At 72.7% G+C, this 55185-nt stretch carries 55 protein-coding genes, 1 tRNA gene and 1 pseudogene (2 of these 57 only partly in view); 23 read left to right on the top strand and 34 right to left on the bottom strand.

All coding sequences use genetic code 11. The features are described 5' to 3' along the window. Both ACGFT1_RS08000 and ACGFT1_RS07995 read right to left on the bottom strand, forming a co-directional pair. Positions 1-95: the 5' portion of a DUF6879 family protein gene (locus ACGFT1_RS08000; RefSeq protein WP_373908165.1), read on the bottom strand. Its footprint begins 430 nt before the window's first position; the window shows 95 of its 525 coding nt (coding positions 1-95); its start codon is at positions 93-95; its stop codon lies off the left edge, out of view. Continuing rightward, complete coding sequence (locus ACGFT1_RS07995; RefSeq protein WP_373908164.1) at positions 67-318, bottom strand: hypothetical protein; 252 nt, start codon at positions 316-318, stop codon at positions 67-69. The genes ACGFT1_RS08000 and ACGFT1_RS07995 overlap by 29 nt, the downstream gene beginning before the upstream one ends. On the opposite strand from ACGFT1_RS07995, the gene ACGFT1_RS07990 reads away from it, so the two are divergent. Further along, positions 295-525: a hypothetical protein gene (locus ACGFT1_RS07990; protein ID WP_373908163.1), complete on the top strand. Its 231-nt coding sequence runs from the start codon at positions 295-297 to the stop codon at positions 523-525. The two genes, ACGFT1_RS07995 and ACGFT1_RS07990, sit on opposite strands and share 24 nt — an antisense overlap. Before the next feature lie 17 nt (positions 526-542). Then, positions 543-1814 (top strand): tyrosine-type recombinase/integrase, encoded by a 1272-nt coding sequence (locus tag ACGFT1_RS07985; protein ID WP_373908162.1) that lies wholly within the window; start codon positions 543-545, stop codon positions 1812-1814. A gap of 88 nt (positions 1815-1902) precedes the next feature. On the opposite strand, the gene ACGFT1_RS07980 is transcribed toward ACGFT1_RS07985, so the two are convergent. Beyond that, positions 1903-1990 (bottom strand) — tRNA-Leu (locus tag ACGFT1_RS07980). 202 nt (positions 1991-2192) lie between these two features. Beyond that, positions 2193-3140, bottom strand: coding sequence for a beta-ketoacyl-ACP synthase III (locus ACGFT1_RS07975; RefSeq protein WP_373908161.1), 948 nt, complete (start codon positions 3138-3140; stop codon positions 2193-2195). Between the two features lie 643 nt (positions 3141-3783). On the opposite strand from ACGFT1_RS07975, the gene fdhD reads away from it, so the two are divergent. Further along, positions 3784-4665 (top strand): formate dehydrogenase accessory sulfurtransferase FdhD, encoded by an 882-nt coding sequence (gene fdhD / locus ACGFT1_RS07970; protein WP_373908160.1) that lies wholly within the window; start codon positions 3784-3786, stop codon positions 4663-4665. A 153-nt stretch (positions 4666-4818) separates the two neighbouring features. Here the strand turns inward: fdhD and ACGFT1_RS07965 are convergent, their stop codons facing one another. Then, complete coding sequence (locus ACGFT1_RS07965; RefSeq protein WP_373908159.1) at positions 4819-5256, bottom strand: MarR family winged helix-turn-helix transcriptional regulator; 438 nt, start codon at positions 5254-5256, stop codon at positions 4819-4821. Between the two features lie 122 nt (positions 5257-5378). On the opposite strand from ACGFT1_RS07965, the gene ACGFT1_RS07960 reads away from it, so the two are divergent. Together ACGFT1_RS07960 and ACGFT1_RS07955 are read left to right on the top strand one after the other, a co-directional pair. After that, the gene (locus ACGFT1_RS07960) at positions 5379-6296 is read left to right on the top strand and encodes a zinc-binding alcohol dehydrogenase family protein (RefSeq protein ID WP_373908158.1); all 918 of its coding nucleotides are present in this window, start codon (positions 5379-5381) and stop codon (positions 6294-6296) included. 115 nt (positions 6297-6411) lie between these two features. After that, entirely contained in the window at positions 6412-8304 is a 1893-nt protein-coding gene (locus tag ACGFT1_RS07955; RefSeq protein ID WP_373908157.1) for an exo-alpha-sialidase, read from the top strand. On the opposite strand, the gene ACGFT1_RS07950 is transcribed toward ACGFT1_RS07955, so the two are convergent. After that, positions 8254-9267, bottom strand: a complete 1014-nt coding sequence (locus ACGFT1_RS07950) for a bile acid:sodium symporter family protein (protein ID WP_373908156.1) — start codon at positions 9265-9267, stop codon at positions 8254-8256. The genes ACGFT1_RS07955 and ACGFT1_RS07950 overlap by 51 nt on opposite strands. A 173-nt stretch (positions 9268-9440) precedes the next feature. Here ACGFT1_RS07950 and ACGFT1_RS07945 point away from each other — a divergent pair, with 173 nt between their 5' ends. The 3 genes from ACGFT1_RS07945 to ACGFT1_RS07935 all read left to right on the top strand — a co-directional run bounded on the left by ACGFT1_RS07945 (position 9441) and on the right by ACGFT1_RS07935 (position 13812). Further along, complete coding sequence (locus tag ACGFT1_RS07945) at positions 9441-10310, top strand: LysR substrate-binding domain-containing protein (protein WP_373908155.1); 870 nt, start codon at positions 9441-9443, stop codon at positions 10308-10310. 713 nt (positions 10311-11023) lie between these two features. Continuing rightward, positions 11024-12850: a long-chain fatty acid--CoA ligase gene (locus ACGFT1_RS07940; protein ID WP_373908154.1), complete on the top strand. Its 1827-nt coding sequence runs from the start codon at positions 11024-11026 to the stop codon at positions 12848-12850. 125 nt (positions 12851-12975) lie between these two features. Next, on the top strand, positions 12976-13812 hold the full coding sequence (locus ACGFT1_RS07935; protein ID WP_373908153.1) for an aldo/keto reductase: 837 nt from the start codon (positions 12976-12978) through the stop codon (positions 13810-13812). 91 nt (positions 13813-13903) lie between these two features. Here ACGFT1_RS07935 and ACGFT1_RS07930 read toward each other — a convergent pair whose 3' ends face one another. Beyond that, positions 13904-14515: a hypothetical protein gene (locus ACGFT1_RS07930; protein ID WP_373908152.1), complete on the bottom strand. Its 612-nt coding sequence runs from the start codon at positions 14513-14515 to the stop codon at positions 13904-13906. 206 nt (positions 14516-14721) lie between these two features. On the opposite strand from ACGFT1_RS07930, the gene ACGFT1_RS07925 reads away from it, so the two are divergent. Then, on the top strand, positions 14722-15417 hold the full coding sequence (locus tag ACGFT1_RS07925) for a glycoside hydrolase family 75 protein (protein ID WP_373908151.1): 696 nt from the start codon (positions 14722-14724) through the stop codon (positions 15415-15417). 23 nt (positions 15418-15440) lie between these two features. On the opposite strand, the gene ACGFT1_RS07920 is transcribed toward ACGFT1_RS07925, so the two are convergent. From ACGFT1_RS07920 to ACGFT1_RS07910, 3 genes are all read right to left on the bottom strand, one after another. Beyond that, complete coding sequence (locus ACGFT1_RS07920; RefSeq protein ID WP_373908150.1) at positions 15441-16367, bottom strand: trans-aconitate 2-methyltransferase; 927 nt, start codon at positions 16365-16367, stop codon at positions 15441-15443. Between the two features lie 223 nt (positions 16368-16590). Next, positions 16591-18426 (bottom strand): glycoside hydrolase family 6 protein, encoded by a 1836-nt coding sequence (locus ACGFT1_RS07915; protein ID WP_373908149.1) that lies wholly within the window; start codon positions 18424-18426, stop codon positions 16591-16593. 42 nt (positions 18427-18468) lie between these two features. Beyond that, a complete protein-coding gene (locus ACGFT1_RS07910; protein WP_373908148.1) occupies positions 18469-19956 on the bottom strand; it encodes a cellulose binding domain-containing protein in 1488 nt (495 codons plus the stop codon). Between the two features lie 261 nt (positions 19957-20217). Between ACGFT1_RS07910 and ACGFT1_RS07905 the strand changes: the two genes are divergently transcribed. Further along, a complete protein-coding gene (locus ACGFT1_RS07905) occupies positions 20218-23133 on the top strand; it encodes a glycoside hydrolase family 48 protein (RefSeq protein WP_373908147.1) in 2916 nt (971 codons plus the stop codon). 167 nt (positions 23134-23300) lie between these two features. On the opposite strand, the gene ACGFT1_RS07900 is transcribed toward ACGFT1_RS07905, so the two are convergent. Both ACGFT1_RS07900 and ACGFT1_RS07895 read right to left on the bottom strand, forming a co-directional pair. Continuing rightward, a complete protein-coding gene (locus ACGFT1_RS07900) occupies positions 23301-24086 on the bottom strand; it encodes a methyltransferase domain-containing protein (RefSeq protein ID WP_373908146.1) in 786 nt (261 codons plus the stop codon). Between the two features lie 5 nt (positions 24087-24091). Continuing rightward, positions 24092-24397: a 4a-hydroxytetrahydrobiopterin dehydratase gene (locus ACGFT1_RS07895; protein WP_373908145.1), complete on the bottom strand. Its 306-nt coding sequence runs from the start codon at positions 24395-24397 to the stop codon at positions 24092-24094. Between the two features lie 151 nt (positions 24398-24548). Here ACGFT1_RS07895 and ACGFT1_RS07890 point away from each other — a divergent pair, with 151 nt between their 5' ends. The 3 genes from ACGFT1_RS07890 (at position 24549) to ACGFT1_RS07880 (ending at position 27060) form a co-directional block, all read left to right on the top strand. Beyond that, the gene (locus ACGFT1_RS07890; RefSeq protein ID WP_373908144.1) at positions 24549-25379 is read left to right on the top strand and encodes a helix-turn-helix domain-containing protein; all 831 of its coding nucleotides are present in this window, start codon (positions 24549-24551) and stop codon (positions 25377-25379) included. Positions 25380-25480: 101 nt separating this feature from the next. Next, positions 25481-26344 carry a helix-turn-helix domain-containing protein gene (locus ACGFT1_RS07885; RefSeq protein WP_373908143.1) on the top strand — a complete coding sequence of 288 codons (864 nt, stop codon included), beginning with the start codon at positions 25481-25483 and terminating at the stop codon, positions 26342-26344. Between the two features lie 236 nt (positions 26345-26580). Next, entirely contained in the window at positions 26581-27060 is a 480-nt protein-coding gene (locus ACGFT1_RS07880) for a nitrate reductase molybdenum cofactor assembly chaperone (protein WP_373908142.1), read from the top strand. Between the two features lie 80 nt (positions 27061-27140). On the opposite strand, the gene ACGFT1_RS07875 is transcribed toward ACGFT1_RS07880, so the two are convergent. The 3 genes from ACGFT1_RS07875 to ACGFT1_RS07865 form a co-directional block, all read right to left on the bottom strand. After that, a complete protein-coding gene (locus ACGFT1_RS07875; protein ID WP_356825008.1) occupies positions 27141-27566 on the bottom strand; it encodes an OsmC family protein in 426 nt (141 codons plus the stop codon). Positions 27567-27695: 129 nt separating this feature from the next. Beyond that, positions 27696-29822 carry a phage holin family protein gene (locus tag ACGFT1_RS07870; protein ID WP_373908141.1) on the bottom strand — a complete coding sequence of 709 codons (2127 nt, stop codon included), beginning with the start codon at positions 29820-29822 and terminating at the stop codon, positions 27696-27698. A 94-nt stretch (positions 29823-29916) separates the two neighbouring features. Further along, positions 29917-30348, bottom strand: coding sequence for a hypothetical protein (locus tag ACGFT1_RS07865; RefSeq protein WP_373908140.1), 432 nt, complete (start codon positions 30346-30348; stop codon positions 29917-29919). Between the two features lie 84 nt (positions 30349-30432). On the opposite strand from ACGFT1_RS07865, the gene ACGFT1_RS07860 reads away from it, so the two are divergent. Both ACGFT1_RS07860 and ACGFT1_RS07855 read left to right on the top strand, forming a co-directional pair. Beyond that, positions 30433-31206, top strand: a complete 774-nt coding sequence (locus ACGFT1_RS07860; RefSeq protein ID WP_373908246.1) for an MBL fold metallo-hydrolase — start codon at positions 30433-30435, stop codon at positions 31204-31206. Positions 31207-31238: 32 nt separating this feature from the next. Further along, entirely contained in the window at positions 31239-31829 is a 591-nt protein-coding gene (locus ACGFT1_RS07855) for a DedA family protein (RefSeq protein WP_373908245.1), read from the top strand. 34 nt (positions 31830-31863) lie between these two features. On the opposite strand, the gene ACGFT1_RS07850 is transcribed toward ACGFT1_RS07855, so the two are convergent. The 3 genes from ACGFT1_RS07850 to ACGFT1_RS07840 all read right to left on the bottom strand — a co-directional run bounded on the left by ACGFT1_RS07850 (position 31864) and on the right by ACGFT1_RS07840 (position 35309). Then, the gene (locus tag ACGFT1_RS07850; RefSeq protein WP_373908139.1) at positions 31864-32919 is read right to left on the bottom strand and encodes an MBL fold metallo-hydrolase; all 1056 of its coding nucleotides are present in this window, start codon (positions 32917-32919) and stop codon (positions 31864-31866) included. After that, on the bottom strand, positions 32916-34175 hold the full coding sequence (locus ACGFT1_RS07845) for an aminotransferase class I/II-fold pyridoxal phosphate-dependent enzyme (protein WP_373908138.1): 1260 nt from the start codon (positions 34173-34175) through the stop codon (positions 32916-32918). The genes ACGFT1_RS07850 and ACGFT1_RS07845 overlap by 4 nt, the downstream gene beginning before the upstream one ends. Before the next feature lie 201 nt (positions 34176-34376). Further along, the gene (locus ACGFT1_RS07840; protein WP_373908137.1) at positions 34377-35309 is read right to left on the bottom strand and encodes a hypothetical protein; all 933 of its coding nucleotides are present in this window, start codon (positions 35307-35309) and stop codon (positions 34377-34379) included. A 290-nt stretch (positions 35310-35599) separates the two neighbouring features. Here ACGFT1_RS07840 and ACGFT1_RS07835 point away from each other — a divergent pair, with 290 nt between their 5' ends. Further along, positions 35600-37396: a thiamine pyrophosphate-requiring protein gene (locus tag ACGFT1_RS07835; protein WP_373908136.1), complete on the top strand. Its 1797-nt coding sequence runs from the start codon at positions 35600-35602 to the stop codon at positions 37394-37396. A 26-nt stretch (positions 37397-37422) separates the two neighbouring features. Here the strand turns inward: ACGFT1_RS07835 and ACGFT1_RS07830 are convergent, their stop codons facing one another. Continuing rightward, positions 37423-37926 (bottom strand): DUF3761 domain-containing protein, encoded by a 504-nt coding sequence (locus tag ACGFT1_RS07830; protein WP_373908135.1) that lies wholly within the window; start codon positions 37924-37926, stop codon positions 37423-37425. Between the two features lie 225 nt (positions 37927-38151). On the opposite strand from ACGFT1_RS07830, the gene ACGFT1_RS07825 reads away from it, so the two are divergent. Then, on the top strand, positions 38152-38529 hold the full coding sequence (locus ACGFT1_RS07825; RefSeq protein WP_373908134.1) for a DUF2795 domain-containing protein: 378 nt from the start codon (positions 38152-38154) through the stop codon (positions 38527-38529). Positions 38530-38850: 321 nt separating this feature from the next. Then, positions 38851-39396: a type 1 glutamine amidotransferase domain-containing protein gene (locus ACGFT1_RS07820; protein ID WP_373908133.1), complete on the top strand. Its 546-nt coding sequence runs from the start codon at positions 38851-38853 to the stop codon at positions 39394-39396. A gap of 89 nt (positions 39397-39485) precedes the next feature. Here ACGFT1_RS07820 and ACGFT1_RS07815 read toward each other — a convergent pair whose 3' ends face one another. Together ACGFT1_RS07815 and ACGFT1_RS07810 are read right to left on the bottom strand one after the other, a co-directional pair. Further along, positions 39486-39773, bottom strand: a complete 288-nt coding sequence (locus ACGFT1_RS07815; RefSeq protein WP_361996675.1) for a DUF6158 family protein — start codon at positions 39771-39773, stop codon at positions 39486-39488. Positions 39774-39827: 54 nt separating this feature from the next. Next, entirely contained in the window at positions 39828-41447 is a 1620-nt protein-coding gene (locus ACGFT1_RS07810) for an ATP-binding cassette domain-containing protein (protein WP_373908132.1), read from the bottom strand. A 169-nt stretch (positions 41448-41616) separates the two neighbouring features. Between ACGFT1_RS07810 and ACGFT1_RS07805 the strand changes: the two genes are divergently transcribed. The 3 genes from ACGFT1_RS07805 (at position 41617) to ACGFT1_RS07795 (ending at position 44266) form a co-directional block, all read left to right on the top strand. Beyond that, positions 41617-43113, top strand: a complete 1497-nt coding sequence (locus ACGFT1_RS07805; protein WP_373908131.1) for a bifunctional phosphatase PAP2/diacylglycerol kinase family protein — start codon at positions 41617-41619, stop codon at positions 43111-43113. A gap of 118 nt (positions 43114-43231) precedes the next feature. Further along, the gene (locus ACGFT1_RS07800) at positions 43232-44053 is read left to right on the top strand and encodes a class I SAM-dependent methyltransferase (RefSeq protein WP_373908130.1); all 822 of its coding nucleotides are present in this window, start codon (positions 43232-43234) and stop codon (positions 44051-44053) included. 42 nt (positions 44054-44095) lie between these two features. Further along, entirely contained in the window at positions 44096-44266 is a 171-nt protein-coding gene (locus ACGFT1_RS07795; protein ID WP_373908129.1) for a hydrophobic protein, read from the top strand. A gap of 111 nt (positions 44267-44377) precedes the next feature. Here ACGFT1_RS07795 and ACGFT1_RS07790 read toward each other — a convergent pair whose 3' ends face one another. The 12 genes and pseudogenes from ACGFT1_RS07790 to ACGFT1_RS07735 all read right to left on the bottom strand — a co-directional run bounded on the left by ACGFT1_RS07790 (position 44378) and on the right by ACGFT1_RS07735 (position 52607). Then, entirely contained in the window at positions 44378-44680 is a 303-nt protein-coding gene (locus ACGFT1_RS07790) for a gas vesicle protein K (RefSeq protein WP_373908128.1), read from the bottom strand. Continuing rightward, positions 44677-44865 carry a gas vesicle protein gene (locus ACGFT1_RS07785; RefSeq protein ID WP_121786038.1) on the bottom strand — a complete coding sequence of 63 codons (189 nt, stop codon included), beginning with the start codon at positions 44863-44865 and terminating at the stop codon, positions 44677-44679. The genes ACGFT1_RS07790 and ACGFT1_RS07785 overlap by 4 nt, the downstream gene beginning before the upstream one ends. After that, the gene (locus tag ACGFT1_RS07780; protein WP_373908127.1) at positions 44862-45635 is read right to left on the bottom strand and encodes a GvpL/GvpF family gas vesicle protein; all 774 of its coding nucleotides are present in this window, start codon (positions 45633-45635) and stop codon (positions 44862-44864) included. The genes ACGFT1_RS07785 and ACGFT1_RS07780 overlap by 4 nt, the downstream gene beginning before the upstream one ends. Further along, positions 45632-45967 (bottom strand): gas vesicle protein, encoded by a 336-nt coding sequence (locus ACGFT1_RS07775; protein WP_373908126.1) that lies wholly within the window; start codon positions 45965-45967, stop codon positions 45632-45634. Before ACGFT1_RS07775 ends, ACGFT1_RS07780 begins: the two co-directional genes overlap by 4 nt. After that, the gene (locus tag ACGFT1_RS07770) at positions 45964-47157 is read right to left on the bottom strand and encodes an SRPBCC family protein (RefSeq protein WP_373908125.1); all 1194 of its coding nucleotides are present in this window, start codon (positions 47155-47157) and stop codon (positions 45964-45966) included. The genes ACGFT1_RS07775 and ACGFT1_RS07770 overlap by 4 nt, the downstream gene beginning before the upstream one ends. Then, a complete protein-coding gene (locus tag ACGFT1_RS07765; RefSeq protein ID WP_373908124.1) occupies positions 47154-48092 on the bottom strand; it encodes a DNA primase in 939 nt (312 codons plus the stop codon). Before ACGFT1_RS07765 ends, ACGFT1_RS07770 begins: the two co-directional genes overlap by 4 nt. A gap of 1 nt (position 48093) precedes the next feature. Further along, a complete protein-coding gene (locus ACGFT1_RS07760; protein ID WP_373908123.1) occupies positions 48094-48351 on the bottom strand; it encodes a gas vesicle protein GvpG in 258 nt (85 codons plus the stop codon). 32 nt (positions 48352-48383) lie between these two features. Further along, a complete protein-coding gene (locus ACGFT1_RS07755) occupies positions 48384-49154 on the bottom strand; it encodes a GvpL/GvpF family gas vesicle protein (protein ID WP_373908122.1) in 771 nt (256 codons plus the stop codon). Further along, entirely contained in the window at positions 49151-49573 is a 423-nt protein-coding gene (locus tag ACGFT1_RS07750) for a gas vesicle structural protein GvpA (RefSeq protein WP_356825053.1), read from the bottom strand. The genes ACGFT1_RS07755 and ACGFT1_RS07750 overlap by 4 nt, the downstream gene beginning before the upstream one ends. 77 nt (positions 49574-49650) lie before the next feature. Continuing rightward, positions 49651-50028 (bottom strand): gas vesicle protein, encoded by a 378-nt coding sequence (locus ACGFT1_RS07745; protein ID WP_373908121.1) that lies wholly within the window; start codon positions 50026-50028, stop codon positions 49651-49653. Positions 50029-50132: 104 nt separating this feature from the next. Further along, positions 50133-50660: pseudogene (locus ACGFT1_RS07740) on the bottom strand (DNA primase small subunit domain-containing protein); the annotation flags it as partial. 99 nt (positions 50661-50759) lie between these two features. Then, positions 50760-52607 (bottom strand): transketolase, encoded by a 1848-nt coding sequence (locus ACGFT1_RS07735; RefSeq protein WP_373908120.1) that lies wholly within the window; start codon positions 52605-52607, stop codon positions 50760-50762. Positions 52608-53305: 698 nt separating this feature from the next. Between ACGFT1_RS07735 and ACGFT1_RS07730 the strand changes: the two genes are divergently transcribed. After that, positions 53306-54265: an LLM class F420-dependent oxidoreductase gene (locus ACGFT1_RS07730; protein WP_373908119.1), complete on the top strand. Its 960-nt coding sequence runs from the start codon at positions 53306-53308 to the stop codon at positions 54263-54265. An 83-nt stretch (positions 54266-54348) separates the two neighbouring features. On the opposite strand, the gene ACGFT1_RS07725 is transcribed toward ACGFT1_RS07730, so the two are convergent. Further along, on the bottom strand, positions 54349-54792 hold the full coding sequence (locus ACGFT1_RS07725; RefSeq protein ID WP_373908118.1) for a phage holin family protein: 444 nt from the start codon (positions 54790-54792) through the stop codon (positions 54349-54351). A 79-nt stretch (positions 54793-54871) separates the two neighbouring features. Between ACGFT1_RS07725 and ACGFT1_RS07720 the strand changes: the two genes are divergently transcribed. After that, positions 54872-55185, top strand: partial view of a VOC family protein gene (locus ACGFT1_RS07720; protein ID WP_356825067.1) — the 5' portion only. Its footprint extends 34 nt past the window's final position; 314 of the gene's 348 nt are visible here — the first part of the coding sequence; it begins with the start codon at positions 54872-54874; the stop codon falls past the right edge of the window.

Raw genomic sequence — 55185 nt, 5'->3', positions numbered from 1 at the left:
GGAGACCCGTAGTCGTCTCGCAGCTCCAGATGGAAGGCATCACGCTCGAACTGGTTGAACAGCTCGTCACGCTGCGCGGGGCTGATCAGGTCCACTGTCTTCCTCCAAGAGGGCCGTGATCGAGGACTTGCGGACCTCGATGCAGGTCTCATAGTCGGGCATGCGCATCTGGTTCAGGGCTTCAGCGTCGTGCATTTCCGGGCCTTGAAGGACGCAGGTCCCCTGTTCAGTGACGATCTGGATCGGGTCGTTGTACTTCTTGATCTCGCCTGTGGGGAGTCCGTCCTTGGTCAGGTGCTCGAACAGCTCGGTCGGCACCTCGATGACGACGTCACGGCGCACCTGGCCGAACTAACCCACAAGCGTCCCGAGACGATCCGAGGCCACCTCAAAGAGGCCCGGAAGCGGGACCTGCTGACCACCGTGCCCGGCAAGCCCGGGGGACAGCTCACCGCCAAGGCAAGGGAGATCACGACAGGCGAATACCTCGACAAGATCACCGATCACCTCATGGGCAACGACTAGGAAGGAATCGCACTCACGTGGCGGAGCGCGGTAACGGTCTCGGGGGGACTCCGGTGGAGATCCCGCGCAAGGGCAGACCGAACACCTGGGGTGTACGCACCCCGCTCCACTTCGACAAGGCGCAGGGCAAGAAGATCCGTTACTGGATCGGTCGGGAATTCCCGACCAAGACCGCAGCAGAGAAGGCGCTGCGGGAATGGCACAGCAACTACGAGGCGGGCAAGATCGCGGCCCGCTCTGACATGAAGCTGGGTGACTGGCTCGACAAGTGGCTGTCGAATCTCAGGAAGGAGGGAACGACCGTGGCCGGGTACGGGACGAAGATCGGTCTGCACATCAAGCCGCACATCGGCAGCGTGAAGCTGTGCGAAGTCACCGACGACACACTTGATGATCTGTACCGGCTCTTGGAGAGCGCTCCGTGCCCGACCAACAAGGACAAGCCGCTCAGGGCGAAGAGTGTTCGGCACATACACAACATTCTGTCGGGTGCTCTCGGGGCTGCTGTGCCCAAGCTCATCCCCGCCAACCCGGCGGCATCGGCTCACCCGCCCACGGCGCGAGAGATACGGGCACAGGAACAGAAGTACCCCACCGTGGACGACGGCCAGACGGCCCGCTTCCTGGCAACCGTATGGGAGCCCTGCGGGAACCGGGCCTGTGACGGCGGCCTGACCCATCACTGTCTCCGGGACGCTCTACTGTGGACCGTCTACGCCGCTACCGGCGTGCGGCGCAGTGAGGCACTGGGGATGAAGTGGTCTCTCGTCCACTGGGAAGAGGGAGCCATCGAACTCGGCTGGGTCGTGGTCGAAGAGGGCAACACCTACCGTCTCCGGAACCTGACCAAGGATGGTGACGACAACGCGCTGATCTACGTGGACCAGAGCGTCATGAACGTTCTGAAGTGGCAGAAGGAGCGGCAGGACGCTGAGCGCGCACGTCTCGGCTCCGCCTGGGTCGATCATGACCTTGTGTTCGCTCGCGACGGCTTCAAGCTCTATCGGGGCGAGGCCGGAGGCCCCCAGGATCCGGATAAGGTTTCCGCCCGCTGGCGGACCCTGCGAACGCGGCTGAAGCTCCCCGAGGAGTTCCGTATCCACGACTGGAGGCACAGCAAGGTCACGAACGGCTTGGAGGCCGGAGAGAACCCCGTAGAGGTCTCCGCCAACGTCCGGCACCACTCGCCGGGCTACACCATGGCCCGCTACGGCCACTCTCGTAAGGACGGAGCGCGCCGACTGGCCGCCTCCGGTGCGGGCCGACTCGGCCTGTCATCCCTGGTCTGACCTGGGAAGTCTCCAGGCTGTTGGTCACGTGGTTGGTCACGCCACAGCCTGAGAAACAGAAAAACCCCAGATGAACTGGGGTCTCTGCTGGTGTCCGAGGGGGGACTTGAACCCCCACGCCCGATAAAGGGCACTAGCACCTCAAGCTAGCGCGTCTGCCATTCCGCCACCCGGACCAGGTGTCTGCCGCCACGTGGGTGTTCCCCGCGGCGACATGGACAACAATACCAAGGTTTCGGAGTGCGTTTCACCTGCGTATCCGCACGCCGGGCCGTGTCCGGGGCAGCCGGGGAGCCGGTGGATCGGCGGCGGTGCACCGAGTGCGAGATCATCTGTACGGCAGGTGAGACTGACGGCGGGAGCCCGGGCTCCGGGGTCTCACGGGCAGCGCACGACCTGCCCGGCGTACGACAGGTTGCCGCCGAAGCCGAACAGCAGCACCGGGTCGCCGGTGCGGAGCGCTCCCTGTTCGACCAGCTTGGAGAGGGCGAGCGGGATGCTGGCGGCCGACGTGTTCCCGGACTCGGTGACATCGCGGGCGACCACCGCGTTGACGGCGCCGATCTTCGCGGCCAGCGGCTCGATGATCCGCAGGTTGGCCTGGTGAAGGACGACCCCGGCGAGGTCCGCGGGTGCCATGCCGGCCTTCTCGCAGGCCTGGCGGGCGATGGCCGGCAGGCGGGTGGTGGCCCAGCGGTAGACGCTCTGCCCCTCCTGGGCGAACCGCGGCGGCGTGCCCTCGATGCGGACGGCGTGCCCCATCTCCGGCACCGATCCCCACAGCACGGGCCCGATCCCGGGCTCCTCCCCCGGCCGGCAGGCCTCGACCACGGCGGCCCCGGCGCCGTCACCGACGAGGACGCAGGTGCTCCGGTCGGTCCAGTCGGTGACGTCGGACATCTTGTCGGCGCCGACGACCAGGGCGCGGGTGGCCGCGTCGGCCCGGACGGTGTGGTCGGCGGTGGCCAGCGCGTGGGTGAACCCGGCGCACACCACGTTCACGTCCATCGCGGCGGGCCGCGGGATGCCGAGCCGGGCCGCGACGCGGGCGGCGGTGTTCGGGGAGCGGTCGATCGCGGTGGAGGTGGCGACGAGGACCAGGTCGATGTCGTGCGGCGCCAGGCCGGCCGCGGCGAGCGCCTTGGCGGCGGCGTGCGCCGCGAGTTCGTCGACGGGTTCGTCGGGACCGGCGATGTGCCGGGTGCGGATGCCCACCCGGCTGCGGATCCACTCGTCACCGGTGTCGACCATGCCTGCCAGATCGTCGTTGGTGAGCACCTTGGCGGGCTGGTAGTGACCGATGGCGGCGATGCGCGAGCCGTTCATGCAGAAGATCCCCTCGTTGCCGGGTAGCGGGATCCTTCAGTCTGAGCAGTGACTCACGGGTACGACGGCAGGTGAAGCCACAGGAATCGGGTGTCGGGATTGTCGGCTCCGGTCAGAGCCTCGGTCGCGGGCTCCGGTCGGACCCTCGGCCGCGGGCTCCGGTCAGACCCTCGGCCGTACGCCCCGGTCGGACCCTCGGTCGTACGCCCCGGGCCATGGCGCCGGACGTGCGCGCGAGCGGCGCCTCACCGTCCGGTCCGCGCCTCGCCGAGCACCGTACCGCCGATGTGCGCGGTCAGCGCGGCGGCGCGGGCCGGGGTCGCCCCACTTCCTCGTGAGGTCCGCGAGGCGCCTGGCCTGCCGGTGCGCGACCGTTCTGGCGGTGGAACGGAAGACGGGTAGGCCCGCGAGTTGCCCATGGTCCGCACGGTCACCCACCGCGGGCGCCCTGGCGGCAGCATTCTCGCCGGTACCCCGGCCCGCCCGCGGGGTACCGGGGTGCCGGAAGCGGCCGCACGCCCGGCGTCCGGGTGCAGGACAATGAGACGGTGAAGGTCGCCTCGCCGTACGACGGCCCGGTGACCCACGGCTGCATCCAGGGCCGTTCCGGCCACCACGTACCGAACCCGGGGCTGATCAGAACATGGGACGAGTCACGGAACGACGCAGGGTCCTCCGCATCCGGGACGGGGCGGTGTCCGCCCGGCCGGACACGCTGGTCGCCGAGGAGCCGCTGGAGATCCGGCTGAACGGCAAGCCGCTCGCCATCACCATGCGCACCCCGGGCGACGACTTCGCGCTGGCGGCGGGGTTCCTGGTGAGCGAGGGCGTCCTGGCCACGGCAGCCGACCTCCAGAACATCGTCTACTGCGCGGGGGCCACCGGGGACGGCGGTGCGAACACCTACAACGTGGTCGACGTGCGGACCGCGCCGGGCGTCACGCTCCCGGACTTCAGTCTCGAGCGGAACGTCTACACCTCGTCCTCCTGCGGGCTGTGCGGCAAGGCCAGCCTGGACGCGGTCCGTACGGCGACCCGCTGGCCGATCGCCGACACTCCCCCGCTACGGGTCACGCCCGAGCTGCTCGCGGGCCTTCCCGACCGGCTGCGCGCGGCCCAGCGCGTGTTCGACCGGACCGGTGGGCTGCACGCGGCTGCCCTGTTCGGCGAGGACGGCGAGCTGCTGGACACCCGGGAGGACGTGGGCCGGCACAACGCGGTCGACAAGCTGGTCGGCCGGGCGCTCCAGCACGGTGGGCTGCCGCTGTCCCGGACGATCCTCATGGTGTCGGGCCGGGCCTCGTTCGAGCTGGCGCAGAAGGCGGTGATGGCGGGCATCCCGGTGCTGGCGGCGGTGTCGGCGCCGTCCTCGCTGGCGGTGGACCTGGCGGCGGAGACCGGTCTGACGCTGATCGGCTTCCTGCGGGGCAGCTCGATGAACGTGTACGCGGGCGAGGAGCGCGTCGTCCTGCGGGAGAGGCGGGAGCGGGAGAGCCAGGAGACCGAGGCCGCCACCCAGGGCTGACCATGCTCCCGGTGGGCGGACCGGCCGGCCGGCGCTCGCCGGCGCCTCTTTTCGCGGGCGCCGACATTCGCGGGCGCCGACATTCGCGGGCGCCGACATTCGCGGGCGCCCCGGTGCCGTCTGCCGCCGTGCCGTCGTGCGGCCGTGCCGCCGTCAGCCGTCCGTGCCGGAGATCCGGACCAGCAGGCCCGTGAACTGCTCGCGTTCGGCGGCCGTCAGCGGCGCGAGCAGGGCGTCGTTGGCCTCGCGGGCCGCCTTTTCGCAGCGTACGAGGAGACGCCCGCCGTCCTCGGTGAGGCTGACGGCGTTCTTGCGCCGGTCGCGGGGGTCGGGGGCGCGGTCGACCAGGCCGCAGGACTGGAGGTCGTTCAGGATGCCGACGACGTCCTTGGGATCGAGGCTCACGGCGCGGCCGAGGTCGGCCTGGGCGACGGGGGCGAGATCGCGGACGGCGGAGAGCACGACGTGGTGCCACATCCGCAGGCCCTCGGCGGCGAGGGCCTCGGCGACCAGGGCGCGGCCCCGCGCGGCGGCCCGGCCGAGCAGCCAGCTGGGGAGGGAGCGGATCGCGGGCAGGGGTGCTTCGGCCATGCCGGAAGCCTAACCGAAGAATCATTGGACATCCCAACGAGATTTCCCTATCGTCGGGGCGTCCCACGATTCCATGGGTGTTCCCAACGATCTCGCCGGGCGTACCCGGCCATGGAGGTGCGATGCGTCGCGTCCGGTACGAGTCCGCCGGCGGCCCCCTGTTCCTGGAGGAGGTCCCCGTGCCCGAGCCCGGCCCCGGGGAGCTGCTGGTGCGCTGCGCGGCCGTCGGTGTCACCCTGCCGGTGGTCCGCAAGGTCGCCGAGGCCGCGGAGCCGATCGCGCTGGGCGGGGAGATCGCCGGCGAGGTGGTCGCCTCCGGCCGGGACGTGACCCGGTTCCGGCCCGGTGACCGGGTGACCGGTCTGTGCTTCGGGTACGGGTACGCCGAATTCGCCGTCCTGCGCGAGGACATGACCTCGCCGGTGCCGGACGGCGCGGACGCGGTCACGGCGGTCGCGCTGGTGCGCGGCGGCCTGGTGGCGCTCGGGGCCCTGGAGGCTGCCCGGCTCGCGCCCGGGGAGTCCGTCCTCGTGACGGCGGCGGCGAGCGGGGTCGGGCACCTCGCGGTGCAACTGGCACGGGCGCGGGGCGCGGCCCGGGTGGTGGGGGCGGTGTCCGGTCCGGGGAAGGCGGCGTTCGTCCGGTCACTGGGCGCGGACGACTGCGTCCGGTACGGGGACGGCGGATGGGGCGAACCCGTCGACTGCGTACTGGACGCCGTGGGCGGTGACCTGCTGACCCCCGCCCTCGCCGCGCTCGCCCCGCACGGCCGCCTGGTCGCGTACAGCTCGGGCGGCGGCACCGTCCGGGCGTACGACCTGCTGGTGGGTGCCAAGTCGGTGATCGGCTTCCAGATGGCGCTGATCGCCCGCAACCGGCCCGAGCTCTACGAGCGTTGGCGGCTGGAGCTGTGGCGGCTGTACACGGAGGGCGCCGTGCGGCCCGCCGTGCACGGGGAGTTCGCCCTGGAGGACGCGGCGAAGGCGCACGAGGTGATCACCACCCGGGCCAACCTCGGCAAGGTCGTCCTGCGCCCGTAAGTGCCCACACGCTTCTTGTGAGGCGCCGCGCCCCCAACTACCGTTGACAGGGCGCAGGTTGGACGTGGGATGTCCGGGTGTCCAGTTGTCCGGCCGAGGAAGGGCAGGTCGCTCCGTGCCGTCAGGTCTTCGCGCCCGTCTCAGATCCGCACTGGCCACCGCCGTCCTCACCACGGGCGCGCTGCTGACGCCGCTCCTCCCCGCTCACCCGGCACAGGCCCACCCGGCGCAGGCCCGGCCGGCCGGCGGTTCCCCGTGGTTCGAGCAGCAGGTGCTGTTCAGAGCCTCCCAGGACCCGGGGTACGCCTGCTTCCGCATCCCGGCGGTCGTGCGGGCGGCCGACGGCACACTGCTGGCGTTCGCCGAGGGCCGGGTCCTCAACTGCGGGGACGCGGCCGACATCGACATCGTGCTCAAGCGGTCCACCGACGGCGGGCGCACCTGGGGCCCGTTGCAGGTGGTCGACGAGGGGGCCGGCGACACCCACGGCAACCCCGCGCCGGTCGTGGACCGTTCGACCGGGCGCGTCTGGCTGGCGGAGACGTACAACACGGGCCGTACGGACAGCGCCGGTTGCTCGGTGCCGTGCGATCGCACCCCCCGTCTGCGGTACAGCGACGACACCGGCCGGACGTGGTCGCCGGCGCGTGACCTGAGCCCGGAGATCCTGCCCGCCGACTGGAACTCCTGGTACGCGACCGGGCCCGTGCACGGCATCCAGTTCACCCGCGGCCGGTACGCGGGTCGCCTGGTGTTCGGGGTCAACGCCGAGACGTGGGACGGCGGCAGGGTGAGCGCCAACCACGCGGCGCTGATCGTCAGCGACGACCACGGGGAGCACTGGCGGATCGGCGCGACCGACGCCTGGCCCGTCGCCGCCGACGGGACCTTCCGGCAGAAGCCCTCCGAACTGACGCTCGCCGAGCGCGGGGACGGTTCGGTGCTGGTCAGCGGCCGGGAGCAGGACGGCACCGACCTCGGCCACCGCACGCAGGCCGTCAGCCGCGACGGCGGGAGCAGCTTCACCGCGCCGTTCCGCGCCCTGCCCGGCCTGTACACCCCGCAGGTGCAGGGTTCGCTGCTGCGCCTGGGCGGCCGCCTGCTGCTCGCCTGCCCCGCCGACCCCGACCGGCGCCGCACGATGATGATCCGCTCCTCCTACGACGGCGGCCGGACCTGGGACACGGTGGACCGCGGCACCGTGGTCACCACGGACTGGTCCGGCTACTCCGACCTGGTGCGCGTCGACCACGGCACGGTCGGCCTGCTGTACGAGGGCGGCGCGGTGGACGCGCGGGACGAGATCCGTTTCGCCCGCTTCACCGAGGACTGGCTCGCACCGCGCCGCGGTCCCGACCCCGTCACCGCCGACCGCGCCCACCGCGCCCGCCCGGCCGCGGTGCTCGGCGGCGCGGAGGAGACGGACGGGGTGTCCGGGGGCGCGCTGGAGTTCGACGGCACCGACGACGCCGTGCGCCTGCCGTACCGCCCGGAACTGCCTCTGGGAGAGAAGGACTTCACGGCGTCGCTGTGGTTCCGGTACACGGCGGCGGCCGGGGAGCAGCCGATGCTGTGGATGGGCGGCATCGGCACCGGTCAGCCGCAGGTGTGGGTGCGCGGCGAGCCGGCGAGCCACCGCCTCCAGGGGCTGGTCACCGTGCGCGACGGTGCCGGTACGCCGCAGACCGCGTACGTGCGCACGGACACCGCGTACAACGACGGCCAGTGGCACCACGCCGTGCTGCGCCGGGGCGCCGGCAGGCTGTCGCTGTCGGTGGACGGCGCCCGGTCGGACGTCGCCGGCCCACCGGGCTCCGTCAGCCGTAACTCGCCCTTCGGCGTCCACCTCGGTCAGCGCATGGACGGCCGCGCCTTCTTCACCGGCGCGCTGGACGAGGTGCGCGTCTGGGACCGGGCGCTGACCGACGCGGAACTGGCGGATCCGCGGGTGCTGCGGTCAGCGCGGGACACGGTCCTGTGGCTGCCCCTGGACGACGTGCGCGGCTGACACCCCGGCCGGGTCCGCGGCCGGCCGCGGATCGCGGGCCCGGCGTTTGGCGATGACGGCGCACACCATCAGCTGCATCTGGTGGAACAGCATCAGCGGCAGCACGGCCAGGGAGGCGTGGGCGCCGAACAGGACGCTCGCCATGGGCAGTCCCGAGGCGAGGGACTTCTTGGACCCGGCGAACTGGAGGGCGATCCGGTCCTCCCGGCCGAAACCGAGCGCCCGGCCGCCGTACCAGGTCAGGGCCAGCATCACGGCCAGCAGGACGGCCTCGACGGCCAGCAGGCCGGCCAGCCGCACGGCGCTGACCTGGTGCCAGACACCCTGGTTCACGCCCTCGCTGAAAGCCGTGTACACGACCAGCAGGATGGAGCCGCGGTCGACGAGCCCGAGCACCCTCTTGTGCCGGGCGACGAAGTCCCCGATCCAGCGCCGCAGCAGTTGCCCGGCGAGGAACGGCACCAGCAGCTGCCCCACGATCTTCATCAGCGAGTCCGCGGAGAAACCGGCCTCGCCGCCGAGCAGTCCCGCCACGAGCAGCGGGGTGAGCACGATGCCGGCGAGGGAGGAGAAGGAGCCGGCGCAGATCGCCGCGGGCACGTTGCCGCGGGCCATCGAGGTGAACGCGATCGACGACTGGATCGTGGACGGCACCAGCGTCAGGAACAGCAGGCCCTGGTAGAGCGGCTGGGTCAGCACGGCCGGCACGAGCCCGCGCGCGGCGAGCCCGAACACCGGGAACACGACGAAGGTGCAGATCAGGACGGTGAGGTGGAACCGCCAGTGGGTGAGTCCGGCCAGCGCCTCCCGGGTGGACAGCCGGACGCCGTAGAGGAAGAACAGGAAGGCGATCGCGGCCGTCGAGGCTCCCGAGGCGACGTCCGCGCCGGTGCCGACGGCCGGGAACAGCGCGGCGAGGCCCACCGTCGCGAGCAGCAGCACGATGTACGGGTCGATCGGCATCCAAGCCGGCCAGCGCAGGCGTTTCACAGTGCTCCGGTGTGCTGTGCGTGTGTCGTCCGGTCCCGGGCCCGCAGGCCCCTGCACCATCGTGCCCCGCCTGCGGTCGATCGGGAAACCCGTACACCGTGCTGACAGTCATCATGATCGGCGATGACCGGGACTAGGCTCGGGGTGTGTACGAACCGACGCAGCTGCGCACCTTCCTGGCGGTCGCCCAGACACTGAGCTTCACCCAGGCGGCCCGGCGGCTGGGACTGCGCCAGTCCACGGTCAGCCAGCATGTCCGCCGGCTGGAGGACGCGGCCGGCCGGCAGCTGTTCTCGCGGGACACGCATGCGGTGGAGCTGACCGAGGACGGCGAGGCGATGCTGGGGTTCGCCCGCCGGATCCTGGCCGTGCACGAGCAGGCGACCGCGTTCTTCACCGGCACGCGCGTGCGTGGCCGGCTGCGCTTCGGCGCCTCGGAGGACTTCGTCCTGACCCGGCTGCCCGAGATCCTGGAGGCCTTCCGTTACGACCATCCGGAGGTCGACCTGGAGCTGACGGTGGAGCTCTCGGGCACCCTGCACGAGCGACTGGCCGCCGGGAAGCTGGACCTGGTGCTGGCCAAGCGGCGGCCGGAGGATTCCCGCGGCACGCTGGTCTGGCGCGACGACCTGGTGTGGATCAGTGCCGAACGGCTGCGCCTGGACCCCGACCGGCCGGTCCCGCTGATCGTGTACCCGCCGCCCGGCCTCACCCGGGCCCGGGCGCTGGAGGTGCTGGAGCGGCAGGGCCGGCAGTGGCGGATCGTGTGCACCAGCGGCAGCCTCAACGGGCTCATCGCCGCGGCCCGGGCCGGCCTCGGTGTGATGGCCCACTCCCGCCGGCTGATCCCGCCCGGCCTGTTCCGGCTGCCCGAACGCTCCGGCCTGCCCGAACTGGGAAAGGTGGACTTCGTCCTCGTCCACGGCAGCCGCCCGAGCGGGACGGAGGGCGCCGCTGACGCCCTGGCGGCGGCGGTCCTGGCGGGCGGGGAGCGACTGCGGCGACGGAGCGGGTGACGAGGGGCCGGGCGGGACTCCGCGTCGTTCCCGATGCCGGCGTACACCGCCGGCGGCGATCAGCGCGGACGGGCGGCGTTCGACCGCGGACCCGGAACGGCCGGTGGCGGGCGATTGACCGCGGACGCCGGAACGGGCGGTGGCGCGCGGGAGCTCCGGGCAGGTGGCGCGGCCGTCGGTGGTCCTGGCCGAGGCGTACGGCGTCCCGCGGAGCGGCGACCGGCAGGACGCCCTCCGCGCGCAGGCGGTGGTAGCGGCAGGGGGCAGGGTGCCAGGGCGCGGAGCGGACACCGGGTGGGGGCCGGCCCCCGGACGCACGCCCGACGCGGGACGGTCACGGGCCGCGGGTCCCCGGGCCGCCCGACCCCAGCCCGCCGCCCCCGGCCCGCCCCGGCCACTCGACCCGCCCCCGGCCGCCCAAGCCCGGCTCCGGGCCGCTGAGGACCAGGCCGCCGAGTCGTCCGGGCGCTCGGGGGGCCGTAATCGGCCGGTACAGATTCGGTGGAGATTACGGTACCGAAACTTACTGACCCGTCAGTATTGTGTCCGGCCCCTACCCATGTGCGGGCATTTCGCGGCCCCCGGCCGGGGAGAACATGAGGTTTGCTACGTTTCCGTACCCCTCCCGCATGCCGGACGGTTGGGGTAGCTTTCACGGCCTGACGGCGGTGTGCCGGCCAACGTCACTGAGGCGCGAGACACAGGGAGCGAGGTTGCGCGAGTTCACCAACCCGCCGCTGGAGACGCCGGTGCCGGTCGGCGGCCTGGCGGATGTCGTCTTCGAGCACGCGGTGACCGACCCGCTGCACATCGCCCTCGGCCGCAAGGACGCCTCCGGGCAGTGGCGGGACGTGACCGCCGCCGGGTTCCGCGACGAGGTCATGGCGCTCGCCAAGGGCCTCCTCGCCCGCGGGGTCCGTTTCGGCGACCGTGTGGCCATCATGTCCCGCACCCGCTACGAGTGGACCCTGTTCGACTTCGCCCTGTGGACGATCGGCGCCCAGGTGGTGCCCGTCTATCCGACGTCCTCGGCCGAGCAGTGCTTCTGGATGCTGCACGACGCCGAGGTCTCCGCGGCGGTCGTCGAGCACGAGGACCACGCCATGACCATCGCCACGGTCATCGGCCGCCTGCCCCGGCTGCGCGAACTGTGGCAGCTGGACGCCGGCTGCGTGCAGGAGCTGTACGACGCCGGGGCGCACCTGGAGGACGAGGTCGTGCACCGGCACCGGCAGGCCGTCACCCCGGACTCGGTCGCCACGGTCATCTACACCTCGGGCACCACCGGCCGGCCCAAGGGCTGTGTCCTCTCGCACGGCAACTTCATGTTCGAGGCGGACACCGTCATCCGGCGGTGGGAGCCGGTGTTCCACTCGAAGAAGGGCGACGAGGCGTCCACGCTGCTGTTCCTGCCGCTGGCGCACGTCTTCGGGCGCATGGTGGAGGTCGCCGCGATCCGCGGCCGGGTCCGCTTCGGGCACCAGCCGCAGCTGAACGCCGCCGCCCTGCTCCCCGACCTGGCCGCGTTCCGTCCGACGTTCATCCTCGCGGTTCCCTACATCTTCGAGAAGGTGTTCGGCTCCGCTCGCCGCAAGGCCGAGAAGGACGGCCGGGCCGGGGCGTTCGACAAGGCCGTCGACATCGCCGTCCACTACGCGGAGGCCGTCGAGGCCAAGGCCTGGGGCACCGGACCCGGCCCGTCGGCTGGGCTGCGGATGCAGCACCAGCTGTACGACAAGCTGGTGTACGCGAAGATCCGTGCCGCGATGGGCGGCCGGCTGCGCAACGCGATGTCCGGCGGATCGGCGATGGACCGCCGGCTGGGACTGTTCTTCGCGGGCGCGGGCGTGCAGATCTACGAGGGCTACGGCCTGACCGAGTCGACGGCCGCGGCGACCGCCAACCCGCCCGAGCGCACCCGCTACGGCACCGTCGGACAGGCCGTCCCGGGCGTCACCGTGCACATCGCCGACGACGGGGAGATCTGGCTGCACGGCGGCAACGTCTTCCAGGGCTACCTCAACAACCAGAAGGCCACCGACGAGACCCTGCACGACGGCTGGCTGGCCACCGGGGATCTGGGTTCCCTGGACGCGGACGGCTATCTGACCATCACCGGCCGCAAGAAGGAGATCCTGGTGACCTCCGGCGGCAAGAGCGTCTCCCCGGGCGAGCTGGAGGAACGGGTCCGCGACCACCCGCTGGTCAGCCAGTGCATCGTCGTCGGCAACGACCGCCCGTACATCGCCGCCCTGGTCACGCTCGACCAGGAGGCGGTCGCCCACTGGCTCCAGATGCGCAACAAGCCGAGACCGGCCCCGGCCGAGCTGGTGCGCGACGCGGACCTGGAGGCCGAGGTGCGGCGGGCGGTGGTCGCCGCGAACACCCTGGTGTCCCAGGCCGAGTCGATCCGCACCTTCCGCATACTCGCCCAGCCGTTCACCGAGGAGCACGGCCTGCTGACGCCGTCGCTGAAGCTGAAGCGCAAGGCGATCGAGAAGGCGTACGAACGCGAGGTCGAGGCGCTGTACCAGGCGTGAGGAGCCGTTGCGGGTGTGACGTGGGACATGGAGGGGATCGGATCGCGTGGTCAGGAATGCATGGCAGCCCGTGATCGTTGAGCATGTCAGTACCACCTGTCGACAAACGAAGGATCAAGAGGCTCGTGAGCAGCAAGGTCCCCCCGATCATCCTCAACAACGGCGTCGAGATGCCCCAGCTGGGTTTCGGCGTCTGGCAGGTGCCGGACGACGAGGCCGAGCGGGCCGTCGCCACGGCGCTCGAGGCCGGGTACCGCAGTATCGACACCGCGGCGATCTACGGCAACGAAGAGGGCACCGGCAAGGCCATCGCCGCCTCCGGCCTGCCCCGTGAGGACGTCTTCGTCACCACCAAGCTCTGGAACAGCGACCAGGGGTACGACTCCACGCTGCGCGCCTTCGACGCGTCGCTGGAGAAGCTGGGTCTCGACTACGTCGACCTGTACCTGATCCACTGGCCGCTGCCCTCCCGGGACAAGTACATCGACACGTACAAGGCGTTCGAGAAGCTGCACGCGGACGGCCGGGTTCGCGCCATCGGCGTCTCCAACTTCCTGCCCGAGCACCTGCGCCGGCTGACCTCCGAGACCTCCGTCGTCCCGGCGGTCAACCAGATCGAGCTGCACCCGCATCTCCAGCAGCAGGCCGTCCGCGAGTTCCACGCGGAGCGGGGCATCGCCACCGAGGCGTGGTCGCCGCTCGGCCAGGGCAAGGGCCTGCTGGAGGTGCCGGCGGTGGTGGCGATCGCGCGGAAGCACGACCGCACCCCGGCCCAGGTCGTGCTGCGCTGGCACGTGCAGCTCGGCAACATCGTCATCCCGAAGTCGGTGACGCCGTCCCGGATCAAGGAGAACATCGAGGTGTTCGACTTCAGCCTGGACGACGAGGACCTCGCGGCGATCAGCGCCCTCGACGAGGACCGGCGTCTGGGCCCCGACCCGGCCGCCTTCGACATGGCCTGATCTCCCGGATTCCCACGGACCGGGCCGGCACCGGACCGCAGTGCACACGGCCGTGTCCGGGTCCGGGTCCGTCCCTGCGCCGTCCTTGCGCTCAGTCCAGGCGCGCGTCCGCGTACACCACCTCGAACTCCTCCAGGCCGACCACGTCCACGTGCGCCTTCGCCGTGGCCGCGTGGCGCGCGCCGGCCATGGCCGCGCGCGAGGCGGCCAGGCAGGTACGGTCGGTGAACAGGGCGCCGGCGACGCCCCGGCCCGCCACGCGGTCGATCAGCAGCGAGATCCTGGCCAGCCCCGGGAGGGATTCGGCCCGGGGCACCACCGTCGACCGGAACGTGTCGATGACCAGGTCACCGTCCGGGGGGTCGAACTCCAGCCGGGTGACACGCAGTCCGCCGCCCTGGAGGGGATGTGCGAGGTGGTGGACCACCGCGGCCTCGTAGGCGGCGACCGCGACCGTTCCCGCGAAGGGCTCCAGGAGTCCCGCGCGCCGCTCGCGCATCACCTCGTCGCTGTTGCGGCGCGCCTCCTCGGTCTCCCACCAGCTCGCGGTGAAGATCTTGCCGAGGACCCGGTCCGCGAACACACTCGCCCCCCGGTATCCGGGGCGTTCCTCCAGCAGGTCCCGTCCCTCGCTGTTCAGGGACCGTAGGGCCGTGCCGAGCAGGGCCGGATCGCCGGTCGCGTACACCGTGCGCACGAACATGAGCCTCGCCTCCCGAGGGCTGCGGCCGCCCGGCACCGCCGGACAGGTGCGGCACATCCGACACCTCCAGTCTCACGGGTGGGGGGAAACCCGGCAATGCGCACGGGATTCAGCCGTTCGCCACTCACGGGTTGACGCGGGCATGGCGCCCGGGCACGGTGGAGGGCGTCTGGTAAGGAAACTTTCCTAACAGAAGGGTCCCTCCCATGCGCCTACGCTCCCTGACCCTGGCCGCGGCCTCCGGCACCGCTCTGCTCGCCGCCGGACTCCTGCCCGCGCACGCCTCCGCCGCCCCCACGCCCAGGTCGGCACAGGAGGGCACGGTCAGCGCCGCCGACCTGCTCTCGAAGGTGACGTCCTGTTCACAGGTCTCCAACGGCAAGTACCAGACCGACGAGGAGACGTCGGCCACCGTTCCCGTGTGCGGCAAGAACGGCGCGGTGTTCTGGAAGGCCGACCTGGACATCGACTGCGACGGCCAGCGCACCACCAACTGCAACGAGGACCGCGACCCCTGGTACCAGGACGACACCGCCTTCCACCAGTCCGACGGCAAACCGCTGAAGGCGGAGACACTGCCGTACGTCGTCGTGCCCAGCACCAGCGGCATCTGGAACTACTCCAACGCCGGCATCAAGGGCGGCGGCGTGGTCGCCGTCATCTACAACAACAAGGTCGAGTACGCCGTCGTCGGCGACACCGGCCCCACGAAGATCATCGGCGAGGCGTCGTACGCCACCGCCAAGGCGCTCGGCATCGACCCCGACCCGGCCACCGGCGGCGCCGACTCGGGCGTGACCTACATCCTGTTCAAGAACTCCAAGGTCTCCCCCATCGAGAGCCACAGCGCCGCGGTCACCCTCGGCAACCAGCTGGCCCAGCAGTTCCTGTCGAACAACTGACACCACCCGCCGGTGACGGGGTGTCAGACGGGCCGTACGCCGGCGTGCACCGTGCAGGCGCTCAGGACGAACAGGTCCGGCCGCAGGTGCACGCCCGCCGGGTCGGCCGGGTCGAGCAGCCGGTCGAGGGTGGCCCGGTCCCCGGCGTCGAGGGCGTCACCGACGCCGTCGCGCAGCCGGGACAGGTGCGCGGCGACGTAGGCGCGCGTCCGGCCGGCGGCCGGGGCGGGCAGGTCGAGCAGGAAGGTGCGGGTACGGGTGCGCCCGAGGCCGGCGGCCCTCAGCAGGGCGGGCCAGTCCTCGGTCTCGGCGGCCGAACCCGGCAGGTCGGCACGCATCCGCGCGAACCACTCCTCCTCCAGCGCGTCCAGGCGCGCCTGCAGTCCGGGACGGCCGATGCCGATGTCCCGGGGCAGGAAGCGTGAAGGCAGGCCCCCCTCGAGCAGGGCCAGCGTGCCGCCGGGGGCGAGCCGCCCGGCGAACGCCGTGAGCCCGGCACGCTGGTCGCCGAGGTGGTGCAGGCTGCGGCTGGCCCAGAGCAGGCCGGCCGGCCGGTCCAGCTCGTCGAGTACGCCGGGCAGTTCACCGGCGAGGGTGCCGAAGCGGCCGGCGACGCCCTGGCGGGCGGCCCGGGCCCGGGCGCGCTCCAGCAGCGGTGCGGCGCCGTCGACGGCGACGACCCGGGCGCCGGGGAACGCCTCGGCGAACAGGCAGGAGACGACTCCGGGGCCACTGCCCGCGTCCACGATCAGGCCCGGCTCGGCCACCTCTTCCGCGAGCCACGCCATGGCCTGCTCGTACACGGGGGTGAACAGCTCCGCCTGTGTCTCCAGCAGGGGGCCCAGCTCGTTCCAGTCGAGGTCCGTGCCGTGCCCGTGGCCGTGGCCGTGCTGATGGGCGGTGCCGTGGTGGTCCTGGCGGTCGTGGTGGTCGTGGTGGTCGTGCGCCATGGTGGTCAGCCTCTCTTCCGGGTGCGGTCAGCGTGCGACGGCACACCGGACGAGGGCCACCCGCGTTGCCGGTACGGCAAAAAACGGGTGCGCCGCCGGGGCCCGGCCGATGAGACCGGATCCCGGCGGATTTTCACCCGGCTAGGATCTTTCGTTCGAATCAGGCCGGATCAGGAAGCGTCTGCCAGGGCCCGCGAGCCGGGCATGATCCGAACGTCAGGCCCTAGGGAAGCGCCGGGTAGGCGTTCTGCATCAGCTGCTGGAACTGGGCGGAGAACCAGTGCCCGGCCAGCGGCGCGTTGGGCAGCGCGCCCGAGGGGTTGTTGCCGTTGCGGCCGTTGCCGCCGTAGGTGGGGTCGCACATCCGGTCGAAACCCTTGCCTTCGTCGTTGTCGATGGCGGAGCTGGCGCCGTCCGACTCCCCCGGGGGCTTCACCCACACGTAGGCGTCGATCCCGGGCGCGGGGGCCGCGGTCGGCCGCTCACCGAGACCGGCACCGCTCTGGTTGCACCAGTTGCCGACGTGGATGCGCCGGTCGATGCGGCTGCCGTTGACGTAGTCGTCCACGGAGGTCAGCGGGCCGGACTTGGTGGGCCGGGCGGCGCCGCCCCAGCCGTTGCGGGAGGTGTCGATCAGCATGCCGAGACCGGAGTTGAAGCCGACCGAGACGAGCTTGTCCCGCAACCCCTGGGCGAAGGACTGCTCGTCCACGTACTGGTTCCAGTCCACCCACTTCGACTGGCGCACGGTCTGCCCGTTCACGCTGTCGGTGACCTTGAAGTACGGCTCCTTGGTGGCGCTGTAGTTGGCGGTGTTGACGATGAAGCCGGTGACGTCGTTCACGCTGGCGCCGTTGGTCGTGGCGACCTTGTAGAACTCCTGCGCGGCGGGACCGAGGTTGGTGTCCCAGCCCAGCCAGCCGTGGTGGCCGGCGTCGATGTAGTTGTAGACGTTCGGGATGGCGCCCAGCTTGTCCAGGGCGTAGCTGACGCCCTTCTCGTAGTTGCCGTTGGCCTTCATGGTCGCGCAGGCGTCGGTGCTGCCGGCGGTGCCGCCGGCGTTGGTGGTGAGGTTGGGCAACGAGTCGGGTTCGATGACGGTGGCGATGCGCAGCCCCGCGTACTTGGCGTCGGCCAGGATGGACGCGATCGGGTCGATGTACTGCGACTTGTACTTGTCGATGTCGTTCGGACCGAGTTCGCCGTTGGAGGCGAGGGCGGCGCAGTCGCGGCCGGGCAGGTCGTAGATGACCAGCTGGACGACGAGGTTGCCGGAGCCCTTCTGCTTCAGGGCCTCGTCCAGATGGGCGCGCAGGCCCATGCTGCCGCTGACCCCGTTGATGGTGGCGATCCGGTCGAGCCACACCGCGGTGGGCTGGTTGGCGACGCGGCTGCCGCCCGGTTCCGCGGCGGCCCTGGCGGACCACTCCGGGTTCACGTAGACCTTGGCGCCGGTGTAGGGGTTGTCGGCGCGGCTGCCGGTGTCCCCGCCACCCCCTCCGCCGCCCGTACTGCCGCCGGTGTCCCCGCCGGTGCTGCCACCGGTGTCGCCGCCGGTACCGCCGCCCGTGCTGCCACCGGTGTCCCCGCCGGTGCCGCCCCCCGTGCCGCCACCGGTGCCGCCACCGGTGCCGCCGTCGACGTTGCAGGTCACGCCGTCGAGCGTGAAGGTGGCGGGGACGGCGTTGGTGCCGCTGTAGGTGCCGTTGAAGCCGAAGCTGACGGAACCGCCGGTCGCGAGCGAGCCGTTGTAGCTCTCGTTGGCCGCGGTGACCGCGGTGCCGCTCTGGGTCAGCTTGGCGTTCCAGCCGCTGGTGACCTTCTGGGTGCCGCCGTACGACCACTTCACCGCCCAGCTGGACTTGGCGGCGGCGTTGTTGGTGACGGTCACGGCCGCGGTGAAGCCGGTGTCCCACTGGTTCTGGATCTTGTAGTCGACCGTGCAGGGCACGGCGGCGGCGGTGTCGGCGGAACCGGCCGGCAGGGCGGCGAACGCCGTCCCGGAGGCTCCGGCGAGCAGGCCGAGGGCCACCAGCAGTGTTGTTCGGGTACGGCTCATGGGTGCGGGTTTCCTTCTTCCGTGGTGTGCGGGTGCGGGTGCTTACGGGTTGAGGGCGCGCAGGTGGTCACGCAGCCCGGCGCCGTAGGCGGTGGGTGTGCCGTCGTAGGCGGAGATGAGGGACGGCCCGGAGGAGCAGTCCCAGGTGTTCCAGGTCCAGCCCAGGTAGGACAGGTCGCGGTCGTCGAACCACTTCATGACCTGGTCGACGAACCCGTGTGAGCAGGTGTTCTCACCGATCTCCCCGGCGATCAGCGGCACTCGGGCCGCCACCGGGGCGAGCGTGGAGTTCCAGCAGCTCTCGGTCGAGCAGGTGTTGAAGTTGTAGACGTGGTAGGCGGCGGCGAGATTGCCGGCCGGGTCGGTGGGCCGGTACGCCGTCCACTGACTGAGATCGTTGGAGTAGGCCAGACCGCCGGCCATGATGACGTTCTCGGCTCCGGTGCCGCGGACGCTGTCGACCAGGTCCTGCATGCCCGCTACCTCGTAGGAGATCCCGGGGCAGGTGCCCCCGTCCCGCCAGCATGTCCAGGCGTCCGTGGCGGTGCTGGTCGCCCGGTCCGGGTACGGCTCGTTGAACAGGTCGAACACGGCGGCCCGGTCGTCCTTGAAGGTGTTCGCCACCGACGCCCAGAACGACGGGCTGTACCGCATGTCGGGCATCGGCTTCTGGCAGGTGGCGTGCACGTCGGAGCAGCCCGCCGAGTTCCCGGTGTATTGGCCGTAGGTCCAGTGCAGGTCCAGGATCGGCGTCATGCCGTGCGCCTCGACGCGGGCCACCAGCTCCTTCACGGCGGTGATGTAGTTGGCGCCGGCGTACTCGGGTTTGACGTTGGCGAGACCCAGCCAGCACTCCTCGTTGAGCGGGATGCGGACCGCGTTCGCCTTCCAGCCGGCGATCGCCTTGACGGCCGCGTCGTCCACGGGGCCGTCCCAGATGCCGTAGCCCTGCACGCACATGAACTCGCCGCCGGACCGGTTGACGCCGAGCAGACGGCGGGTCCTGCCGTCCGCGTCCACGAGATCGCTGCCGGAGACGCGCAGTGCGGGCGCGGTGCCGCCGGACGGGGGTGGCGTCGTCGGTGGCGGGGTCGTGGGGGGTGGGGTCGGTTCGGTGTCCACGTTGCAGGTCGTGCCGTTGAGCTGGAACACGGTGGGGGTGGCGTTGCTCCCCGACCAGGAGGCGAGGAACCCTGCGCTGACGCTCGCGCCGGTGCCGAGCCCGCCGTTCCAGCTCTCGCTGGCCGCGGTCACGGTGGTGCCGGACTGGGACCATGAGGCGTTCCAGCCCTGGGTGACCTTCTGCCCGCCGGCGAGGTCGAAGGTGAGCTTCCAGCCGCTCAGCGCGGCACGGTTGTTGGTGATCCTCACCGACCCCTGGAAGCCGTTGTCCCACTGGCTGGTGACGGAGTACTCCACCGAGCACGCGGGCGTGGCTCCCTGGGCCGACACCACCGGGACGACGACGCTCGTGACGAGCGCGATCGCACCGGAGGCGGCTAAAAGTACTGAACGCGGGGGGTGTCGCATGAGCGACTCCTTGCAGTTTGGCGCGCCGTGACGGACGCGTCGACTGAACGGAATCGCTCCCACTGGTGCGATGGAAGGTAGCGCCAACTCGCGTCTGTGCCCAGGGGAGTTGCTCGACTTTTCTACGACCGGTCCTGTCGAATCTTTTCGACTCTTCAAGCATCTTGACCGCCCCCGTCCGCATCCCCACTATGGGAGCGCTCCCACTGGTTCAAGCCTTGACTCTCCCCGAGCCGCACGCCGCAAGGAGGAACCAGCACCATGGATCCCGGACGCAAGAGCAGAGCCGGGCGGCGGTTGTGGACCGCGGTCGCCGCCGCGTTCGCCCTGCCGCTGTCGATGCTCGCCACCGGCACGGGGACCGCGCACGCGGCCACCGTGCAGTGCAGCGTCGACTACAAGACCAACGACTGGGGCTCCGGCTTCACCGCCGAGCTCACCCTCACCAACCGTGGCACCGCCGCCCTCGACGGCTGGACGCTGACCTACGGCTACACGGGCAACCAGAAGCTGTCCAACGGCTGGAACGGCACGTGGTCCCAGTCCGGCCAGACGGTCACCGTGAAGAACGCCTCCTACAACGGCACCGTCGCCGCGGGCACCGCCGTCACCACCGGCGCCCAGTTCACCTACAGCGGCACCAACACCGCCCCCACGTCCTTCGCGGTCAACGGCACCACCTGCACCGGCGCCCACCAGCCGCCGGTGACCGTGCTGACCAGCCCGAGCGCGGGCGCGGTCTACACCCAGGGCGAGGCGGTGCCGCTCGCGGCGACCGCGGCGGCGGCCGACAACGCGACGATCAGCAAGGTGGAGTTCTACGACGACACCACGCTGCTGGGCACGGACACGAGCGCGCCCTACTCGCTCCCGGTCTCCGGCCTGGCCGCGGGCAGCCATTCGCTGGTGGCGAAGGCGTACGACAGCCTGGGCGCGTCCGCCGCGTCCACCCCCGTGGGCATCACGGTCGCCTCCGGTCCCGCCGTGGTCGCCTCGCCCTCCCAACTGGGCGTGCAGCAGGGCAAGTCGGGTACGTTCTCGGTGAAGCTGTCGACGCAGCCGAGCGCGAACGTGACGGTGAGCACGGCCCGTACCGACGGCAACACGGGCCTGTCCGTGACGGCCGGTTCCTCACTGACCTTCACCCCGTCGAACTGGAACACCGCGCAGCCGGTGACCATCACGGCGGACTCCTCCGGCACCGGCGGGGCGACCTTCACCGCGTCGGCCACCGGGCACACCAAGGCGACGGTCACGGTCACGGAGCTGCCCGCGTCGAAGGCGTACGACGCCCGCTTCCTGGACCTGTACGGAAAGATCACCAACCCGGCGAACGGCTACTTCTCCCCCGAGGGCATCCCGTACCACTCGGTGGAGACACTGATCGTGGAGGCCCCGGACCAGGGCCATGAGAGCACGTCGGAGGCGTACAGCTACCTGCTGTGGCTCCAGGCGATGTACGGCAAGGTCACCGGTGACTGGTCGAAGTTCAACGGCGCGTGGGACGTCATGGAGAAGTACATGATCCCCACCCACGCCGACCAGCCGACGAACTCCTTCTACAACGCCTCCAAGCCGGCGACGTACGCACCCGAGTCGGACACGCCGAACGAGTACCCGGCGAAGCTCGACACGTCCGTGCCGGTGGGCACGGACCCGATAGCCGGCGAGCTGAAGAGCGCGTACGGCACGGACGACGTCTACGGGATGCACTGGATCGAGGACGTGGACAACGTCTACGGCTACGGTGACGAGCCCGGCAAGTGCGAGGCCGGGCCTTCGGCCACCGGACCGTCGTACATCAACACCTTCCAGCGCGGGCCGCAGGAGTCCGTCTGGGAGACGGTGCCGCAGCCGACCTGCGACGCCTTCAAGTACGGCGGGAAGAACGGCTACCTGGACCTGTTCACCGGCGACTCCTCCTACGCCAAGCAGTGGAAGTACACCGACGCCCCGGACGCGGACGCGCGCGCCGTGCAGGCCGCGTACTGGGCGGACGTGTGGGCGAAGGCGCAGGGCAAGGGCGGTGACGTCTCCACGACCGTGTCCAAGGCCGCGAAGATGGGCGACTACCTGCGGTACGCGATGTACGACAAGTACTTCAAGAAGATCGGCAACTGCGTCGGACCCTCGTCCTGCGCCGCCGGCACCGGCAAGGACGCCTCGCACTACCTGCTGTCCTGGTACTACGCCTGGGGCGGCGCCAACGACACCGGCGCCGGCTGGGCCTGGCGGATCGGCTCCAGCCATGTCCACGGCGGTTACCAGAACCCCCTGGCCGCGTACGCGCTCAGCTCCTACGCCGACCTGAAGCCCAAGTCGGCGACCGGCGCGTCCGACTGGGGCAAGTCGCTCCAGCGGCAGCTGGAGTTCTACCAGTGGCTCCAGTCGTCCGAGGGCGCGATCGCGGGCGGCGCGACCAACAGCTGGCAGGGCCGGTACGCCACCCCGCCGGCGGGCACGTCCACCTTCTACGGCATGTACTACGACGAGGCGCCCGTCTACCACGACCCGCCGTCCAACCAGTGGTTCGGCTTCCAGGCGTGGTCGATGGAACGGGTCGCCGAGTACTACCAGCAGACCGGGAACGCCCAGGCGAAGGCGGTACTCGACAAGTGGGTGAAGTGGGCGCTGTCCAAGACCACGGTCAACCCGGACGGCACCTTCAAGATCCCCTCCACCCTCCAGTGGTCGGGGCAGCCCGACACCTGGAACGCGTCGAGCCCCGGCTCCAACAGCGGGCTGCACGCGACGGTCGCCGACTACACCGAGGACGTCGGCGTGGCCGCCGCGTACGCCAAGACCCTGACGTACTACGCCGCCAAGTCCGGTGACGCGACCGCCAAGTCCACGGCGAAGGCGCTGCTGGACGGTATGTGGAACAACCACCAGGACAGCCTGGGCATCGCCGTCCCCGAGACCCGCAGCGACTACAGCCGGTTCAACGACAGCGTGTACGTGCCGAGCGGCTGGACCGGCACCATGCCGAACGGCGACGCGATCAACTCCTCGTCCACGTTCGCCTCGCTGCGGTCCTTCTACAAGAGCGACCCGAACTGGTCCAAGGTCGAGGCCTACCTCAAGGGCGGCGCCGCGCCCGTGTTCACGTACCACCGGTTCTGGGCCCAGGCGGACATCGCCATGGCCATGGGCTCGTACGCGGAGCTGCTCGAATAGTCCCCGCTGACGCTCCGCGTGCACGGCCCCGTCACCGGACGACGGGGCCACCCGGCCGGGCGGCCACCACCCGCACAGGTGGCCGCCCGGTCCGCGCGTCCGCACGCCCCCGAACGCGCCACGATCCCCCGTGGCGTCCACCCTCTTCCCGGGGCCGCCCCGGTCCGTCAATTTCCGTCGCCCACAGGGAAGTCGCCGGGTCGTTCGTGGGCCGACGGTTTCCGGAAGGCCAGTAGGGCGAAGCGCGGGTCGGGGCGCGGGCGGTCCTGGTCCGGGAGTCCGGCCAGGCGTGCGGCGAACTCCTCGGTGCGCGGCTCGCCCGGCGGCAGCAGGGTGAACCAGCCGCGGCGCAGGTCGGCGATGGTGCTCCGGGGGCTGCGGCCCTGTCCCGCGCCGCGGAACGCGGTGCGGCCGGCCGGCCGGAACCCGTGCCGGGCGGCGTGGGCCGTCACGACGCCGGACGCGTCCGCGGCGGGGTGGCGCGGGCGGGCGGCGAGGACGGCGTCGATGTCGCTGCCGACGTCGTGCGCGGCGGCCTTGTCCACGGTGGTGACGTACACCCCGCCGGGCCGCAGCACCCGCGCGCACTCGGCGACCACCGCCCGCACGTCCTCCGGGTCGTGCAGCAGGTGCAGCAGCCAGACGGTGACGACGGCGTCGAAGGTGCCGGCGCGGAAGGGCAGCCGGCGGCCGTCGGCCCGGACGATCGCGCCGGGCAGCCGGGCCGCGGCCCTGCGCACCATGGCCGGCGTGCGATCCGCGCCGGTCACCCGCAGTTCCGGACGGACGGCGGCGAACCGCCGGGTCACGATCCCGGTGCCGCAGGCGATGTCGAGGAGGCGGCCCGGGCCGCCCGGTATCAGGCCGAGGACGGCCTCCGCGGCAGCCGCGGCGCGGGCCTCGCCACCGCGCAGTGCGTCGTAACGGCCGGCTTCCTTCTCGTAGTCCAGCACATCGCTCAGTGTGCTCCGTGGCCCGGCGCGATGTCCTCCACCCTGCGGGCGAGAGCGAAGTCCTTCGCGGTCACGGCGCCGCCCGCGCTGTGGGTGTGCACGGCGAGGGACACGGTGTCGTAGCCGAGGGTGAGGTCCGAGTGGTGGTCCAGCTCGTCCTGGACGGCGGCGATGTGCACGACCAGCACCGCCGCCGCGACATGCGAGGGGAGCCGGTAGGAGCGGGTCAGCCGGTCGCCCTCGGCCGACCAGCCGGGCAGCTCGGCGAGCCGGTCCTCGATCTCCTGCTGCGACAGCGGTTCCACGGCCATGGCCGGGGCTCCCTTCGTGAGGTGCGGTGTGCCGGACACGGGTCCGGCGGTCCAGCGTGCCACGGGGGCGGGGTCGCCGGTACGGCGACGCGTCGGGCCCGGCGCGTCCGCCACTCGATGCCCTCCGTCGTCCTCGACTAGGGTCGGCGGTATGACGATCGTCGCGTCGAGCCCCACCGCCTCCGCCGCCGCCCTCCCGGGCAAGGGGGTCGGGCCGTTGCTGCGCGCCTGGCGCGAGCGGCGGCGGATCTCCCAGCTGGAGCTGGCGCTGCGCGCCGACTCCTCCGCCCGGCACATCAGCTTCATCGAGACCGGAAGGTCCCGGCCGAGCGAGGAGATGGTGCTGCGGCTGGCCGAGCGACTGGACGTGCCGGTGCGGGAGCGCAACTCCCTGCTGCTGGCGGCCGGTTACGCCCCGCGCTATCCGGAGACCCCGCTGGACGACCCGGCGCTGGACGCGCTGCGCGACGGCATGGAACGCCTCATCCGGGGTTACGAGCCCTACCCCGCGCTGGTGGTCGACGCCGGGTACACGGTCGTCGCCGCGAACCGGGGCATCGCGATGCTGCTGGAGGGCGTGCCGGAGGAGCTGACGGCGCCGGCGCCGAACGCGATGCGGCTGACCCTGCACCCCGAGGGGCTGGCGCCGCGCATCCGGAACCTGCGCGAGTGGCGCGGGCACCTGCTGGCGCAGATGGAGCGGGAGATCGCCCTGCACCGCTCGGACCGGCTCCGCGCCCTGTACGAGGAGGTGGCGGCCTACCCGGTGCCCGAGGAGCCGCCCGGGGCCGAACCGGCCGAACGCGTCCCGTACTTCGCGCTGCCCCTGCGCATCGAGCACGGCGGCCGGATCCTGTCGTTCGTGTCCTCGATCTCGACGTTCAACACGCCGATGGACGTGACGGTCGCCGAACTCGCCATCGAGACGTTCCTGCCGGCGGATCCGGCGACCGCCAAGTACCTGCACACCCTGGTCGGTTGAGCCGTCCTCCCGGCAGCCGGCCGCCCCGGGGAAGGGTACGGGACGGCGGCACATGACAGACTGCTGCCCGCGTACGTCGATGTGCAGGGGAGGGGCGTGGCGTGAGTGAGCGGCGGGCTGCGCCCACGGTGGGTCAGGTGGTGCTCGGCAAACGGCTGCAGGAACTGCGCGAGGCGGCGGGGCTCAGCCGTGAGGAGGCCGCCCGCGTCCTGAGGGTGGCGTCGGCGACCGTACGGCGGATGGAGATGGCCGAGGTCGCGCTGAAGATCCCCTACGTGCAGGTGCTGCTGTCCACCTACGGGGTGTCCGGGGAGGAGACCGATGCGTTCGTGCGGCTCGCCGAGGAGGCGAACCAGCCGGGCTGGTGGCAGCGCTTCCACGACGTGCTGCCGGACTGGTTCAGCCTGTACGTCAGCCTGGAGGGCGCCGCCCGGATCATCCGCTCCTACGAGCCGCACTTCGTGCCCGGTCTGCTCCAGACCGAGGCATACGCGCGCGCCGTCCTGGAGGCCGGGACGATCGGGCAGACCTCGCCGCAGACGATCGAGCGGCATGTGTCGCTGCGCATGGAACGGCAGCGGCTGCTGGAGCGGGACGACCCGCCCCACCTGTGGGTGATCATGGACGAGACGGTGCTCAGGCGCCCGGTGAGCGCCCGGCCCCAGGTGATGCGGGACCAGCTGGACCGGCTGCTGGAGTACGGCGAACGGGACCGCGTCACGCTCCAGATCGCCGAGTTCGCGGCGGGCCCCCACCCGGGGACGTACGCGCCGTTCACACTGTTCCGGTTCGCCGAGCCGGAACTGCCGGACATGGTGTTCACCGAGTACCTGACCGGAGCGCTCTACCTGGACTCGCGCCGCGAGGTCGCCACGCACCTGGAGGTGCTGGACCACATGACGGCCCGGGCCGGGTCCGCCCGTCGCACCCGGGAGCTACTGCGGGAGTACCGCGACCGTCTCTGAGCCCGCGGGCCCGTCCGGTGTGACCCGTACGGGTCCGGTGACGGGTGCGTTCCAGGACGCGGCCCTAGGTTCTGAGTGCGGGGGCGGACCGAGGGAGCGCATGTGACCGACACGCAGACACCGCCCGGGAACCCCGGCGCGGCCCCGCTCGCCGCCGGCCGTCCCCTCCGGCCGGGCCCGGCCGTACCTTGCGTACCCGGCCCGTGCGGCCCGGGCGGTCCGGTGCGGGAGCCCTGATGCCCTCGGACGCGGTGCTCCACCAGGCGGCGGCCCTGTGTCTGACCTATCCGGACGAGGACCTCATCGCCCGTCTGCCGCTGCTGCGCGAGGCCGCCCCGCAGCTGCGCGGGTTCACCGACCACGCGGCCGTCACCCCCGCCCGGGAGCTGGCCGCCCACTACCAGCGGGTCTTCGCCGCCGGGCACCGGCACGGCCTGTACCTGAGCCGGTGGCGCGACGGCCCCACCCCACGGCGCGCGGCACTGGACCGCTTCGAGAGCCTCTACCGCCGGCACGGCCTGGAGTGCGACGGCGGGCGACCGCCCGACTTCCTGCCCGCGGTGCTGGAGCTCGCCGCGCGGACCGGCGACACCAGCGTGCTGACCGAGTACCGCGACGGCCTGGAGCGGCTGCGCGCGCGGCTGGCCGAGGACGGCACCCCCTACGCCGGCGTCCTGGACGCGGTGTGCGCCACCCTGCCGGCCGCCCACGGCTGAGCGGGACGGCTGGGCGCCCCCGCCCGGGAACCGCGATGCCGCGCCCCCACCGGGGCGCGGCATCCGGGGACGGACGAGCGTCAGGCCAGCTCGGCCGTCAGGGTGATGGTCGTGCCGGTCAGGGCCTGGCTGACCGGGCAGTTCTTCTTGGCGTCCTCGGCGGCGGAGGCGAAGCCCTCCGCGTCCACGCCCGGCACCTCGCCGCGCACGGTGAGGTGGATGCCGGTGATGCCCTCGCCCGGCTGGAAGGTGACGTCGGCCTTGGTCTCCAGCCGGGTGGGCGGGGTACCGGCGCCGGCCAGGCCGTGCGAGAGGGCCATGGAGAAGCAGCTGGAGTGGGCGGCGGCGATCAGCTCCTCGGGGCTGGTCCTGCCGTTCGCCTGTTCGGCGCGCGAGGGCCACGACACCGGCTGCTGGCCGATGCCGGAGGAGTCGAAGGTGACGACGCCGTTGCCCTCGAGCAGGTTGCCTTCCCAGACGGTGTGCGCGGTGCGCGTGGTTGCCACGATGGTTCCTTTCGCGAGTGTCGCGTACGGGGTTCCCCGTGGTCCTATCCGATCACATCCGGGCTCGTCGCACGCTGCGGACGGCCACGCGGCCCGGACGGAAGGGACATCGGGCGGCGAGCGGCGGGCTCAGGCGGCCTGCTCCTCCTCGGCGGCGGCGATGAGCGGCACCTGCGGTCCGTCCAGTTCGCGCAGCCAGCGGCGCAGTACACGGTGGACGTGCTCCGCGCCGGCCGGCTCCCCGCCGTCCTCGACCGGTGCGGACAGCTCCGGCGGGAAGAGCAGGAACGGGCGGGACTGGGCACCGCCGAGGCCGCCGTGGGAACCGATCTGCTCCTCGAAGGCGAGGACCTCGCCGTCGGCGGGATCGTAGGCGGAGTTCACCATGATGTCCGCGGTGTGCGGGAAGGAGTGCGTGCGGCGGACGGCGTCGGCGGCACCGGGGCCGAAGGGGGCCAGCGGGCCGGGCTCGTCGTCGAGCCGGGCCAGCGGTGTCTCGGCGCCGTCGGCGCCGAGCACCACGCCGTCGTGCTCCGCGCTGCGCACCAGGAGGAAACCGACGCCGGGGTGGTTGGCGAGGGTGGTGAGCAGCGCGGGGTGGCGGGCGTCGATCTCCTCTTTGGTCATGCGGTGCGGGACGTCCGGGAAGGAGACCAGGCCGAGGTTGCCGGAGGCGAGCACGAGCGGTTCGAACGCGCGGTCCGGGCCGTGGTGCTCGCCCCCGTGCCGCTCGGGCCGGCGCAGTGCCGCTCGGACGGTGGCGCGGGCCTCGGCGCCGCTGCGGGTGCGTTCCGCGCGGCGGGACACGGGCAGTCCGCAGCCGGCCCGGACGAGGTCGTCGAGGGTGAGGCCGTACCGTGCGCGGAAGGTCTCGCCGGGGCTCTGTCCGTGGTCGGACAGGACGACGATCCGGTAGGGGCGCGGGGCGTGTTCGGCGACGCGTTCGATGAGGGCGAGGGACCGGTCGAGGCGCTGGAGGACCTTCTCGGCGTCGCGGCTGCGCGGGCCGGAGTGGTGGGCGACCTCGTCGTAGGCGACGAGGTCGGCGTAGACGGCGCTGCGGCCGGCGAGCATGTCGCCCATGACCGCGGCGACCACGACGTCCCGCTCGATGACGGTGGCGAACGCGCGGATGAACGGGTAGAGGCCGCCCCGGCCGACCCGCGGGCGCTGTCGGCGGATACGGGCCCGGGTCGACTCGCCGATCTCACGCGCCACCTCCGCGACGAAGCTGAGCGCGGTGCGGACGGCGTTGGCGGGGTCACCGAAGTAGGCGAAGTACCCGGCGCGGGAACGGTTCTCCCGGCCTCGGCGGCGGATCGCGATCGACAGCACGAGGGCCTGTTCACCCGCGCCGCCGCTGAAGAGGTTGCCGCGGCTGGCGCCGTCGACGGCGAGCAGCCCGTCGTCACCGGTGCGCAGGACGGCCCGGCGTTGCAGCTCGGCGGCGCTGGTCGGGCGGTTGCACACCATCACCTCGCCCCGGTCCTTCTCGTACCAGCGGAAGGCCGGCACGTCGAAGGTGCTGCCGTGCAGGATGCCGAGCTGGCTGGCGCCGGTCTGGCTGGACCAGTCGGTGCGCCAGGGAGTGAGGCGGTGGGTGGGCCGTGCGCCCTCTGCCCGCTCCGTGCCGGCGGCGGCCGGGGGTATGCCGTCCTGCGGGGACAGCCAGCGGGCGACCGTCGGCATCAGGCCGCCCCGGACCGCGTCCACGAGGACGTCGTGCCCGACGCCGTCGAGCTGCACACAGACCAGCCCGGGGGTGCTCGGGCACGGTGGCGAGACCCGGCGGTCGCGGGTGGCGAGGCGGAGCAGGCGCCGCCGGTAGGGCTCGTCGTCGCGGACGGTGAGGGCCGCTCCGGTGGCGGAGGCGACGGCGGACATCACGGCGGCCACGATGACGGCGGTCTCGGGCGCGGCCTCCGCCCGGCCGGAGGGGCTGATGTACAGGGCGAGCAGCAGCAGGGAGCCGTTGAGGAAGAAGACGAGCAGGCCGAGGACGAGGGCGGGGACGAGCAGCAGGAGCCGGACGAGGAGCGGCCAGAGCACGGCGGAGAGCACCCCGAACGCGCCGGCGCCGCACGCGGCGGTCACGGCGATGCGGGTGGCGCTGTCTCCGTCGGGGGACTGGAGCCGGAAGTCGGGCAGGAGGCCGGCCAGGGCCAGCATGGTGGCCGTGGAGACCGCCCACACGGCGATGCTCCGCCCGATCTGACCGGCGGTCCGCCGCCACCGTACGTCTCGTAGGCCCCGCACGCCCCGTACCCCTCACGTCCCGGCCCGCTCCACCTACCGGGCCGGCTCCACCCTGTCATATGGGCCGACCGGGCCCGGGAGGGGCCCGCGGGGGTCACCGTCCGTCGTAGCCGGCCGTGGGCATCGACAGCCGCCGGTGCACCCGTGCCTTCGCCTGCGCGTCGTACGACGGCTCGGCCCGCCCGACGGTCTCCACGCGCACGCCCCGGCGGGCGCACTCGGCGGTGAACTCGTCCACCGACGACAGGGCCCGCCGCAGCACCCGCAGGCTGGGGGCCACGAAGAGGTCCACGCCGGGCCGGACCCCGTCCCACAGCGCGCCGTGGTCGAACCGCAGCCCGCCGACGAGGAGTTCCCGGGCGATGACGTAGCCGTGCTCGGCGGCCCAGTGGGCGCACATCGCGTGCTGACTGCGCGAATCCACCAGGAAGGGGTCGGCCTCCAGCTCTTCCAGAGGTGTCAGGCTGGCGATGGCGGTCACCCGCACCGGCGTGAACGCGCCGAAGCAACCCAGCAGCTGTCCCATCGCCTACCCCTCACCTCCGGGTTTCGCCGCCGACCCTACTCCTGCCCGTAGGCTTCGGGGAGTCGCGTGAAGGAGGCCAAGGAGGTGCCGGTGGAGATCACCTGGTGGGGTCACGCCACCTGTACGGTGCAGGACGCGGACACACGGGTGCTCACCGATCCCCTGTTCGCCCGGCGGCTGGCGCATCTGCGGCGCCGCAGGGGTGCCGTACCGCCCGCCGGAGCCCGTCGCGCGGACGTGGTGCTCGTCTCCCACCTGCACGCCGACCATCTGCATGTGCCGTCGCTGGCCTGCCTGGAACCGGGCACGCGCCTGCTCGTGCCCCGGGGCGCACCACGGGCGGTACCGGGTCTGCGCCGGCTGCGGCAGCTGCGGATCACGGAAGTGGCGCCCGGTGACGAGGTGCGCGCCGGCGGGCTGCTGATACGGGTGGTGCCGGCGCTGCACGACGGGCGGCGGCTGCCGGTGGGACCGCACCGCTCCCCCGCGCTGGGCTACGTCGTCGAGGGCGAGGCGCGGACCTACTTCGCCGGGGACACGGGGCTGTTCGACGCGATGGCCGAGCAGGTGGGGCCCGTGGACGTGGCGTTGCTGCCGGTGGGCGGCTGGGGGCCGTACCTCGGGGAGGGGCATCTGGACGCGGGACGGGCGGCGCGGGCGCTGGCCCGGCTGGCGCCGCGGGCCGCGGTCCCGGTGCACTACGGCACGTACTGGCCGATCGGCATGGACGCGGTGCGCCCGCACGAGTTCCACGCTCCGGGCGACGAGTTCGTGCGGCTGGCGGCCGAGGCCGCGCCCCGGGTGGCGGTGCACCGGCTCGGGCACGGGGAGAGTGTGCGGCTGGAGGCCGCCCGGTGAGATGGCCGTCCGCCGCGGTGCTCGCCACCGCCATGACGTCGACCGTGCCCGACCCGACGCGGCAGGCGCTGGGCTATCCGTCGCTGTTCCTGCTCGTGCTGATCGGGGCGCTGGTGCCGGTGGTGCCGACCGGGGCCCTGGTGAGCGCGGCGGCGGTGGTGGCCTTCCACCGGACGGCGCCCTTCTCGCTGCTGCTGGTGTTCCTGACGGCGTCGCTGGCCGCGTTCCTGGGGGACGCGGCGCTGTACTGGCTGGGCCGGCGCGGACTGCGGTCGAAGAACGGGTCGCGGTGGCTGAAGGCGATCCGGTCGCGGGCACCGCAGGAACGGCTCGAGCAGGCCCAGGAGAAGCTGGCCGGGCACGGAGTGGCGGTTCTGGTGCTGTCGCGGCTCGTCCCGGCCGGGCGAATACCGGTGATGCTGGCCTGTCTGCTGGCCGAGTGGCCGCTGCGGAGGTTCAGCCGCGGCAACCTGCCCGCGTGCCTGGCCTGGGCGGTGACCTATCAGGTGATCGGCATTCTGGGCGGCTCGCTGTTCAGCGAGCCGTGGGAGGGCGTCGTCGCGGCGATCGCACTGACCGTCCTGGTCAGCGCCGTGCCGGGGGTGGTACGGCGGGTGCGGTAGTTCCCCGCCGGAGGTGCCGGGCCCTGACACCGCGTCAGTCCAGCACCCTGGAGGCCCCCACCGGCAGGTCCCACAGGTCCTCCCGGTCCAGGCCGGCCTGCTGCCAGGCGGTCCGGGTGCGGGTGAGGGGTTCGAGGACCGGTTCGGCGGAGAGGACGAACGTGCCCCAGTGCATCGGGGCCATACGGCGGGCGCCCAGGTCCAGGGTGGCCCGCACCGCCTCTTCGGGGTCGCAGTGGACGTCGCTGAGCCACCAGCGCGGGTCGTAGGCGCCGACGGGCATGAGGGCGAGGTCGATGCCGGGGTAGCGGCGGCCGATGCGGGAGAACCAGTGGCCGTAGCCGGTGTCGCCGGCGAAGTACAGGCGCTGTCCTTCGGCGGCGGTGAGGACCCAGCCGCCCCAGAGGCTGCGGCAGGTGTCGGTCAGGGTGCGCTTGGACCAGTGGTGGGCCGGCACGAAGTCGAAGCGGACGCCGGACAGTTCGTCGCCCTCCCACCAGTCCAGCTCGGTGACGCGGGTGAACCGGCGCCGGCGGAACCAGCGGCCGAGCCCGGCGGGCACGAACACCGGGGTGTGACGCGGGAGTCGGCGCACGGTGGGCGCGTCGAGGTGGTCGTAGTGGTTGTGGCTGATGACGACGGCGTCGACGCGGGGCAGGGAGTCCCAGGGCACGCCGACCGGGGTGACGCGCGCCGGGGTGCCGAGGATGCGGCGGGACCAGACGGGGTCCGTGAGGACGGTGAGCCCGCCGATGCGGACGATCCAGCTGGCGTGCCCCGCCCAGGTGACGGCGAGGGTACGGGTGTCGACGCGGGGCAGCGGCGCCGGCTCGTACGGCAGCCGGGGGAGGTCGGCGAGGCCGTCCGGGCCGGGGCGTACGGCGCCTTCGCGGGCGAAGCGGGCCATGGCCCTGAGGCCGGGCAGCGGGGCGGTCAGCCGGTCGTGGAAGGTCCGGGGCCACACCCGGTGCTCGCCCGGCGGGCGGGGCGCGGCCGGCGGCGGGGACGGGGGCGCGAGCGGGACCGGCGTGCCGGGTGTGCCGGCCGGTGCGGCCGCCGGGGCCGGACCGGACTCGTGCGTCTGCGTCATCGAGGAGACTCCCGTCGCTGAGCGTCGTCGCGGAGATCGCCGAAGGCCGACCTCAAGGAGCTCACCGCGCGGTGAAGGTGCGGCAGTTCCAGGGGTGCGGGTGAGGTGAGGCATTCCAGGCGCTCCTGAGCCGTACCGCCCAGCAGGGCTCCGGTGGAGAGCCGTACCCGCAGCGCCCCCAGGTCGTCGCCGAAGCGGTGACCGCCGGGCGCGGGCATGCCGAGCCGGGCGGTGAGGACGTCCTCCAGTTCCTGCGCGTCCCCCACGTCCTGGGCGGCGAGCGGTTCGCGCAGCGGCCCGAGGTCGGCGTACAGGTGGCGGCCGGCCCGCGGCGGCCGGGCGAGCGCGCCGGCGTCGACCACCGCCGTGTACGCGGCGGCGGCCACGCGCGCGTGCAGCCGTACGGTGGCCTCGCGCCGCTCGGTGACGGGCGGGGGCTCGTCGAGGGCGTAGCCGGCGGCCGCGGCGACCGGCGCGGCGATGCGGGCGCCCAGTGCGGTGAGGATGTCGAGCACGCGCGCGTGCAGGTGCCGTCCGGCGCCGGTGACCGGGAAACGGGCGACGGCGGCGGGCCAGCCGGTGGGCAGCAGGGCGCCGGCCAGGTCGGTGACGACGGTGACCAGGTCGGGCCGCATCTCGGCGGGGCTGAGCAGGACCGTCCCGTGCGGGTCGTGCAGGGTGTCGCGCCAGGTCTCGTCGCTGACCAGGTGCAGGCCCTCGGCGGTGGCGGCCTCCACGGTCTCGTGCAGCAGTTCGGGCGGGGCGACGGTGGCGGTGGGGTCGTCGGCCACGGACAGCACCAGCAGCCGTGGGTCACCGCCCTCGGCGCGGATCCGGCGGACGGTCTCCAGGAGCGCGTACGGGTCGGGGACACCACCGCTCTCGGCGGTCGTCGGCACGTGGTGGACGGGCCGCCCGAGGATCCGGGCGTACGGCGCCCACCAGGCGGCGCAGGGACGGGGCACGAGGACGTCGGCGCCGTCACCGGCGAGCGCGGCGGTCAGGGCGAGCAGCAGGGCGGGAGCGCCGGGACCGGCGGCCACCTGGTCGGGGACGGTGGGCAGTCCGCGCCGGGTCCAGTAGCCGCAGGCCGCCTCCAGCAGGGCGGGGGCGCCGCCGACGGGCTGGGCGTCGGAGCGGCTCGCGGCGGCGGCGAGGACGGCGGACAGTTCGGGGAGCACGGGCAGCCCGTCGGCGGGGAGGGGCGGGCCGTAGCGGACGGGGCCGTGGTCCTCGCCGGGATCCGTACGCCGCATGTCCGCCTCCGCGCAGTCCGTCGTGCCGTCGCGCCGCCCGGTCCGGGCCGCGCCGTCCGTCCGGGTCCCGCTGCTCCCCCGGCCGCCGGGCCGCCGCCGGGGTGCCGTCGTGTGTGCCGTCGGTTCGTTCCGTCGCCGTGCTCTCGCGAAGGTGGGTACCCGCCCGGTGGCTCACCATGGGCGGCGCCGCGGTCACCCGGGTCACACCTGCGCGGACCGGTCCCGCGCGGAGCGCCTGCGGCCGTACAGCCGGTACCCGGCTCCCACGCAGGCCGCCGCGATGAACACGCCGCCGGTGACGAGTGCGGGCACGGAGTCGGCGAAGGTGCCGCCCTCCCCCGCCTCCACCCCGCCCTGGACGGTGGCCGGGGCGCATCCGGCGCCGTCGTGGGCCTCGCGACAGTCGGGACGGCCGTCCGGGCAGGCCCCGCCGGGGGCCTCCCCGCACCGGTGCCCCCCATCGGCACATGGCGCCGCGCCGACGCACTGCTTGCCGGCGTCCTGCTTTCCGCCGTCCTGCTTCTGGCCGTCCTGCTTTCCGCCGTCCTGCTTCTGGCCGTCCTGCTTCTGGCCGTCCTGCTTCTGGCCGTCCTGCTTGCGCCCGCCCCCGTCCTGCCCGCCTCCGCCCCCGTCCTGCCCGCCTCCGCCCCCGTCCTGCCCGCCTCCGCCCCCGTCCTGCCTGCCCCCGCCCCCGTCCTGCCTCTGGCCGTCCTGCTTGCCGGCGTCCTCCCTGCCCCCACCGTCCTGCTTGCCACCCCCGTCCTGCTTGCCGGTGTCGCCCTTGCCGGGCTCGTGGCACTGCTCGCCCGGCCCGCACGCGGCCCGCTCCGGGCACAGCTCGTCCTGCGGGCAGCGCGTGTCCTCCTGGCAGGCGCCGCCTTCCTCGCACAGCGCGCCCACCGCGCCGGCGCAGGGTGCGCCCCCCTCGCAGGCGTCGGCGGTGCCTCCGGGGGCGGACGGGCAGGCGCCGTCCGGTGGGACGGCGCCGAGCGGGTCCTGCGCCGCTCCGGGGAGGGCGTCGCAAGGAGCGGAGAGGGGGACGGCGGCGGAGCCTGCGACGGCGGTCGGCCCGGTCAGGGCGAGCGCGGCACCGGCGGCGAAGGCGACGGACAGGGTGCGGACGGTGCGGCGCATGGGAGGGGCTCCTCGGCGGGCGGCGGGGCGGTCGGACGGCGGTACGCCGGCGCACCGGTACGACGGCAACGCCGTGCGGCGCCCGGGTACGGGGCACGGATCGTGCCCTCGCTGCCATCACAGCCCGCCCGTCGCCGTACCGCGCGCGGCCGGACCCATTCGCGGGACACACGGGGCCAGGCGGGTGACGGGACGCGCCGGAGGGGGCCGGCCCAGGTTTTCCGCCCCCCGGGCAGGTGACTCGGACCGCGCTGACCGGATCGTCCGCTTCGCACCGGGGAGGTCTCTCCATGAGCACCAAGGTCGCCGACCACCTTCTCGAGCGCCTGCGCGCCTGGGGTGTGGAGCAGGTCTTCGCCTACCCCGGCGACGGGATCAACGGCCTGCTGGCCGCCTGGGGCCGGGCAGAGGACCGGCCGCGTTTCATCCAGTCGCGGCACGAGGAGATGTCCGCCTTCGAGGCGGTGGGGTACGCCAAGTTCAGCGGCCGTATCGGCGTGTGCGCGGCGACGTCGGGGCCCGGCGCCGTCCACCTGCTCAACGGCCTGTACGACGCCAAGCTGGACCATGTGCCGGTGCTGGCCGTCGTCGGGCAGACCGACCGGACCGCGATGGGCGGCTCCTACCAGCAGGAGATCGACCTGCACACGCTCTACAAGGACGTCGCCTCGGAGTTCGTGGAGACGGTGACGGTGCCGGAGCAGCTGCCGAACGTGCTCGACCGCGCGATCCGCACCGCGTACGCCCGACGCTGCCCGACGGCGCTGATCATCCCCGGTGACGTGCAGGAGCTGGACTACTCGCCGCCGACGCACGAGTTCAAGATGGTGCCCTCCAGCCTGGGCATGAGCGACTGCACGGCGACCCCGGCGGACGAGGCGCTGCGCCGGGCCGCGGACGTGCTGAACGCGGGCGACAAGGTCGCCGTCCTGATCGGCCAGGGCGCCTCGGGCGCGGTCGCGGAGGTGCAGGAGATCGCCGAACTGCTCGGTGCCGGGGTGGCGAAGGCGCTGCTCGGCAAGGACGTGCTGAGCGACGAACTGCCGTACGTCACCGGGCCGATCGGGCTGCTGGGCAGCCGGCCGTCGTACGAGATGATGCGGGACTGCGACACGCTGCTGACGATCGGTTCGTCGTTCCCGTACACGCAGTTCATGCCGGAGTTCGGCAAGGCGCGCGGCGTGCAGATCGACATCGACCCGCACATGATCGGTATGCGCTACCCCTACGAGGTGAATCTCGTCGGCGACGCCCGGTCGACGCTGCGGCGGCTGATCCCGCTGCTGAAGGCGGAGAGGGGCGGGCGCGAGTGGCGCGACACGGTGTGCGCGAACGTGCGGCGCTGGCACGAGACGATGGACCGGCGGGCCGCGCAGCCGGCCGACCCGATCAACCCCGAGTACGTGGCCCGCGCGCTGGATCCGCTGCTGCCCGACAACGCGATCCTGACCTCGGACTCCGGGTCGGTGGCGAACTGGTACGCGCGGCACATCACCATGCGGCCGGGCATGCGGGGTTCGCTGTCGGGGACACTGGCGACGATGGGTCCGGGAGTGCCGTACGCGATCGGGGCGAAGTTCGCCCACCCGGACCGGCCGGTGTTCGCCCTCGTCGGGGACGGGGCGATGCAGATGAACGGCCTGGCCGAGATGATCACGGCGGCGAAGTACCGGGACCGCTGGTCCGATCCGCGGCTGGTGGTGGCCGTGTGGAACAACCAGGACCTCAACCAGGTGACCTGGGAGATGCGCGCGATGGAGGGCGCTCCGTCGTTCCTGCCCTCGCAGTCCCTCCCGGACGTGCAGTACGCGGCGTTCGCCCGCTCGCTCGGCCTGACCGGTATCCGCGTGGAGAAGGCCGAGGACGTGGAGGCGGGCTGGCGGGCGGCCCTGGAGGCGGACGGGCCGGCGGTGATCGAGTTCCTCACCGACCCGGCCGTACCGCCGATCCCCCCGCACGCCACCTGGGAGCAGATGGAGGCGACGGCCAAGTCGGTCCTGAAGGGCGACGCCGACCGGAGTTCGATGATCAAGCGGGGCCTGAAGGCGAAGGTCCAGGAGTTCCTGCCGGGCGGGGGCAAGCGGTAGCCGCGCGGCTGTCGCACGGCACCGGCCTACCGGTAGAAGACCGCTACGCCCCCGTGGTGCGAGCACGCGCCCTGATGGTGGGCGGCGTACGAGTAGGTGCCGTCGTTGCAGAGAGCGGTGGCGCCGTTCGACGCGTCGCCGGAACCACCCGAGGAGCTCGAACTGTCGCTTCCGGACGATCCGCCCGACGCGTCACCGCCGCCTGGCGCATCCACGGCGGCCGCGTGCGCGGTGACGGTGACCCTCACCTTCACCTTGACCGTCTTCGTCGCCGTCACCGTCGGCGCGGGTGCGGGCGTCGCGGTCTCCGTGGCCGTGGCTGTCGCCGTGGCGGTCGCGGTGACAGTGGCGGTCGGGCGCACCTTGGCGGCCGCCGCCTTCACGCCGTCGCCGTTGTTCTGACCGTCGGCGCCGGCGCCGATGCCGATGAAGAAGGCGAGTCCGATGGCGGGCAGGACGTAGCGTTTCCGCGCCCACTTCGGTGCCGTTCTGACGGGCGGCTGTGGCGGCATGGTGTACGGGTCGGTCATGTGTCCCCCCAGGGCACGTCGGAGCGTTGACCGTAACGCCCCTTGTGAAGACCGCGTGTTGTTTCGGTGTAGCAGTCATCCATTCGTTATTCGACCGGGGTCGGCATGCCGGTCACCGTGGCAGCTCGCCCGGTTCGGCGCGCTCCGTCCCGCTCTCGCCGGCCGTTGTTAGGCGAGGGCCCATCCGGGTACGCGGTGCGGACCGTCGACCCTCTGGAGGGAGACATGCAGCGAGGCAGTGACCGGCTGAGCGTCCACCGTGACGACGAGATGAAGCATGAGCTGAGGGGGTTGCTGAGGTCCGGACATCCGACGCGCGTCGAGGAGTGGCACGACCCCGAACCGGCCGCGGACGACGATCCGGAGGTCTGGAGCGGCCCGGTGGGCGGCCTGGGCTCCCCGGCGTCGCTGGAGCGGACGAGGCTGGAGCTGGCCCGGCACTTGAGCCGGCACGCGTTCCCGGCGAAGCCGGGCGAAGTGGCCCGGGCGCTGCGGCGGAACAACGCGCCGGGCGGGTTGATCGACGCCGTGGCCGCCCTGCCGCACGGGGAGCACTACGAGAACGCGCAGCGGCTGGCGGAGGCGCTGGTGGGCGGCCGGTGAGCGGAAGTCGCCGCACGGGCGACGGTGCCGCGCGCCGGGTCTCCCGAAGACGCCGCCTTTCGGCGGACTGGTCGCGCTGATGTGTCCCACGCCGATCAGGTGCGGTCGTCGCTGCGGGGAGGCGGGGGTGTGGCGGCCGGTGGTGCGCCGGCGCGCGCTGCCGCCCGGCTCTCCCGCGGGCATCGGTGTGGTGATCTGGGCGTGCGAGCTGCCGCCGTACGGCGAGGAACCGGTGCGGTGCCGGCGGGTGGCCCGGGACGGGAAGCGGCGGGCCCGGGCGCACCGGGCCGTGTCACGGAAAGGGAAAGGAAGCTGAGGATCATGCGTATCGCGTTTCTGGTGGCCCCCGAGGGCGTCGAACAGGTGGAGCTGACCGCGCCGTGGCAGGCGGCCTCCGAAGCGGGGCACGAGCCGGTGCTGGTGTCGACGGAACCCGGGAGCATCCAGGCGTTCAACCACCTGGACAAGGCGGACACGTTCCCTGTGGACGAGGTGGTGGGCGAGGCGTCGGCCGGGTCGTTCGGCGGTCTGGTGCTGCCGGGCGGCGTCGCCAACCCGGACTTCCTGCGGATGGACGAGAAGGCCGTCGCGTTCGTGAAGGACTTCTTCGAGCAGGGGCGTCCGGTCGCCGCGATCTGCCACGCGCCGTGGACGCTGGTGGAGGCCGGTGTCGTGCGCGGCCGGGTGCTGACGTCCTGGCCGAGTCTGCGCACGGACGTCGAGAACGCCGGCGGGACCTGGGTGGACGAGCAGGTGAAGATCTGCGACCACGGTTCCAACAAGCTGGTGACCAGCCGCAAGCCGGACGACCTGAAAGCGTTCTGCGACGCGTTCCTGCACGTGTTCGCCGGCGAGACGGCCGGCTGACCGTATCCCGGGGAGCAGCAGGGGCCGGCCACCACGGACCGGCCCCTGCTGCTGCCCGGGGTGCCGCCGGTGCCGGTCGCCGCGGGCGGTCAGGTGCCCGAGGTGCCCGGGGCCGCCGTCTCGCCACTGCCCCGCTCCCGCGCGCCCTCGCGGGTGCGGGACGCGCTGACCAGGCGGCGCGGGTTGCGGCGCAGGAACTCGCCCTCCAGCTGCGCCATGCGCTCGTTGTGGGCCCGCAGCGCGTCGTTCGAGCCGTACAGGAGGGTGTCGTGGCGCGTGCGGTGGATCGTCTCCAGCTCCTTCATGAGCTGCTGGTCGTCCAGCCGGCTGGGGTCGACTCCGGTCGTCGTGGTGCCCCGCTCATCGTGTTCGTTCATGCGGTCCGGGTACCCCGCCCGGCACCCGCTGCCCCCGGACGTTTTCTGGAGCAGTCACCGGGCGCGCTCGACCCGGCGTTCGTCCCAGACCGGTTCGGGGGTCTCGCGGACCCGGCCGTCGCTGCCGAAGACCAGGAAGCGGTCGAAGGAGCGGGCGAACCAGCGGTCGTGGGTGACCGCGAGGACCGTCCCCTCGAACGCCTCCAGCCCCTCCTGGAGGGCCTCGGCGGACTCCAGGTCAAGGTTGTCGGTCGGCTCGTCCAGGAGGAGCGCGGTCGCGCCCGCGAGCTCCAGCAGCAGGATCTGGAACCGGGCCTGCTGGCCGCCGGAGAGCCGGTCGAAGCTCTGTTCGGCCTGCTGGGTCAGTTCGTAGCGGCGCAGCCGGGACATGGCGGCCCCGCGGTCCTGGGCGTGTTCCTTCCACAGGATGTCGAGGAGGGTGCGGCCCCGCAGTTCGGGGTGGGCGTGGGTCTGGGCGAAGTGGCCGGGTACGACGCGCGCGCCCAGCTTCCACTGTCCCGTGTGCGTCACGTCCTCGCCGGCGAGCAGGCGCAGGAAGTGTGACTTGCCGGAGCCGTTGGAGCCGAGCACGGCGACCCGTTCGCCGTAGAAGACCTCCAGGTCGAACGGCTGCATCAGGCCGGTCAGCTCCAGCCCCTCGCAGGTGACGGCCCGGATGCCGGTCCGGCCGCCCTTCAGGCGCATGGTGATGTCCTGCTCGCGGGGCGGCTCCGGCGGCGGGCCGGCCTCCTCGAACTTGCGCAGGCGGGTCTGCGCGGCCTGGTAGCGGGAGGCCATCTCATGGCTGACGGCGGCGGCCTGCCGGAGGCTGAGGACGAGCTTCTTCAGCTGGGCGTGCTTCTCGTCCCAGCGGCGGCGCAGTTCCTCGAAGCGGGCGAAGCGTTCCCGGCGGGCCTCGTGGTAGGTGGCGAAGCCGCCGCCGTGCACCCAGGCGTCGGCGCCGGCCGGACCCGGCTCCACGGAGACGATCTTCTCGGCGGCGCGGGCGAGGAGTTCACGGTCGTGGGAGACGAACAGGACCGTCTTGCGGGTCTCCCGCAGCTGTTCCTCCAGCCAGCGCTTGCCGGGCACGTCGAGGTAGTTGTCGGGTTCGTCCAGCAGCAGCACCTCGTCGGTGCCGCGCAGCAGCGCCTCCAGCACGAGCCGCTTCTGCTCGCCGCCGGAGAGCGTGCGCACCTGCCGCCACTGGGCGCGTTCGTACGGCATGCCGAGCGCGGCGGTGGTGCACATGTCCCACAAGGTCTCGGCCTCATAGCCGCGGGCCTCCGCCCAGTCGGAGAGGGCCTGCGCGTACCCCATCTGGGCGGCTTCGTCATCGACGGTCATGAGGGCGTGCTCGGCCTCGTCGACGGCTTTCGCGGCCTGGCGGAGCCGGGGCGGGGCGACGGAGACGAGCAGGTCCCGTACGGTCGTCTCGTCGCGTACGGAGCCCACGAACTGGCGCATCACGCCGAGGCCGCCACCGACGGTGACCGTGCCGCCGTGCGGCTTCAGCTCGCCGGAGACCAACCGCAGCAGAGTGGTCTTGCCGGCGCCGTTCGGGCCGACCAGGGCCACGACGGCGCCTTCACCGACCCGGAAGGACACGTCACCGAGCAGCGTCCTGCCGTCGGGGAGGTGGTACTCGAGGTGCGCGGCTTCCAGATGTCCCATGGGCAGGCATTCTCCGGGTCGCCCGGGACCCGGGGCAAACCGTTATCAACGGCGCCGGGCGGCGCCCGCGCCGGCCCCGGCGACGCCCGAGCCCCTGCGCGGGCCCCCGGGGCGGTGACGCCCGGCGTGGGGGGCACAAGAATCGTGCGCTTACGGGTAAGCGCACCCCATGAGCCGAGACCTGGACCTGACTGTCCCCGCCTCCGCAGCCCGGACCCCGCTGCGCACGGCCCTCACACTCGACGGCCGACTCTTCCAGGCCGCCGCCGACTGGCACTGGCCGGGCGCCGAGCGGGTGCTGCCCCGGCTGAGCCGCAGCGCGAACCACGGCGTGCTGTGGTTCGGGGTGGCCGCCGCGATGGCTGCGAGCCGTACGCCGCGGGGACGCCGGGCGGCGGTCCGCGGGCTGGCCTCGCTCGGCCTGGCCTCACTGACGATCAACACCGTCGGCAAGGCATCGGTGCGCCGGGCGCGGCCGGCGCTGGATCCGGTGCCGCTGGTGCGGCGGCTGAAGCAGCAGCCGATCACCACGTCCTTCCCGTCCGGGCACGCCGCCTCCGCCGCGGCCTTCGCGACCGGGGTCGCCCTGGAGTCGCCGGCGTGGGGTGCGGCGGTGGCGCCGGTCGCGTTCTCGGTGGCGGCGTCCCGCGTGTACACGGGGGTGCACTTCCCGAGCGACGTGCTGGCCGGGGCCGCGCTCGGGGCGGGCGCCGCCTTCCTGGTACGGCGCCTGGTGCCGACCCGGGCCCAGGTCCGGGACTCCGCCCGCCCGCGGGCCGCGGCCCCGGCGCTGCCCGAGGGCGACGGACTGGTGGTGGTCGCCAACCAGGGGTCGGGCACGGCGGACCGGGTGCGCGCGCTGCACGACGCGCTGCCCGAGGCGGAGATCGTCGAGTGTGCGCCGGAGGACGTCGCCGAAGAGCTGGAGAAGGCGGCGGCCCGGGCGCGGGTGCTCGGGGTGTGCGGCGGTGACGGCACGGTGAACGCGGCGGCCGGGGCCGCCCTGCGGCACGGTCTGCCGCTCGCGGTGCTGCCCGGCGGCACCCTCAACCACTTCGCCTACGACCTGGGCGTGGAGGACGAACGGCAGCTGGCCCGGGCGGTCCGGCACGGCGAGGCGGTCCGGGTGGACGTGGGCCGGTTCACCTCCGGGGACACGGAGGGCGTGTTCCTGAACACGCTCAGCCTCGGTGTGTACCCGGAGCTGGTGCGGGCGCGGGACCGCTGGTCGCACCGGATCGGCGGCTGGTCGGCCGGGGTCCTCGGGGCCCTGCGGGTGCTGCGGGCCGGCCGGCATCCGCTGGAGGTGGTGGCGGGCGGTGAACGGCGGCCGCTGTGGCTGCTGTTCGTCGGCAACGGCGTCTACCACCGGATGGGTCTCGCCCCGGGCCGCCGGACCGATCTCGCGGACGGCCTGCTGGACGTGCGGGCGGTGCACGGCAGCCGCAGGCCCGCGCTGCGGCTGCTCGCGGCGGCGGCCGCGGGCCCGCTGACCCGGTCGCCCGCGCACGCGGCGGTGCAGGTGAACCGGCTGCGGCTGACCGGCATCGCCCCCGGCACCCCGCTGGCCTACGACGGCGAGGTGACGACCGTGTCGGGCGAGGTGCGGCTGGAGAAGCTGCCCGAGGCCCTGACGGTGTACCGCCCGCTCGACGCATCCGCCTGACAAACTGTCAGTCCGTACTGTGAAACCCCTATCTCATCATTCGGGGGGCGGGCGTACCGTCGGGCGGACCGGTGGACGGGCCGTCCGGTCCGCCGACGAGGGGTGAAGGGGTACAGCCATGCCGAAGGCGCAGGAGACCGCCGTCTACACGCACGGGCACCACGAGTCGGTGCTGCGTTCGCACACCTGGCGGATCGCCGCCAACTCCGCGGCCTATCTGCTCGGCGCGCTGGAGCCCGGCATGCGCGTCCTGGACATCGGCTGCGGCCCCGGCACCATCACCGCCGACCTGGCGGAACTGGTCCCGGACGGCCATGTCACCGGCGTCGACCACGCCCCCGGCGTCCTGGAGCAGGCCCGGGCCACCGCCGCCGCCCGCGGCCTGACGAACGTGGACTTCGCGGTGGCCGACGTGCACGCCCTGGACCACCCGGACGACACGTTCTGCGTGGTCCACGCCCACCAGGTGCTCCAGCACGTGGGCGACCCGGTGCAAGCGCTGCGCGAGATGCACCGGGTGACGCGGCCGGGCGGGTTCATCGCCGTACGCGACGCGGACTACGGGGCGATGACCTGGTACCCGGCGCCGCCCGGCCTGGACGACTGGCTGGACCTGTACGAGCGGGTGGCCCGCGCCAACGGCGGCGAGCCCGACGCCGGGCGCCGGCTGACGGCGTGGGCGCGGGCCGCCGGGCTGCGGGACATCACCGCCACCTCGAGCACCTGGACGTTCGCCACGCCCGATGAGCGGGCCTGGTGGAGCGGCCTGTGGGCGGACCGCACCCTCGCCTCCGCCTACGCCGACCGGGTCAGGGAGGGCGGTCACGCGACGGCGGAGCAGCTGCGGGCGGTCTCGGAGGCCTGGCGGGAGTGGGGCCGGCGGGAGGACGGCTGGTTCGCGGTCCTGCACGGGGAGATCCTGTGCCGGAAGGGAGCCTGATCCGCGCATCGCGGGAAACCCGGCGCGCAGGAGGTGCGCACCATGGTCCCCATCCTGCTCGTACTGCTTCTGGTACTGCTTCTCTTCGGTGCCGGATTCGCGCTGAAGATCCTGTGGTGGGTCGCCTTGGCGGTGCTGATCATCTGGCTGCTGGGGTTCCTGTTCCGCGGCACGGGCGCGGGCGGCGGCCAGGGCCGCTGGTACCGGTGGTGACGCCGTCTGGCGGCCTGGTACCGGTGGTGACGCCGGCCGGCGGCCTGGTACCGGTGGTGACGCAGGCCGGCGGCCTGGTACCGGTGGTGACGCAGGCCGGCGGCCGGTGAGTCAGTCGCGGGGAAGCAGCGGCCCGAGCGGCCCGAGGTCCAGGTTGAGGTCCTCGGGCCGCAGACCGTAGCGGTCGCGCAGCTCGGCCATCCGGTCCTCCAGCAGCATCAGGGTGAGCCCGATCCGCTCCTCCTGCTCCTCGGTCAGGTCCCCGGTGTCGAAGCGCCGCACGGCCTGGCGCTCCATGAGCTGGCGCAGCAGCTCGACCACGGTGAGCACGAGTTTCACCAGGTCACGCTCGACGGTGTCGGGTTCCAGGTCGAGCCGGTTGCGCCGCGGGCCCTCGGCCGGGCTCTCGGTCATGTGAGTTCCTCGAAGGGCGACGGGACCTGCTCGTTCACGGAGCTGATCAGGGCGTTGAGGTCGATGCGGACCAGATCGACGTCCGCGATGCGCAGCGTGATGTCGCCGGTGAGGACGACCCCGCCGGCCAGCAGCCGGTCCAGGAGGTCGACCAGGGCGATCTCGCGGCGTTCGACTACGGTCACCGCACCTCCTCCGCCGCCACGTCCTCGGAGGAGAACGAGTAAGCGGCCCAGGGGCCGGTGAGTTCCACCCGGATGCCGGGCTCCTCGTCCTTCGTACGGTCGACCAGTTCCACGAATTCCTCGGAATGCGCGCGCGGCACCAGATAGGCCGCGTTGAGCACATTGCGCCCCGCGGCGCCGGAGAGCGCCGCGTTCTGCGGGGGGTGCAGCCGGTGGTCCTCGGCGGGGCCGGAGAGGCGCTCGTGCAGGGACCGCGCGAACGTCTCCGCCCGCTGCCACCTGTCCTCCTGCGCGTGGCTCTGCTCGCGCCGGCGGCGCAGGTAGTCCCGTCCGCTCGCGGGCTTCGCCGCGGCAGCCGGCTCGGCCGCCGGCTCCTCCTCCAGGTACACCTTCACCCCCCACTCGACCCGGCCGTCCAGGCGGTCGAGCAGGCGCCGGAAGCTCTCCTCCCGGGTCTCGATCATGGTGCGCAAGGCGCTGTCGTCCCGGAAGACGGTCGCGAGCCGCAGCGGCAGCGGAGTGGTGACCGTGGTGAGCGCGTCGATCACGCCCTGGTGAGCACGCGCGGTCGCGGACAGCCAGTCCAGGTCCTCCAGGTGGGCCTTCAGCGCCTCCTCGGAGAAGTCGGCCTCCGGGACCGTACTCACGACCGCGACCAGCCCGTGATGGCGCACGAGAGCCGGCGGGGCGCCCCCGATGCCCGTCAGCTGGGCCTGCAGGGGCGTCCCGAAGGGGCGGCAGACGGCGTAGACGTACCGCAGTCCGGTCATGGGGCCTCCTTCGGCGCGCGGCCCGACTCCAGTTCCTCCAGCCGGGCAAGGCGTTCTCTCAGCTCGGCGTTCTCCCGGGCCAGCTCGTCCCGGCGGGCACCGGAGGAGAGAGCCGGATCCGTCTCCCACCAGTCGATGCCCATTTCCTTCGCCTTGTCCACCGAGGCGACGATGAGCCGCAGCTTGATGGTGAGCAGCTCTATGTCGAGCAGGTTGATCCTGATGTCACCCGCGATGACGATCCCCTTGTCGAGCACGCGCTCGAGGATGTCGGCGAGGTTGGCCCCCGAGCCCTGACCATAGGGCTCGGGGAGGCGGCCGGGCATCGTCATCGACGGCCCCGGCTCTCGGCGTACTCAGGTTCCTCTTCCTCTTCGTACTCTTCCTCGTCCTCGTCCTCGTACGCGCCCTCCGCGGGTTCCTCCTCGTCCTCCGCGGGCTCCTCGTCCTCGTCGGCCTCCTCGTCCTCGTACGGGCCCTCTTCCTCGTCCTCGTACCCCTCGGGCTCGTCCTCGTCCTCGTAGCCCTCCTCGTCGCCCTCCTCGGCCTCGCCGTCCTCCTGGTCCTCCGCCTCGGCCTCGGGCTCGCCGGAGTCCTCGGCGTCCTCGGCGTCCTCGGCGTCCTCGCCGTTCTCGCCGTTCTCCTCGTTCTCGGACTCCTCCTCGGCGACGGCGTCCTCGTGGCTCTTGACCACCTCGCCGTCGCGTATCTCCCCGCGCCAGCCGTCCTCCGCCTCACCCTTGAGGGTGATGAAGCGGGCGAAGTTCTTCAGGTCCAGCCTGGCCCGGCGGCCCTGGGCGCGCCAGATGTTGCCGGTCTTCTCGAAGAGGCCGACCGGGTAGTACTCCATGACCAGCAGCACCCGGGTGAGGTTCTCCTCCAGCCGATGGAAGGAGACCACGCCCTTGGTGGTGCCCTTGGCGCCCTCCGACGTCCACTGGATGCGGTAGTCCGGCACCTGCTCGGTCGTCTTCGCCTTCCAGCTGCGGCTGGACCAGAAGACCTTGGCCTGCCAGTCGGACTGGGTGTCGTCGGAGCGGCCCGCGCTCTTGACGCCCTTGGCGAAGGTGGAGAAGTCCTGGTACTGGGTCCACTGGTCGTAGGCGGTGCGCAGCGGCACGCCGACGTCGACGGACTCCATGATGACGACCGGCTTCTTGCCCGCGCCGCCCTTCTTGCCCTTGCCGCCCCCCAGGTTCTTGACGGCGTCCATCACGTTCTCCTTGACCCGGGAGGCGCCCACCTCCAGCGCCGAGCGCACGGGCCCCTTGCCCTCGGCGAGCTTGCGCCCGCCTTCGAGCGCCATCTTGGCGAAGCCCGGACTGTTGCCCTCGGCGATGTCGTTGAGTTTGCCGGTGGTCTCACCGAGCTTGCGCCCCAGGCCGCTCAGCAGCCGGGTGGCCTGTGCGGACAGATACTCCTGGGCCTCCTCCTTCAGCCGGTCGGCGGCCTCGCTGTGGGCGAGGGCGCTGAGCGGGTTGTCCTTGGCCGCGGAGGTGGCCGATCCGACGTTCTCCGTCATCGGTCATCGCCGCCCTTCGAACGCCGGGAGGTCGCGCGCCGGGTGGTACGGCCGGCCGACCCCGTCTTCTTCGCGGCCGTCCTGCCGGCCGTGCCCGTCTTCTTGGCCGCCGTCTTCTTCGCGGGGGCCGTCTTCTTGGCCGGGGCGGTCTTCTTGGCCGCGGTCTTCTTGGCCGGAGCCTTCTTGGCCGGAGCCTTCTTCGCGGGAGCCTTCCCGGCAGGGGCCTTCTTGGCGGGGGCCTTCCCGGCAGGGGCCTTCTTCGCGGGAGCCTTCCTGGCGGGAGCCTTCTTCGCCGGCTTCTCCTCCGGCTCCTCCTCCTCTTCCTCTTCCTCCTCCGGCTCTTCCTCTTCCTCCTCCGGCTCCTCGTCCTCCTCGGGCTCCTCCTCCGGCTCTTCCTCCTCCTCTTCCTCGGTCTCCTCCTCGTCCCGCGGCTCGCCCTCGTCCGGCTCCTCTTCCTCCTCCGGCTCTTCCTCTTCCTCCTCCGGCTCCTCGTCCTCGTCCGGCTCCTCTTCCTGCTCGTCCTCCGGCTCGGCGGACTCGTCCGCGGATTCCTCGTATTCCTCGTCGTCCTCGTCGTCCCGCTCGCCGTCCGCCTCGTCGCCGGAGCCGCCCGAGGTCACGCCGGCCAGCTGGTCGCGGACCTGGGCGGTGCGGCCGTGCAACCGGTCGGCGAGCGCGTTGATCTGCCGCTCGGCCATCGCCCCGGTGGCGGCCTTGCCGACGCCCCGCATGTCCTTGCGCAGCTGGTCCCCGATCTCCTTGAACTGGGGATTCTTCTGGAGCTGCTGGCTGACCACGTCGGCGAGCATCTTCGGACTGAGGTTGAGCTTCTTGCCGGCCACGAACGAACCGACGGCGAGCGCCATCTTCAGTTTCTTCGTGCGGCCGAGCATGTATCCGGCCCCTACGGCGAGGCCCAGTGCCGTTCGGTTCATGTCACGTTCCATTGCCTGTGGTGTCGCCGGAGCGCGCTGTGGTCTCCAGCCGGTCGAGCAGTTCGTCCTCGCGCCGGTCGAACTCCTCCTCGGTGATCTCCCCCGCCTCCAGCTGTTCCTCGAGGCGGGCGAGCTCGGCCCGGACGGTGGAGGGGTCGTAGTAGATCCGTTCCGCCTCCTGGAGCACCTGCCTGACGGCCCACGCGCTGCCGCGTACGGGCGCGAAGGGCAGCATCAGCACCTCACCGATCAGTCCCACGGTGTTCTCCTCTCCGTCCGGGCCGAAGAGCGCTACTGCGCTCCGGCGCCCGCGCCGGCCGTACTGCCGGCCGACTGGGCGGGGCCGGGTTCGACGAAGCTGTACGGCGGCAACGGTCCGTTGACGCGCAGTTCCAGATGGGCGTGGCTCTCGCGGACCTGCTCGACAGCGGCCAGGAAGCGCTCGGCCGAGTCCCGCGCGACCAGGAACGACACGTTCAGCAGCCAGCCGGTGGACTCGGGGCCCACGCTGACCGCGGCGGCGCCCGGTGCCAGCAGGTCATGCACCTCGCGCGCGTCCACGGCCTCCTTGGCCTTGACGGCGGACGCCACCATCTCGCCGAGGCGGATCTTGTCGTCGTAGCTGCCGCCACCGGCCCGGCGGTTGGCCTCCGCGAGGGAGCGCAGGTCCGCGTTCTCGGCCATCACCAGGTGCAGGACGGCCTCCTCGACGTGAGTGGCCTTGACGTTGTACTCGACCTTGCCGTCCAGCTCCCGCAGCCGTTCCTGGTAGTGCTCGGCCCGCGCTCCGAGCACCTGGGTGACGGACTCGTCGTCGTCGGCGACGCTGCCGAAGCGCATGGGCAGGATGCAGCCGCCCGCGCCGGTCTCGGCCAGCACGTTCTGGTGGGCGAGCAGGTCCCTGCGCTTGGGGCGAAGGTCCTCGGGGGCGTCACTGACCACGGCGGTCAGTTCCCCGGCCGTGAGGAGCCGCACCGGGCGGGCGGGCTGGCCCACGCCGGTCATGCCCTCGGGCAGCGCGGGGTGGGACCGTGCGGTGATCCCGTAGACGTAGGTGCTCACTCCTGCTCCTCCTTCCGGCGCGCCGGGGCCTTACGGGCACGCGGACGGGACTGGGTCTCCCCTTCCGAGCGCGCCTGCTTGAAGGCGTCGGATATGGTCTCCGCGGCGCCGGACAGCGCCCCCTTGGACTTGCCGCGGGCACCGGACTCGGTGACCTCGCCGACGATCTCGGGCAGACCCGGGCTCTTGTTCGGGCCGGACTCCAGGTCGAGGCGGTTACAGGCCTCGGCGAACCGGAGATAGGTGTCGACGCTGGCCACGACGACCCGGACGTCGATCTTCAGGATCTCGATGCCGACCAGAGAGACGCGGACGAACGCGTCGATCACGAGGCCCCGGTCCAGGACCAGTTCAAGTACGTCGTAGAGGCCGCTGCTGCCGCCTCCACCTCCGCTCTGCTGAGCCGGAACAACAGTCATGCCGGCGATTCCTCCTCGTGTGTTGTCGGTCGCTGTCTAGTAGGTCGCGGTGTGTACGGGCCGGGGCGGTCGGCGGCTCACCGGCCGCCGCGCGCGTCGGCCCTGCCGCGTTCGTAACGGCGGACGCGCCGGTACCCGGTGAGCTGGCCCTGCGGGTCCAGTTCGACCTGGTAGCTGCCCATCAGGCTCATCGTGTCGGGGACCCTCGACAGTTCCAGGACCTCGACCTCCAGAGACCACCCGTCCTCCGTCTGCTCGAACGAGGACACCGACTCGGGTTCGAGGCCGGTGAGTTCGGCGAGCTGGGCGCGCGCTTGGCGCAGTACCTCCATGAGGGCCGGGCGGCGGCCGCCCGACGCGGGGCTTCCCGTGTTCTCGTGTGACGCCTGCGATTCCTCGGAGTCGTGCCTTTTCCGCGGTCTTTGTGACTGTGATGTGTTCTCTGTGTTCGACATGGCCACCTCTCCCTGCGTGTGGCCGCCACACCCCTGGCCAAACCTTCAGGAGCACATGCATGCCGCTCGCATACCGTCGCTCCTGGTCAGAGCGGGTAGGTGTGTCACCCACGCAGTGCCGCGAGGCGGCTCATGGCGGGCTTCAGGGACCGCCCGTGGGCCGGCGCGCCGGCCCACGGGCGGGTGCGTGCCTGGTCCACGGCGTCGGCGAGGGTCCAGCGCCGGGCGCCGGTGCCGGGGTCGGCCACCTGTTCCCAGGTCAGCGGCACCGCGACGGGCGCGCCCGGCAGGGCGCGCACGCTGCAGGGGGCGACGGCGGTCTGCGCGTAGGCGTCGCGCTGCACGTCGAGGTAGAGGCGGTCACCGCGGTCCTGCTTGCGGGCGGCGGTGGTGAGCCGGTCCGGGTGCCGGGAGACGGCGAACTCGGCCACCTCGTGGGCGAATCGGCGAACTGCGTCGAAGTCGTGGCGGCCGTCGAGCGGGATGACGAGGTACAGTCCGCGCGAGCCGGTGGTCATCGGCGCCGTGGGCAGACCCAGCTCATCCAGCAGCTCGCGCGGCCGGCCGGCGGCGTCGCGGACGGCGGCGAAGTCGTCACCGGGCGGATCGAGGTCGAAGACCAGGCGGTCGAACTCCTTTGCACCTCCGCCGGCCGGGGAAGAGGACCTTCCCCGGCCGCCGGATCTCCACCGTGCGGCGGCCAGCGCGCAACGTCAGCGCGCCGCCGTCGCTCATCGCACGACCGCCTCCTCCACCAGCATCCTGGCGGCGGCCACGATGCCCACGGAGTCGATGCCGGCCGCGTGCAGCTGCTCGTCGGGGGCGGCGGAGCCCGGCATGGTGCGCACCGCCAGCCGGACCAGGCGGGGCACGGGCCGGCCGTCGCCGAACGCCTCCGCGACGGCGTCACCGAGGCCGCCCTCCGCGTGGTGGTCCTCGACGGTGAGCAGGCAGCCGGTCTCCTCGGCGGCCCGGCGCAGCGTCTCGGCGTCGACCGGCTTGACCGAGTACAGGTCGATGACCCGCACCCGGATGCCGTCCTCGGCGAGCCGGTCGGCGGCGGCCAGCGCCTCGGGGACGGTGACCCCGGCCGCGACGACGGTCAGCCGGTCGTCCTCGCCGGAGCGCAGCGTCTTGCTGCCGCCCACCGGGAACTCCTCGCCGGGCCCGTAGATCACCGGGGACTTGCCGCGGGAGGTGCGCAGATAGCGGATGCCGTCGAGACGTGCCATGGCCGCGACCAGCTTGGCGGTCTGGTTGCCGTCGCAGGGGTAGAGCACGGTCGAGCCGTACACGGACCGGAACATCGCCAGATCCTCCAGGCCCATCTGCGAGGGCCCGTCCTGCCCGATCGAGACACCCGCGTGCGAGCCGACCAGGTTGATCCCGGAGCCGCTGATGGCCGCCATGCGCACGAAGTCGTAGGCCCGGGAGAAGAAGGCGGCGAACGTCGAGGCGTACGGCACCCAGCCCCGGACGGCCATGCCGACGGCCGACGCGACGAGCTGCTGCTCGGCGATGTAGCACTCGAAGAACCGGTCGGGATGGGCCTTGCCGAACTCCTCGGTGCGGGTGGAGTCGCCGACCTCGCCGTCCAGGGCGACGACGTCACCGCGGGCGGCGCCGAGCGCGGCGAGGGCCTTGCCGAAGGCGTCCCGGGTGGCGACCTCCTCCCCCAGGTCGAAGGACGGCAGCTCGAGGGCCCCGGTGGTGACCGAGCGCGGCGCGGCGGCGGCCTGCGGCTCGCCGACCCGGAGGTTCAGCTCGCGCGGCCCGCCGAGTTCGGCGATGGCCTCCTCGGCTTCGGGCAGCGGTTTGCCGTGCAGGCCCTCGCGGTCCTGGACGGCGGCGACGCCCTTGCCCTTGAGGGTGCGGGCGAGGATCACGGTGGGCTGCCCGCTCGTGGACAGCGCCTCGCCGTACGCCCGGTCGATCTTGTCGACGTCGTGCCCGTCGATCTCGATGGTGTGCCAGCCGAACGCCTGGAACCGGCGGGCGTAGGCGTCCAGGTCGTGGCCGTGCCGGGTGGGGCCGCGCTGCCCGAGCCGGTTGACGTCCACGATCGCGATCAGGTTGTCGAGGTTCTCGAAGCCGGCGTGTTCGGCGGCCTCCCACACCGAGCCCTCCGCCAGTTCGCTGTCACCGCACAGCACCCAGACCCGGTAGTCGGTGCGCTCCAGCCGCTTGCCGGCGAGGGCGATGCCGACCCCGACCGGCAGGCCCTGGCCGAGGGAGCCGGTGGCCGTCTCGACCCAGGGCAGCCGCCGCGGCGTCGGGTGGCCCTCCAGCCGGCTGCCGAGCTTGCGGAAGGTGACGAGTTCGCCGTCCTCGATGGCGCCGGCCGCCTTGTACGCGGCGTACAGCAGGGGCGAGGCGTGTCCCTTGGAGAGCACGAAGCGGTCGTTCGCGGGGTGCTCGGGGCGTTCGAAGTCGTAGCGCAGATGGTTCGCGAGCAGGACGGCCACCAGATCGGCGGCGGACATCGAGGACGTGGGATGCCCGGATTCCGCGGCGGCGGACGCCCGCACGCTGTCCACGCGCAGCTGCTGTCCCAGTTCGGCCAGTTCGGCGGTCTCCATGAGTCTCCTTGGTCTCGGCGTGCTGCGTACGGGGTGCCGCGTACGGCGTGCCGCCTGTGCGCTCAGTCGGGCGGGGCCGCGCGGTCCGGGGGCCGGGGGTGTCGCGGGTCCCGGGGGTGTCGGTGCGCCTGACGGGGCCGGGGGCCGGACGCTCCGGGCCGGCCTGGGCGGGCTCACCGCCGGGCTGGTCGCCGGCGGGCTCGCCACCCGGCTGGCTGCGCGCGGGCTCACCGCCGGGCTGGTTCCTGGCGGGCTCACCGTCAGGCTGGTCGCGTGCGGGGTCCGCGCCGCGCCGGTCCTCCTCGTGCGTGGCGTGCATCCGGCCGGTCTCGCGCGTCATGGTCGGCCTCCCGGGTGTGCGGACGGCCGGTCCGGGCCGCCCGGTGGCCGCGCAGCTGACCCGGTGGGGCCGGGCCGGCCGGGCCCGTGCGGGCCCGCCGGACGCCCTGGCGCGGCGGTACGGCGTCCGGCACCCGGCCGGTGGCGTCCCCGGACGCGTTCGCGGGCGGGGCGCACCCGGGGGTGTGCTCCCCCAAGGACTTCCGCGTAACAGGGGCCGGGGCACCCAAAGGCCGGGCGGGTCACCCGTACGCCGGGCGCGCGGGCGCGCGGCGGCGTTTCGCCGGGGCCGCCCCCGGTTACCCGGCCCCGGACCGACTCCCCCCCCCGCATCCCGAGCCGCCCGCGCGGAGGCACCCATGCCCGAGTACGGCTATTTCCTGGCGTGCGAGGAACACGACCCCGCCGCCCTCGTCGAACAGGCCCGGATGGCCGAGCAGGCCGGCTTCCAGGCCCTGTGGATCTCCGACCACTACCACCCGTGGAACGACGCACAGGGGCAGAGCCCCTTCGTGTGGTCGGTGATCGGCGCGCTCTCCCAGGCCGTGTCGCTGCCCATCGAGACGGCCGTGACCTGCCCGACCGTACGGATGCACCCCGCGGTGGTGGCGCAGGCCGCGGCGACGAGCGCGGTGATGACCGGCGGGCGCTTCAGGCTCGGCGTCGGCACCGGTGAGGCGCTGAACGAGCACATCCTCGGCGACGCCTGGCCGCCGCTGCACGTGCGCCTGGAGATGCTGGAGGAGTCGATCCAGGTGATGCGCCGGCTGTTCACCGGCGAGGAGGTCAGCCATCACGGCACCCACTACACGGTGGAGAACGCGCGTCTCTACACCGTCCCCGACGAGCCCGTGCCGATCGACATCTCCGGCTTCGGCCCGAAGGCGACCGCGCTGGCCGCCCGCGTGGGCGACGGCTACATCACGATGATGCCGGAGGAGGAGATGGTCACCCGGTACCGCAAGGGCGGGGGCGGGACCGGTCTCGTCAGCGGCGGCACGAAGGTCTGTCACGGCACCGACCGCGACAGTTGCGTCCGTACGGTGCACGGGCTCTGGTACAACGAGCTGCTGCCCGGCGAGATGGGGCAGGTGCTGCCCTCGCCGCGCCACTTCGAGCAGCTGCACGAGCTGGTCACCGAGGAGATGGTGCGGGAGAAGGTGGTGTGCGGGGACGACGCCGACCAGCACGCCGCCGCGCTGCGGGCGTTCTCCGACGCCGGCTTCGACCGGGTGTACGTGAACCAGATCGGACCCGACCAGCGGGGGTTCTTCGACTTCTACCGCACGAAGGTGCTGCCGCGGCTCGACCGGGACTGAGTGCCGGTACCGGGAGCCGTCACGGCCTTCGGCCCTGCCCCGGCCTCCGCCGGACGGAGCGCCGGGGCAGGGCCCGGAACGGGTCAGGCCCGGTGGTGCGGGGTGTCGGGATCGGTCGGGGGCTGCGGCGGCGCCGGCGGGTACGGCATGCCGCCCAGGCCGCCGGGCGGGGCGCCCGGCGCGGTGCCGCCGACGACCCGGTGCGGGGCGTGCGGGGTGTCGTTCCCGTGACCGTGGCCGGGACGGGCGGCTCCGCGCAGCACGTACGCCACCACGGCCAGCAGTGCGGCGGTGATCAGCGCGGCGGCCCAGCCGGGCAGTCCGGTCGCCAGGGCCAGGCCCACGGCGAGAGCCACGGCACCGCCCGCGTAGAGGGCGGCGGCACCCGACGCGGCGTAGAGCATGGCGGTCCGCCGCTGCTTGCGGCTCTGCTCGCGCAGTTCGTCCCGTACCGTCTCGCGTGCCACCTGTGCCAGTTCTTCGACAAGGTGCTTGTCCAGATGTTCCAGGTGATCGATGCGGTCCATACCCTGCGGGTACCCGCTGCGCACAGCCGGTAACGCCGTGGCCCTGCGCGGCCCGGTCGGCCCAACTAGGCTCTGCCGTATGGAGATTCTGGGCGCCTCGCTGCGCATCTGCGTCGACGACCTCGAAGCCGCCGTCCCCTTCTACGAGCGTCTGGCGGGCGGCAGGGCGCAGCGCTTCCGGCGCGGCGAGGTCGAGGTCGCCGCGGTCGGTTCCTTCCTGCTGATGAGCGGCCCGGAGACGGAGCTGGAGATCCTGCGGAAGGTGTCGGCGACGATCGCCGTGCGGGACGTGGACGAGGCGCACCGGCTGCTGGCCGAGCTGGGCGCCCGGGTCGTCGCCGGGCCGGTGCCGACGCCGGGGGGCCGCAATCTGCTGGCCGTGCATCCGGACGG

Origin of the sequence: Streptomyces sp. Y20 (assembly GCF_043195475.1) — a bacterium.
Taxonomy (GTDB): domain Bacteria; phylum Actinomycetota; class Actinomycetes; order Streptomycetales; family Streptomycetaceae; genus Streptomyces.
Note: the sequence above shows the minus strand (reverse complement) of the source record. Positions and strands in the feature narration are given on the sequence as shown.

Coding starts and splice junctions, on each gene's coding strand:
- ACGFT1_RS07800 (WP_373908130.1), top strand. CDS start 43,232: ATGCCGAAGGCGCAGGAGACCGCCGTCTACACGCACGGGCACCACGAG.
- ACGFT1_RS07910 (WP_373908148.1), bottom strand. CDS start 19,956: ATGCGACACCCCCCGCGTTCAGTACTTTTAGCCGCCTCCGGTGCGATC.
- ACGFT1_RS07805 (WP_373908131.1), top strand. CDS start 41,617: ATGAGCCGAGACCTGGACCTGACTGTCCCCGCCTCCGCAGCCCGGACC.
- ACGFT1_RS07915 (WP_373908149.1), bottom strand. CDS start 18,426: ATGAGCCGTACCCGAACAACACTGCTGGTGGCCCTCGGCCTGCTCGCC.
- ACGFT1_RS07880 (WP_373908142.1), top strand. CDS start 26,581: ATGCCCTCGGACGCGGTGCTCCACCAGGCGGCGGCCCTGTGTCTGACC.
- ACGFT1_RS07855 (WP_373908245.1), top strand. CDS start 31,239: ATGACGTCGACCGTGCCCGACCCGACGCGGCAGGCGCTGGGCTATCCG.
- ACGFT1_RS07975 (WP_373908161.1), bottom strand. CDS start 3,140: ATGAACGGCTCGCGCATCGCCGCCATCGGTCACTACCAGCCCGCCAAG.
- ACGFT1_RS07820 (WP_373908133.1), top strand. CDS start 38,851: ATGCGTATCGCGTTTCTGGTGGCCCCCGAGGGCGTCGAACAGGTGGAG.
- ACGFT1_RS07925 (WP_373908151.1), top strand. CDS start 14,722: ATGCGCCTACGCTCCCTGACCCTGGCCGCGGCCTCCGGCACCGCTCTG.
- ACGFT1_RS07890 (WP_373908144.1), top strand. CDS start 24,549: ATGACGATCGTCGCGTCGAGCCCCACCGCCTCCGCCGCCGCCCTCCCG.
- ACGFT1_RS07825 (WP_373908134.1), top strand. CDS start 38,152: ATGCAGCGAGGCAGTGACCGGCTGAGCGTCCACCGTGACGACGAGATG.
- ACGFT1_RS07905 (WP_373908147.1), top strand. CDS start 20,218: ATGGATCCCGGACGCAAGAGCAGAGCCGGGCGGCGGTTGTGGACCGCG.
- ACGFT1_RS07960 (WP_373908158.1), top strand. CDS start 5,379: ATGCGTCGCGTCCGGTACGAGTCCGCCGGCGGCCCCCTGTTCCTGGAG.
- ACGFT1_RS07965 (WP_373908159.1), bottom strand. CDS start 5,256: ATGGCCGAAGCACCCCTGCCCGCGATCCGCTCCCTCCCCAGCTGGCTG.
- ACGFT1_RS07775 (WP_373908126.1), bottom strand. CDS start 45,967: ATGACGATGCCCGGCCGCCTCCCCGAGCCCTATGGTCAGGGCTCGGGG.
- ACGFT1_RS07840 (WP_373908137.1), bottom strand. CDS start 35,309: ATGCGCCGCACCGTCCGCACCCTGTCCGTCGCCTTCGCCGCCGGTGCC.
- ACGFT1_RS07735 (WP_373908120.1), bottom strand. CDS start 52,607: ATGGAGACCGCCGAACTGGCCGAACTGGGACAGCAGCTGCGCGTGGAC.
- ACGFT1_RS07835 (WP_373908136.1), top strand. CDS start 35,600: ATGAGCACCAAGGTCGCCGACCACCTTCTCGAGCGCCTGCGCGCCTGG.
- ACGFT1_RS07895 (WP_373908145.1), bottom strand. CDS start 24,397: ATGGCCGTGGAACCGCTGTCGCAGCAGGAGATCGAGGACCGGCTCGCC.
- ACGFT1_RS07790 (WP_373908128.1), bottom strand. CDS start 44,680: ATGACCGAGAGCCCGGCCGAGGGCCCGCGGCGCAACCGGCTCGACCTG.
- ACGFT1_RS07745 (WP_373908121.1), bottom strand. CDS start 50,028: ATGTCGAACACAGAGAACACATCACAGTCACAAAGACCGCGGAAAAGG.
- ACGFT1_RS07920 (WP_373908150.1), bottom strand. CDS start 16,367: ATGGCGCACGACCACCACGACCACCACGACCGCCAGGACCACCACGGC.
- ACGFT1_RS07780 (WP_373908127.1), bottom strand. CDS start 45,635: ATGACCGGACTGCGGTACGTCTACGCCGTCTGCCGCCCCTTCGGGACG.
- ACGFT1_RS07750 (WP_356825053.1), bottom strand. CDS start 49,573: ATGACTGTTGTTCCGGCTCAGCAGAGCGGAGGTGGAGGCGGCAGCAGC.
- ACGFT1_RS07815 (WP_361996675.1), bottom strand. CDS start 39,773: ATGAACGAACACGATGAGCGGGGCACCACGACGACCGGAGTCGACCCC.
- ACGFT1_RS07930 (WP_373908152.1), bottom strand. CDS start 14,515: ATGTTCGTGCGCACGGTGTACGCGACCGGCGATCCGGCCCTGCTCGGC.
- ACGFT1_RS07765 (WP_373908124.1), bottom strand. CDS start 48,092: ATGAACCGAACGGCACTGGGCCTCGCCGTAGGGGCCGGATACATGCTC.
- fdhD (WP_373908160.1), top strand. CDS start 3,784: ATGGGACGAGTCACGGAACGACGCAGGGTCCTCCGCATCCGGGACGGG.
- ACGFT1_RS07850 (WP_373908139.1), bottom strand. CDS start 32,919: ATGACGCAGACGCACGAGTCCGGTCCGGCCCCGGCGGCCGCACCGGCC.
- ACGFT1_RS07950 (WP_373908156.1), bottom strand. CDS start 9,267: ATGCCGATCGACCCGTACATCGTGCTGCTGCTCGCGACGGTGGGCCTC.
- ACGFT1_RS07725 (WP_373908118.1), bottom strand. CDS start 54,792: ATGGACCGCATCGATCACCTGGAACATCTGGACAAGCACCTTGTCGAA.
- ACGFT1_RS07770 (WP_373908125.1), bottom strand. CDS start 47,157: ATGACGGAGAACGTCGGATCGGCCACCTCCGCGGCCAAGGACAACCCG.
- ACGFT1_RS07845 (WP_373908138.1), bottom strand. CDS start 34,175: ATGCGGCGTACGGATCCCGGCGAGGACCACGGCCCCGTCCGCTACGGC.
- ACGFT1_RS07865 (WP_373908140.1), bottom strand. CDS start 30,348: ATGGGACAGCTGCTGGGTTGCTTCGGCGCGTTCACGCCGGTGCGGGTG.
- ACGFT1_RS07795 (WP_373908129.1), top strand. CDS start 44,096: ATGGTCCCCATCCTGCTCGTACTGCTTCTGGTACTGCTTCTCTTCGGT.
- ACGFT1_RS07730 (WP_373908119.1), top strand. CDS start 53,306: ATGCCCGAGTACGGCTATTTCCTGGCGTGCGAGGAACACGACCCCGCC.
- ACGFT1_RS07810 (WP_373908132.1), bottom strand. CDS start 41,447: ATGGGACATCTGGAAGCCGCGCACCTCGAGTACCACCTCCCCGACGGC.
- ACGFT1_RS07830 (WP_373908135.1), bottom strand. CDS start 37,926: ATGACCGACCCGTACACCATGCCGCCACAGCCGCCCGTCAGAACGGCA.